Raw genomic sequence first — 56,321 nt, 5'->3', positions numbered from 1 at the left:
GCCCCGCCCGGACCACCGGGCGGGGCCGGCCGCAGGACGCGGTGCTCGATCCGCGCGGCTGCCGGCCGGACAGCCCGGCCGGCAGCCGACGGTCAGCCGGCCAGCAGCTGGCTGCGCAGGTCGCGCAGGTCCCGCTTGTCCAGGCCGAGGCCGGACCTGAGGTAGTTGTCGAAGGAGCCGAACTTCTGCTGGACCTCGTCGAAGCCGGCGTTCAGGTACTCGGGGCGGACGTCCAGCAGCGGCTTGTAGAGGGCCTGGTAGGCCGGCGGCAGCTGGGCCAGGGTGGCGGCGTTCTCGGCGGCCCGGTAGGTGTTGCTGGCCAGGTAGTCGGCCTCGACGGTGGCGCGCGGCACGCCGAGCGCGGTGAGCAGGGCGGCGGAGGCCCAGCCGGTGCGGTCCTTGCCGGCGGTGCAGTGGTAGAGCACGCCCTCGTCGTCGCGCTCGGCCAGGGCGTTGAACACCGAGTGGTAGGCGGCCCGGGCGCTGTCGGCGGAGACCATGGTCCGCTCGGCGTCGATCATGGCCTGGACGGCGGCCTGCGGGCTGGTCACGTTGAACGCGCCGGTGTCGGCGGCGCCCAGGACGTTGGCGTCGACCGCGGTGGCGCCGGCCGGGATGCGGTCGGGCGCGGTCTTCTGCTCGCCGGGGGTGCGGAAGTCGAAGACCTCCTTGACGCCGAGCCGGCGGAGCTTGGCGAGGTCCTGGTCGGTGAGCTTGCTGAGGTCGCCGGAGCGGTAGACGACGCCCATCCGGACCCAACTGCCGTCGGCGGTGCGGTAACCGCCGGCGTCCCGGAAGTTGGGGGCGGAGGCGAGGTGCAGGGAGCGGTCGGCGACGGTGAGCGACTCGCCGGTGTCCGGGACGAGCTCGAAGAACCAGCGGTCGGCGGCGGCCAGCCCGGCGACCGTCACGGTGGCGGTGCCGGCGCCGCGGGCGACGGCCTTGCGGTGGCTGATGTCGTCCGGGCCGGTGCCGGCGTAGACGGTCACGTTGCGGGCGCCGGGGGCGGTCCAGGTCAGCGTGAAGGTCCCGTCGGCCTGCTGGACGGCCTCGGCGGCGGTGAACGGGATGGCGTGCGCGTGCTGCTTCGCCGCTGCCGCGGGGGCGGCCCGGTCGGGGCCGGCGGCGATGGCCAGGGCGGGGGAGCCGAGCGTGAGTGCACCGGTCAGGGTCAGTGCGGCGGCCAGGCGAATGCGGGTGGAGGTCATGATCGGGGACGGTAGGCAGCCCCGGGTGGTGGTTCGTGGCCGCCGGATGTCGCGGTGGCAACAAGATGTTGAAGAGCAGTCGTTGGAGGGACCCGGTCAACCGGGCTGACTATTCGAATACAGTGCGGGTGCGCGCGATCGGCCGTCGGGCGCGACCCGGCCCCCGGACGAAAGGCACCGACTCGTGATGCCACTGTGGTCACGCGCGCAGCAGCAGGACTTCCGCAGCCGAGTGCGGGGCTGTCTGCTCGGCGGTGCGATCGGCGATGCGCTCGGGGCCGGCATCGAGTTCGAGTCGTTGGAGAAGATCCGGGCCGCGCACGGCCCGCAGGGGGTGGCCGGCTACGTGCCCGCCTACGGGCGGAGCGGCGCGATAACCGACGACACCCAGATGTCGCTGTTCACGGTCGACGGTCTGATCCGGGCCCACATCCGCCGCGACAGCGGCGGCTGGCACCCGCCGACCGACGTCCACCTGGCCTACCTGCGCTGGGCCGCCACCCAGCGCGACTGGGGCCCGGACGAGCGGCGGGCCGACCTCGGCTGGCTCGGCCGGGAGGAGTGGCTGTACGCCCAGCGGGCGCCCGGCCAGGCCTGCCTGTCCGGGCTCTCCGGGCCGGAGGCCGACCGGCTCGGCACCGTCGAGGCGCCCAAGAACCCGCACTCCAAGGGCTGCGGCACGGTGATGCGGGCGGCGCCGTTCGGGCTGCTGACGTCCTGGGAGCCGGGGCTGGTCTTCCAGCTGGCGGTGGAGTGCTCGGTGCTGACGCACGGCCATCCGTCCGGCTACCTCTCGGCCGGGGCGCTCGCGGTGATCGTCCACACGGTGGCCCGCGGCGGCACCCTGGAGGAGGGCGTGCACCTCGCGCTGGCACTGCTCTCGGAGCGGCCGTCGCACGAGGAGACCACGGCGGCGCTGCGCGGGGCGCTGGACGCCGTCCGGGCCGGGGAGCCGTCCGCGGAGCGGGTGGAGGCGCTCGGGGAGGGCTGGGTGGCCGAGGAGGCGCTGGCGATCGGGGTGTACTGCGCGCTGGTGGCGTACGACGTGAAGTCGGGGCTGCTGCTGGCCGTCAACCACTCGGGGGACAGCGACTCGACCGGGGCGATCTGCGGCAACCTGCTGGGGGCCCTGCACGGTGACACCGCGCTGCCGCCGGAGCTGCTGGCGGGGCTGGAGGGGCGCGGGACGATCCTGGAGATCGCGGACGACTTCGTGCTGGAGCTGCTGCACGGGCCGGAGCTGCACGGGCCGGAGGCGGCCGGGGGGACGGCCTGGGCGGTGCGCTACCCCGTCGTCCACTGACGGCGACGGCCGGCCGGCTGCGGTCGGCCCTGGCGGTGGAGGGGCGGTGCCCGCCGCGGACGGCCGGCGGACACCGCTGTGTGCGGACCCGGTAAAAGGTGGCGGTCGGTCAGATCTCGCCGAAGGCGCCGGCCCCGGCGGCGGTGGCGAAGGCGGTCCAGGCTTCCGGGGAGAAGTGCAGCTGCGGCCCCTGCGGGTCCTTGGAGTCGCGCACCGCGACGGCGGCGGCACCCGGTACGGCGATCTCCACGCATGCGCCGTTGCCGCCGCTGTGGCTGCTCTTGCGCCAGGTCAGGCCGTTCTCGAACTTGGTGATCATGATTTGTACCCCTCTGCGATATTGGCTATCAGTGACCGGCTCTCCACGACGCCGAGGGCCGCGGCCCTCAGGTGGTCGTAGAGTCCGGTATAGCGGCGGACGTCGGCGTCCTTCTCCAGGTAGAGGTCGCTTGTCACCCCTTCGAAGTAGACAACCGTCGAATCCGCCGATTCGGGGAACTCCATCAGGGAAAATGTCCCGGTCATGCCGGGGTGCGCGCCGTGCGAGAACGGGATCACCTGCAGGTTGATGTTGGACCGCGCGCTCAGATCGAGCAGTTGCACCAGCTGGCCCGCCATCACCGCCCGGCTGCCGACCTCGCGGCGCAGCACGGCTTCGTCTATCACCGCCCAGAGGCTGCCGAGCTGGTTCTCCCCGTAGATCCGGCTCTGCCGCTTGAGCCGCACCTCCACGCGGCGGCGCACCGCCGTGGTGTCGGTGTCCGGCTGGGTGCCCTGCACCACGGCCTCGGCGTAGTCCTCGGTCTGCAGCAGCCCGGGTACGAAGGAGGACTCGTACGCGCGGATCGAGGAGGCCTCCGCCTCCAGGCCGATGTAGACGCTGTACGGGATGTCGTTGAACTCGTGCCACCAGCCGCGCTGCCGGGACTCCTTGGCCATCTCCATCAGCCCGGCGCGGATCCGCTCGTCGTCGACGTTGTAGACGTCGCAGAGGTCCCTGACGTCGCGTTGGCTGATGCTGCGGCGCCCGTTCTCCAGGCGGCTGATCTTGGACTGCGAGACCATCAGGCGGCCGGCCACCTCCTCCGCCGTCATCCCCAGGGTCTCGCGAAGTCGCCTCAGTTCGGCGCCGAGCCTTCTGCGGCGCACGGTGGGATTGATGCTCGCGGACACATCGACCTCCGGCCGGACCTCTGGTGATCGTTGGACCGGCAATCCTCGGAACAGTGTGGAAATGGGTACCAACCCCCCTGACTTGGAGCAGCATGTCACCTTGGATCAGGTCGGCGCCGGGGAATCGCTGGAGCGCAGTAGAACAGATCATCGGAAAAGCGCTTCAGCGAGACGGCGGCCGCCCCTGAGTGGTAGGAGCGACAGTACGGCTGAGTGCGGCCGGGTACGGCGAAGGGGCGGCCACCCGGCGACTTCTGTGCCGGGGGACCGCCCCTCGATTGCTGCTGGCTGCTCACTTCGGCTAGCGGCGTGCGCCGCTCACCGCGCGCCCCATGACGAGCCGTCCGCTCACCGGGCACCGACCCGGGTGGCCACGGCCCGCCCGCCGGCCGGCGCGCCACGGCCCGCGGCATGCGGACCTGGTCGGCCGTTCGGCACCGGCGTCGCACCGGCCTGGGCGTTGTTACGGCCCTGCTGGGACGGAAGGCCGTTCTGCACGTCCATGACGGCGTGCGCGACCATCCCACCGAGCGGGTCGTAACGGATCAGGTCGCGCAGCCGGGACCGCGACGACCTGCCCTCGTTGCCCGGGTACAGGTGCTTGCCGAGGCCCACCGCGTGCGCGAGGGCGGCCAGGGCGGCCGTCCTCGGGTCCGGTGGGACCCCGGTCCGGATCGACGTGTCGAGGCGCTGCTTGATGGCAGCGTTCGAGCAGTCGTCCGACGCCTGGTAACGCGTCGTCGGCAGGACCCCGCACACCTGTCCCGGCACCGCAGTGACCATGCCGCACCGTTCCAGGTGCGCCAGGTACGTCTGCCGGAGCCCCAGGCGGGGCCCGCCGATCCAGTGCGCGGCACGTACCGGACTGCCGCGACGGCGCAGCAGTTCCAGGGCGTGGTCCAAGGTGGGGTCGCCGGTGGGCCGTGGCAGTACCACGGCGATCCGGTCCCCATCAGGGACTATCCGTCCGGCCAGGGACAGCTCGACGAGCTGTGCCCCGGCGAGTCCGAGGTCGAGGGTCTGCGGCTGCGCAGTGGTGCCCGTGGTCGGGTCCAGTGCGAGCAACAAGAGTTCCTCGGGAATTGTTCTACGGCTCTTGCCCATCCAAGCCTCCCCGCGTGGATGAGTGACAGCGTGACGCCTCTCACACGGACTTGTCGAGTACGCCTCCGAATCGTGACCTGGCGAGGCCGGCCCGGGAACCGCCGCCCCCGGGCCCGCGTCTGAACACCGGACAGGCCGGGGAACGGCCGTGCGACCGCAATAACCGCCGGTCGGACGGGGTGTGGGCGGCCGGATCGGCCGCCGCGTGGCGGAGACTGTAGTGGTACATGGGGCGGGGCGGCGGCTTCCCGATTTCGGGCCGGCCGTTGCCCCGCCGGGCGTATGAGGAGGCTGGGTTACGTGGGTGAGTCCCCCGACAGGGTGCTGCGCGACGGGGAGCGGGAGCAGGAGCGGGCCACCGGGCAGGACCGGCCGGACGCCGTGCCGGCCGAGGAGCCGCAGACGCCGCCGGGCGCGGCGGCGAAGCCCGGCCGGACCGTGCAGCTGCGCCTGCGTGACGTCGCGGCGGGTCCCGAGGCGGCCGGTCCGCAGGCGTCCGACGAGTCCGCTGACGCCGGTGACTCCGACGCTCCGGGGGCGCCGGGCGAGGCGAAGGGCGGCTCGACCGTACAGCTGCGTGTCCGGGAAGCGGACACCAGGACCACCACCCTGCGGCTGCCCGCGGACAACGCGACCACGGCCCTGCGGCTGCCCGACGAACTGTCTGATCCGCCCGCCGCGACCGGTACCACTCCTGGTGGGACGGCTGCCGACGACGGGGTGGCGGAGGCCGGTGCGGCGGCGGAGGACGCTGCCCCGGCGCCGGAGCGGCCGTCCGGCGTCGACCCCCGTCTCGCGATGCGGGACGGCGCGGCCGCCCCGGCGTCCGCCGCGGAGACGGTGGAGCCGGGCCAGGCCGAGAAGCTGGAGAAGCCGCAGCCCCGTCGGCCCGCCGAGCCCGGCCCGGCCGCCGCCGGGGTGGTGCCGGTGCCGCCGGCCCCCGCCCCCGTACCGGATCCGGACCCCGTCCCCGCCCCGGAGCCGAAGCCGCTGCCGGAGCCCGAGCCGCAGCCGGAGCCGCTGCCCGCCCCGGAGCCCGTTCCCGGTCCGGGCCCGGTGCCCGCGCCCCTCCCCGGGCCGGAGCCGAAGCCGCTGCCCGTCCCCGAGCCACTGCCGGCCCCGGAACCGCTGCCCGTCCCCGAACCGCTGCCCAAGCCGGAGCCGCTGCCCAAGCCGGAGACGACGTCCGAGGCGATGCAGGTGCTGGCCGCGCTGAGCGCCCGCCCGGTGTCCCCGCTGCGCCGGGCCGTCAAGCGGATCACCGTCTGGACGATCTTCCTGGCCCTGGTGCTCGGCGTCGTCGTGGCGGCCCAGCTGCTGCGTCCGCTGCCGGCCGCCGAGGTGCGCCTGAGCGCGGCCGGTTCCTTCACCTTCACCGGCAGCCCGCTGGACATCCCCTGGCCGGCCAAGGGCCAGTCGGCGGCCGAGGTGGTCGGTGTGGGCAGCATGGGCAGCTCCGGCCCGGAGACGCCCGCCTCGATCGCCAGTGTCGCCAAGGTCATGAACGCGTACCTGATCCTGCGTGACCACCCGCTCAAGAAGGGCGAGACCGGCCCGAAGCTCACCGTCGACAAGCAGGCCGCCCAGGAGTCCAGCGACGCCGACCAGTCGAAGGTCACCCTCGTCGAGGGCCAGCAGCTCTCCCAGTACGAGGCGCTGGAGATGCTGATGCTGCCGTCCGCGAACAACGTGGCCCGGTTGCTGGCCCGCTGGGACGCGACGACGGAGGAGGCGTTCGTGAAGAAGATGAACGACGCCGCCGCCCAGTTCGGCATGGCCAACACCGTCTACGCGGACCCGGCCGGTTTCATCGCCGAGACCAGGAGCACCGCGAAGGACCAGCTGAAGCTGGCCGAGCAGGTCATGAAGAACGACGTCTTCCGGCAGATCGTCGCCGAGCCGGACACCACCTTCAACGGCCAGCGGGTCTTCAACACCAACACCCTGCTCAACGCGAAGACGGGCGTGATCGGCGTCAAGACCGGGTCCAGCACCCCGGCCGGCGGCTGCCTGATGTGGGCGGCGGTCAAGGACATCGGCGGCACCCGGCGGCTGATCCTCGGCGTCACGCTCGGCCAGCCCGCGGTCGGTTCGGAGGGCATCCTCAAGGCCGTCCAGAACGTCAGCGCCCGGCAGATCACCGCGGCGCAGAACGGCCTCGCCGGCCAGACCCTCGCCAAGCAGGGCGACGTCGTCGGGTACGTGGACGACGGCCTCGGCGGCCGGGAGGCCGTGGTGGCGGCCCAGGACGTGACCGTCGCGGGCTGGGACGGCATCACCGCCACCCTGAGCCTGGACCCGGCCAGGACCGGCCACCGGGCGCCAGCCGGCACCCAGGTGGGCGTCCTGCGGGCCGGTGACGGGGACGCGAAGGTGGAGGTCCCGGTCGTGCTGAAGAGCGACCTGGCCCCGCCGTCGATCCTCTCGCGGCTCACCCGCGTGCTCTGAGACCGCCACGACGGAGGGGACGGGCGCCCGGTGCGCCCGTCCCCTCCGTCGTGCCGCGGCCCGCCGGGGAGCGCCGTGCGGGTCAGCCCGTGCGGGTCAGCAGCGTCACCGTGAGGCCCCGGACCTGCCGGACCTCGGTCGGTGCGTAGTGCGCCCGCAGGGCCTGTGCCTTGTCGGCGGAGAGGGCGGGCAGCGGATCGGTGGCCTCGCCGGTGGTCACCAGCCAGATCCGCCCGCCCTGCCCGACGCACTGGGCCGCCACCGCGCACTCGACCGGGTACAGGTCGTCGGCCTCGGCCGCCGAGCTCCGCAGGAAGACCGGGTACGGGCGGACGCCGTCCGGCAGGTAGAAGTCGACGCCGGCGCCGATCATCGTCCAGTTCTGCTCGCCGTAGGGCGCCACCAGGCCGTCCCCCGGGCGGTAGCCGGCCGCTATCAGCCCGGCCGCCGACCGGTAGTCCTGGTGCCAGTCGTGGCCGAACGCACCCCGGATCGCGCGCTGCTGCGGCAGGACCAGCCAGCCCGGAACCGCGACCACCGCCAGTGCCAGCACCGCGCAGACCGGGACGGGCGCCAGCCGCCGGGCCGCCGCGTACAGCGCTCCCACGCCGCCGCCGGCCAGCGAGGCCCAGGCCGGCAGGGTGAAGAGCAGGTAGCGGTCGAGGAAGTACGAGGTCGAACCCTGTGAGACGGCCCAGACCACCACCACCGGAACGACGGCCAGCAGCAGCAACTGCACGCCCGCGAGCCGGCGCCCCGGCCACAGCAGCGTCAGCGCGGCGAGGGCCAGGAAGAGGTGGAACACGGTGGAGGTCGAGAGCAGGACGTCCCAGAACAGCCTGAGGTCCGCCGTCCCGGGCGCGGCGAGCCAGCCGAGCTGGCGGCCGGACTGCCGGCTGCCCAGCACTATCAGCGGCACCACGGGCAGCACCGCCGCCAGGACGGCGAGCGGGTACTGCCAGAGCAGCCGCAGCTTCACCGCCCGCCGGGTGCTCCACAGGTGGAGCAGCACCAGCGGGAGCTGGCCGCTCAGGGTGCTGAGGGAGACCAGGTGGGCGCCCCCGGCGAGCGCCATGCAGGCGCTGTAGCCGGCCCACCGGCCGAAGCCGGGCCGGTCCAGCGCCCGGAGCAGCAGCCACGTCGCCGCGGACACCGCGCAGGCGACCAGGGCGTACGCCCGCGCCTCCTGGGCGTACCGGTCGGCGGCCGGCAGCACGACGAGGAGCAGCCCGCCCGCCACGCCCGCCGCCCGGCTGCGGAACAACCGCTCGGCGGTGAGCGCGGAGAACGCCGCGGCGCCGGCCATCGCCAGCACGGAGGGCAGCCGGAGCATGACGGGCGAGTCACCGAGGACCGTCGTCCAGCCGTGCATGATCACGTAGTACACGCCGTTGCTGGCGTCCACGTGCTGCAGCATCTGCGCGAGCTCGCCGAGGCCGCGCGTGGAGGCCGTCCAGGTGGAGATCTCGTCACGCCACAGCTGCGGGGTGGAGAGCCGCCAGCCGCCGACGAGCAGCGTGACGAGTGCGGGCCAGAACCAGACCCGGCCGGTCAGGCGGGTCACGGCGCGGGCAAGCGCGTTCGAATTCATTGAGCGTGGCCTCGGGGACGGGAGAGAACGTCGTGAGGTTGCCTCGGGCGGACGAAGGCGTACGAAGGCGGCCGAATACGGCCGAATGCGCCTCCCTGATCACTGAAGAGGATAGCTGACGAAGCATTCGGTCCTTCGCCGAACCGGAGCCGGCCGGCGAAGGTTCACGGTGTTCTCATCCGCGGCGCGGCTCCCAGCGGAAGAACCGCCGCCCGAGCACGGCCGCCCCGGCCGTCCAGGCGGCGATCACCAGCAGGGCCGGCGCCGCGTGCTGCCAGCCGTGCAGCAGGTCGGCCGGGGCGAGCGCGGGGCCCGTCCAGGACTCGGTGCCGAAGGCGCGTCCGAACCAGGCCGTCCGCAGGGTCTCCACCACCGGCGCCAGCGGCACCAGGTGGACCGGCCCCTGCAACCAGTGCGGCATCGAACTGACCGGCGCCACCACACCGCCGGCGAACATGCAGAGCAGCAGCACCGGGGTCGCGACCATCGGCGCCGCCTCGGCGCCCGGCGTCAGCCCGGACAGCGCCACCGCCAGCACGGCGAACAGCAGGAACCCGCCGGTCAGCGCGACCAGGAACAGCAGCGGGTCGGCGGGCGCGGGCGCACCGAACCAGATCACCGAAACCCCGCCCAGGACCACGGTCTGGAGCAGCACCACCGCGCCGGCCGCGCCGAACTGCCCGGCGAAGACCGCCGTCGCCGGTACCTCCGTCCCGCGGAGCCGTTTGAGCACCAGGTCGTCCCGGCGTGCCACCACGCCGTTCAGCAGGTTGATGAACGAGGTCACCAGCGCGAACCCGATGAATCCGACCGTGCTGTAGGCCGCCGCGCCGACACCGGCGATCTCCCGGCCGCGCAGCGGCGCCGCGACCACCAGGTTCAGCAGTACGGGCAGCAGGAAGCCGATGAACGTCGAGCGCCGGTTGCGCCAGAACACCCGCCAGGAGAGCAGGAACTGCCCGCGCGCGTACCCGGGCCAGCCCGGCGTGCGGGGGCCGGCCGCCGTGAGTCCCGCCGAGCCGCTCATCGCGCACCCGCCCGCTCGCGCGCCAGCTCCAGGAAGACGTCCTCCAGTGAGGCGTTGCGCACCTCGATGCCGTCCAGTTCGATGCCGAGGCCCGCCGCCCAGGTGTGCAGCACGGCCAGCGCGGGGGCCGTCCGGGCCACCGTGTAGCGGACGGTGGCGCCCTGGACGTCCGGTGGCTCGCCGAGGACGGCCGGCAGCAGCGCCGCCGTCGTGGCGGCCGGCAGCGGGAAGGTGATCCGGGCGCCGTGCCCGGAGAGGACCTGCTCCACCGTCCCGACGGCGGCCAGCCGGCCCCCGTCCATGATGGCCACCCGGTCGGCCAACTGCTGGGCCTCCTCCAGGTAGTGGGTGGTCAGCAGCACCGTCGTGCCGGCCGCCCGGAGTTCCGTGACCAGGCGCCAGGTGGCGTGCCGGGCCTCCGGGTCCATGCCGGTGGTCGGCTCGTCCAGGAAGAGCAGTTCAGGGGTGTTCAGCACGGCCAGCGCGAGGTCCAGGCGCCGCCGTTCGCCGCCCGACAGCTGCGCCACCCTGGTGCCCGCCCGCCCGGTGAGGCCGACCTTGTCCAGCACCTCCGCGGCCGGCCGGGCGCCGGTGACGAAGGACCGCCAGGAGTCGACCGTCTCCCGGACGGTCAGCTCCTTGAAGAAGCCGCCCTCCTGGAGCATCACGCCCGTCCGCCGCCGGACCAGGGCGCCCTGGGTGTGCGGATCCATCCCGAGGACCCGCACGGTGCCCGCGCTCGGCGCCCGGTGCCCCTCCAGCACCTCCAGGGTCGTCGTCTTGCCGGCGCCGTTGGTGCCCAGCAGGGCGAACAGCTCGCCCTGCGCGACGGTGAAGGAAATTCCCCGCACCGCCTCGTGGGCACCGTAACTGCTGTGCAGATCCCTTACCTCGACGACCGGTCTGCCGGTAATTCCCGAGCCAATGGTGAGTGTCATGGAATACAGGGTGAACCGGGTCGGCCGGTGAAGGCAAGAGAAGGCAACTGCGCACGTCAGAGGGCATGAAAAATGTCACGGGTGACGGTATGGCATTTTGTAGAGGTGAGTTCCTGACATCCCCTACTGCCGCCCTCGGGCGAGCCGGGTGCATAGTTTCCACATCGCCGAAAGCGAGCCGGAGGAAAAGCCGGAAAGCGAAAAGGCGTCGATGGTGACCAGCCCCGCCGGGGCCGGCGCCGCACCCCGGAGGGAGACCACCATGGCCGACAACGAGATCACCTCGAACGAGCAGTTCGACATCGAGATCGAGGAGCTGGACACCGTCAACGGCGCCGGCGTCAGCGTCAGCTCGCTGGCCTGCGCGGCCTGCCCCGTCTCCAGCTTCAGCTCGGTCTCCAACGCGGCCACCGAGCTCACCGAGTAACGGGGGCCTGTGCCGCGGTGAGCCCGCCGGCCGGCGGGGTCACCGCGGCACCCCTGCTCCCTCCCCATCCCCTACCGGTCCCGGGACGCCGGGCCGACAGGCCGACGGAGTTCCACCGGCCAGGCACGGCACCGACCAGGCGTTCCACCGACAAGCAGTGAAGGAGAGCCGGGCCATGGAGAACCTCCGGCACGAGCTGACGCGGTTCATCCAGCAGCCCGCCGCACAGCAGGACCCGCCGGCGCTCTACCGCCGGCTGCTCGCCGAGGCGCCGGTCCTGGACCTCGGCCGGGTCCACGTCGTCTCCGGCTACCAGGAGATCATCACCGTTCTGACCCACCCGGGGACGGCCGTCGACCCGGCCACCGTCGGCCTGCCACGGGCCGGCTCGACCGCCCTCGCCCGGATCGTCAACCGGATGCTCCCGATGCGCGACGGCGCCGACCACACCCGGCTCAAGCGGCTCGCCACCACCGCCTTCAGCGCCCGCCGCCTGGAGCAGATGCGCACCCGGATCGAGAACACGACGGCCCGGCTGCTCGAACCGCTGCTCGCCGGCGGCTCGTTCGACGTGGTCGCCGACCTCGCCGTGCCGCTGCCGGTGGCGGTCTCCTGCGCCATCCTCGACATCCCCGACTCCGAACAGGAACGCGTCACCGGCTGGGCCCGACTGGTGGCCGGCTCCCTCCTCGACGACTTCGGCGACCAGGCCGACCCGGCGCGGATCGCCGAGCTGGACGCCGGATTCGACGGATTCCGCCGCTACGTCGAGGAGTTGTGCGCGGCCCGCGCCGCCGCCCCGGGCGACGACCTGATCAGCCGCCTCACCGTCGCGCGTGCCGAGGGCCGGCTCGACGACGAGGACCTGCTCGCCTTCGTGGTCATGCTGCTCGCCAACGGCCTGGAGACGCTGACCTCCGGACTGGCCCTCGCCGTCTGGCAGCTCCTGCGTGCACCGGGCCTCGCCGAGCTGCTCCGGGCCCGCCCGGACCGGGCGGAGGCGGTCTTCGACGAGGCGCAGCGGCTCGGCAGCCCGGTGCGCGCCAGCGCCCGGGCGCTCACCCGCGACGTGACGCTGGGAGCCACCGTCGTCCCGGCCGGCCGGGTCGCGCTGCTGCTGTACGCGGCGGCCAACCGCGACCCGCGCCGCTTCACCGACCCGGACGTCTTCGACCCGGACCGGGCCGAGGCGCGGCACCTCGCCTTCGGCCACGGTCCGCACCACTGCCTGGGCGCGCCGCTCTCGCTGATGGCGGGCGCCGCCGTCCTGCGGGGCCTCGCCGAAGCGGGCCGCACGCGCGAGCTGAGCACACCGCTGACCGACGGGACCGTCCCGTGGAGTACGCAGTTCGTCTTCGGCGGGATGCGCGAGCTGCCGCTGCGCTGCCCGCCGAGGGCAGCCGCGGCCGGGCCGGCCCTCGCGGTGGCGGGGCGGCCGTGAGCGGCACGGCGACCAGGAAGCCGCCCGGGCGCCGGAGGCGCGACGGCGGGCCGGAGGGACAACGCGGAGCGGAGGGCGGGGAGATCGTGACTGTCGCGACCAGGCCGAGCGGCCCGGATGCAGAGAGACCGGACACGGGCACGACGGCGGGCACGGCCGGGAGCACGGCGGACGGTACGGTGGCGGGCGCCAGGAAGGCCGCCGCCACCGCCGTTGCCGCCGCGCGGGCCGCCGCCGTCCTGGAACCCGGGCTGGACCGCCCGGTCGGACTGGTCGGCGCCCGGCTGCGGGCCGCCGCCGCAGCGCTGCTGCTCGTGGTCGGCGCGGGCGGCGGCTGGGCGGTGTTCGGCAGCCTGCCGCACACCCTCACCCTGGCGGCCGTGCTGGCCCACGGCACGGCCCCGGAGACCGTTCGCGCCGACCGGGACGGCACGTTGTCCGCCTACCGGGTGCGCCCCGGCGAGATCGTGACGCAGGGCCAGGTCATCGCCCTGCTCCGGACGCCGGCCGGCGAGGAGGCGGCCGTCCGGGCGCCGCAGGCGGGCATGGTCACGGCGCTGCTCTCGGTGCCCGGCGCCGCGGTCGCCCCAGGGGCCGCCCTCCTCGCACTGGACGCGAGCGGGCAGCCGCAGACCGTGCGGATCTTCGCCACCTCCCTCCAGGACGCCGGACAGCTCGCACCGGGGCGCACCGTGCTGGTGCCGGTGCCCGGTGCGGGTGCGGTCCGGGCCACCATCACCGCCGTGGACGCGCTGCCCGTCCGGGCCGACTCGCTGGACGGCACGTTCACCGTCCCGCTGCCGGGCCTGCCCGGCGGCCCGGCCCCGGTGTGGACGGCGTACGCCCGGATCCCGTCCGCCGCAGGGCCCCTGCCCGGCCCGGTGCCGCTGACGGTCTCCGTCGACCTGGGTGCCCGGCACCCCTACCAGGCCGTGTTCGGATCGGGGGCCGGGCGATGAGCCTCGACGTCCGCGAGACGGCGCCGCCGGCGGCGCCGGGCGGGAAACCGCGCCGCCCCGAGCAGCAGCCGCCGCCGCCCGCCGCGCGCAAGGCGCGCCGCCACCTGCGGACGCCCGTGGTGCCGCAGATGGAGGAGCAGGACTGCGGCGCGGCCTGCCTCGCCGTGGTGCTGGGCGCGTTCGGCCGCCGGGTGACCCTCCAGGAGGCGTCGCGGGCCTGCGGGGTGAGCCGGGACGGCGTCAGCGCGGCCGTGGTGGCCCGGGCGGCCGGGCGCTACGGGCTGACCGCCCGGGGCCGGCGGGCCGTCCGGACGGAGGGGCGGCTGCTCGGCCTGGAGCAGTTGCACGCCCCGTCGATGGTCCTGGTGACCGGCCCGCACTTCGCCGTCTTCGAGGGCGTCAAGCGGGGCCGCGTCCACATCAACGACCCGTCGCTGGGCTCGTACTCGGCGACACCGGCCGAGTTCTGGGACTCGTTCTCCGGGATCGCGGTCGGGTTCGAACCCGGCCCGGACTTCGAGGCCGGCGGCCGGCGGTTCCCGCTGCTGCGTGCCCTGGCCGCGCGGATGCGCCCCTTCGCCGGGCCCCTGCTGCTGGCCGTGCTGCTCGCGGTGACGCTGGCGGTGCCGGGGGTCGCCGCGGCGTTCCTGCTGCGGGCCTACCTCCGCTCCGTGCTGCTCGCCGGGACGGCGGCCTGGGCCGCGCCGCTCACCCTGGCCGCCGCCGCCGTGGCCGGCACCGTCCTGCTCGGCACCTGGCTCCAGCAGACCCTGGTCAACCGGGTGCTGGAGGCGATGGCGGCCCGCGCCTCGGCCGGGTTCCTGTGGCGGCTGCTGCGGCTGCCCGGATCGTTCTTCCACCGCCGCCAACTCGGCGGCCTGGTCACCAGGGTGCAGATGAACGACGGCCTGGCGATGCTGCTGTCGCACCGCCTGGCCGCCTCCGCCGCCTCCGCCGCCGCGGCCGTCGTGCACCTGGCCGCGCTGCTCTGGCTGGAGCCCCGGCTGGCCGCGGTGCCGGTCGTGGTCGCGGTGGCGGACGTCCTGGTGCTGCGCGTCGCCGACCGGCGGCGCGGCGGGCTGGTGCACCGGCTGCACGCCGAGCAGTACAAGCGGGACGGGGTCGCGTTCGCCGGTGTCTCGGCGATCGAGACGCTGAAGGCGGAGGGGGCGGAGGACTCGTTCTTCCGCTCCTGGGCGGGCTGGCAGGCCCGCGCGATGGAGACCGGCCAGCGGGTCACCACGGCGGTCATCGTCCCGCTCTCGCTGCCCGGCGCGCTCAACTCGGCGGCCACCGCCACCGTCGTGGTGGCCGGCACCTCGATGCTGCTCGGCGGATCGCTCTCGGTCGGGACGCTGCTCGCCTTCCTGCTGCTGCTGAACGGATTCCTCTCGCCGATCGGCCAACTGGTCTCGGCCGCGTCGGAGTTCACCATCGCCCGGGCGCAGAACGCGCTGCTGGAGGATGTCGAGAGCACCGAGCCCGACCCCTACCTGAAGCCGGTCCTGGACGCTCCGGACGACGGTGACGCTCCCGGCGACGACCGCGACCGCGACGGCGCAGCCGCCGGACCGGCCGGCCGCCTCAGCGGCGAGCTGGAACTGCGCGACGTCGCCTTCGGCTACGACCCCAACCGGCCGCCCGCCCTGACCGGGATCTCGCTGCACATCCGCCCGGGGGAGTGGGTCGCCGTGATCGGCGGCAGCGGCAGCGGCAAGTCGACGGTGGCCAGGCTCGCGGCCGGGGTGCTGCGCCCGTGGTCCGGCGAGGTGCTGCTGGACGGCCGGCCCCGCGAGGACTGGCACCGCGCCGTCGTCAGCAGCCAGGTCGCCTACGTGGAGCAGCAGTTGAGGCTCTTCGAGGGAACCCTGCGGGAGAACCTGACGCTGTGGGACCCGGCGGCCGACGAGGACGCCCTGCGGCGCGCGCTGCACGACGCCGAGGTCGCCGGACTCGTCGCCCGGCGCGGCGGGTTGGACGGCGGCCGGATCGAGGAGGACGCCCGCAACCTCTCCGGCGGTGAGCGCCAGCGCCTCGAACTGGCCCGCGCGCTCGCCCTCGACCCGGCCCTGCTGGTACTGGACGAGGCCACCTCCGCGCTGGACGCGCACACCGAGGCGGCCGTCAACGAGCACCTGCGGCGCCGGGGCACCAGCTGCCTGGTGCTGGCCCACCGGCTCAGCACCATCCAGGCCGCCGACCGGGTCCTGGTGCTCGCCGGGGGACGGATCGTCCAGCAGGGCACCCCCGCCGAACTCGCCGCCGTCCCGGGCCCGTACCGGACGCTGCTCGCCGAGAAGAGCGCCACACCCGTGCCGGACGGCACGGCGCCCGTCACCGACCGGAGCCAGCAGGAGGAGGAGTCATGACCGCCACGGCCACCGCCGAGGCCAACCGCGCGGCGCTCGCCGCCGCCGTCGGCGCGCTGCACACCGGCCGCGGCGGCCGGCCCGGGCCCCCGGCGGCCCCCGGGCACCCGGCCGAGCGGGCCCACGCCGTGCTGGCCGCCCTGGGCATGCTCCCCGCCGCCGGCCCCGGCGGGGCGGAGCTACCGGCCGCCGTGCGCGATGCCCGCGACCCGCTGACCGTGCTGCTGCGGTCGGCCGGGGTGCGGTACCGGCCGGTGACGCTGCCCACCGGCCCGGACGGGCACGGCGACCCCGCCGGGACGGCCGGGCCGATGGTCGGGTTCGCGGCCGACGACGGCCGGCCGGTCGCCCTGGTGCCGCGCCCGGCGGGCGGCCACCGCCGCCACGATCCGGCGGGCCCGCCCGGCGGCTCCGTCGCGCTGGGGACGAGAGCGCTGCTGCTCTACCTCCCGCTGCCCGCGGGCGACCTCGGACCGGCCGACCTGGCCCGGTTCGTGCTGCGGGTGCCCGGCGCCCGGCGCGACCTCGGCCGGCTGACGGCGGCCGGCCTGGCGGCGGCGCTGCTCGGGCTGATGGTGCCGCTGAGCACCGGCGTGCTGCTGCCGGAGCTGATGGCGGCCGACCGGCACCCGGTGCGCTGGCTGGCGCTGCTGGCCGGTTCGGCGGTGCTGGCGTCCTGGCTGCTGGTGATCGTCCGCAACACCGCCGCCGTCCGGCTGACCGGGCGGGTGCAGAGCGTGCTGGAACCGGCCGTCTGGGACCGTCTGCTCGGTCACGACGCCCGCTTCTTCCGCGACTACACCACGGGTGACCTGGTGCATCGCGCCAACGCGGTCGCCCAGGCCCGGCAGGCGCTGTCCGAGGTGCTGGTCAGCGCGGTGCTGGGGGCGGTGTTCGCCACCTCGGGGCTGACGGTCCTGCTGCTGGTGGACGTCTGGCTCGGCGGGCTGCTGCTGCTCGCCGTGCTGGTGGTGACCGGGCTGCTGCTGTTGCTCGGCCGCCGCCGCCAGCGCCACGAGAGCACGGTGTTCGAGCTGCACGGGCAGCTCAACGGCGTGCTGTACGGGCTGCTGCTCGGCATCGACAAGATCCAGACGGCGGGCCGGGAGATCCAGGCGTTCGCCCGCTGGGCGGTGCCGTTCGCCGCGCAGAAACGCGCCGACGCCGCCGCCCAGCGGGCCGACGCCGCGGCCGGCGCCCTCACCGCGGGGCTGCAACCGCTGCTGCTGGCGGTCCTGCTGGCGGGGGCGACGATCGACGGCGGAACGCCGTCGGGGCACCTGATGGCGGCCGGGGTGGCCGCCGGGCAGGTCGCGGCGGCGCTCGGCCAGGTCACCCACGCCGCCGCCAGTGCGTACGGCATCGCCCCGGTGCTCGACCGGATCCGGCCGATCCTCGCCGAGGTCCGCCCGGCCGAGGGGGCGCAGCAGCTGACCGACCCCGGTGAGCTGCGCGGCGCGGTCGCGCTGGACGCGGTGACGTTCCGCTACCCGGGTACGGCCGCGCCCGCGCTGGACGGGGTGTCGCTGCACGCCGCGCCCGGCGAGCTGGTGGCGGTGGTCGGCCCGTCCGGCGCCGGCAAGTCCACCCTGGTACGCCTGCTGCTCGGGTTCGAACGGCCCGAATCCGGCAGCGTCCGCTACGACGGACAGGACCTGGCGGGGCTGGACGCCCGGCTGGTCCGGCGCCAACTCGGTGTCGTCCTCCAGCACGGCCGGATGCTGCGCGGCTCGCTGCTGGAGAACCTGGCCGGCAGCGACACCGGGGTGACCGAGGACCAGGTCTGGGAGGCCGCCGAACTCGCCGGCATCGCCGACGAACTGCGCCGCCTCCCGCTCGGCCTCGGCACCCGGGTCGGGGAGGACGCCCAGGGCTTCTCCGGCGGCCAGGTGCAGCGCCTGCTGCTGGCGCGCGCCCTCGTCCGCCGGCCCGCCGTCCTGCTGCTGGACGAGGCCACCTCCGCCCTGGACAACGCGACCCAGCTGCGGGTCGCCGAAGCCGTTGCGGGGCTCGACCGCACCCGCCTGGTGATCGCCCACCGGCTCAGCACCATCCGCACCGCCGACCGGATCCACGTGCTCTCCGGCGGCCGTCTGACGGCCTCCGGTCGCTACGACGAACTGCTCGGCCACGACCCGCTGTTCACCCGACTCGCCCGACTCCAGGAGATGTGAGATGCCGCTCGACCTGCAGACCTGGCTCCGCCCCGTCGACGGTGCCTCCACCCCCGCCGCCGACCCGCACGCCGCCGGCCCGGCCACGGGGCTGCTCCCCGGCCCCGCCCGGGGCGACGAGCGGCTGCGCGCCCTGGTGGCGGCCGCCGCCTCGTTCGCGGACCGCGCCGCCGCCCGTCCGGACGGCAGCACGCTCTTCGCCCCCGACCCGGACGAGGACCGCCGCGGGCGCGCCGCCGCGGTGGACACCTGGCTGCGCCGGGCGGCCGGCGAGCACGGCGGCGCGGCCGTCCTGCTGGAGCACCTCGCCGGGACCGGCCGCCCGCTCGGCGACGGCCTGCGCCCCGTCGTCCTCGCCGACCCCGCGAACCTGCCCGACTGGGCCCTCGCGCTGGCCGTGTTCCTGCGGACGCTGCCGGCCGCCCCCGGCCCCGGTACCACCGCTCCCGGCGCGCTCACCGCCGCCTTCGCCGCCGCCGCCGACGAACTGCTGCCGCACGGCGCGGGCGGCATCCTCGGCATCCCGGTGACCGGCCGGGCCCGCGCCGACCTGGCCGGCACCCTGACCGGCCGCCTCGTCGAGGCCTGCAACCTGGCGTTCTGCCACGAACTCCAGGCGGTCACCGGCCGCCCCCGCGCCACCGACTGGGACGCCGCCGGCGGCCTGGACACCTCCCAGGAGGGCTGGCTGGCCCGGCTGGAGCGGCTGCCCGCGCTGGCGTACCTGGTCGGTACGGTCTGCCGGCAGTGGCAGCACGTGCAGACCGAGCTGTTCGCCCGGCTCGCGGCCGACCACGCACTGCTGGTCGAGCAGATGTGGAACGGCGAGGACCCGGGCCCGCTGGACTCGGTGCGCGGCGAGGCCGGCGACCGGCACGCGGGCGGCCGCTCGGTGTCGCTGCTGTACTTCGCGAACGGCCCGGCCGTGGTCTACAAGCCCAAGGACATGCGGCACGCCACCGCCTACCTGGACCTGGCCCGCCGGCTCAACCGGGAGCTGTCGCTGGACCTGCCGGTGCGCACCGTGCTGATCCGCAGCGACCGCGGTGACGACGGCCACGGCGCCTCGCTGGCCGCGCACTGCGAGGACGACTACGGCTGGGAGGAGCTCGTCCCGCACCGGCCCTGCGCCGACGCCGGCGGCTTCGCCCGCTTCTACCGGCGGCTCGGCATGACGATCCGGCTGGTCCAGCTGCTGGAGGGCCGCGACCTGTGGGCCGACAACCTGCTCGCCGACGGTGAGCACCCCGCGCTGATCGACCTGGAGTGCCTGCTCTACCCGCGGGTGCAGACGCCGCCGACGATCAGCGCCGACCAGCACGGCCTGCTGGACGAACTGGAGTCCACCGTGGTGCGGACCGCGATGGCCTTCCAGTCCTGGACCCCGGCCAAGCAGAGCGCCGCCCTGGACATCGGCTGCCTGTCCCGGATCGGCAGCCTGGAGATCACCCCCGGGGTGCCCGCCCTGCCGCTGCCGCCGTACCGGCCCGTCCACCTGGACGAGACCGGCGCCACCGTCACCGCCGACCCCTGGCAGTACGGCGACGAGCTGACCGAGGGCTACCGCGAGATGCACCGCGCACTGCACCGGCTGCGCGCCGAACTCGCCTCCGCCGAAGGCCCGCTGGCACCCTTCCGGGGAATCTGGGTGCGCTACATCTGGCGCCACACCTGGGACGGCTACAAGATCATCCGAGCCTCCACCAGCCCGCTCGCGCTGGACAGCGGCGCCACCCGCGAAACGGTCATCGCCGGTGCCCTCCAGGGCGCCATCACCGCGGTGGCCGGCGATCCCGGCCGCGGCGACCTGCTGGAGGTGGTGCTCGCCGAACTCGACTCCTTCCGCCAGCTCGACATCCCCTTCTTCCGCTCCCTGACCACCTCCTCGTCCGCCTTCACCGCCGACGGCCGGGAGATCCCCGGCCACTTCCGCAGCACCGGCTGGCAACGCCTCCAGCAGCGCGTCGCCGAACTCGACGACTTCGACCTGGACGCCCACCTCGCCGTCCTCACCGGCTGCGTGGACGCCGCCCGGGCCGGCACCGAACAGCCCACCCCCGCCACCGCGAGCACCGCCCGCGCCCGGATCCCCGGCAACGGCGAACTGCTCGACCACGCCGTCCGGATCGGCGACCGGATCCTCGCCGACCGGCGCGGCAACGGCTGGCTCGGCCAGAGCTGGTACCCCGGCACCGGCCTGCGCCAGGTCGAGGTCCTCGGCCTCGACCTGGTCAGCGGCACACCCGGCCTCGCCGTCCTGTTCGCCGAACTCTGGGCCGCCACCGGCGAGCCGCGCTTCCACCGCGCCGCCCACCGCACCCTCACCGCCGCCACCCGGCTGATCGACCCAGCCGCCCCGCGGGCCTTCGCCTTCGCAGCCGACGGCCGGCTCGCCGGCGGCGCGCCCGTCCCCGGCGGCTTCGCCGGGCCCGGCGCGCTGATCCACGCCCTCGCCCGCGCCGGCACCCTGCTCGCCGAACCCGGACTGCTCGCCTCGGCCCAGGCCCTCGTCCCCGGCGCCGTCGCGGTCGCCACCCCGCCCGCCGCCCGCCCCGGCCGCCCGCCCCGCACCCCCGGCCCGGACACCCCGCTCGGCAGCGCCGGCCTGCTGCTCAACCTGCTCAGGCTGCGCCGCGCCACCGGCCCCGGCCACGCCCCCACCGACGACGGCATCCGGGCCCTCGCCGCCGCGGCCCTCGACCACCTCGCGGCCGACCCGGGCACCGACACCGACCCGGGGGCCCGCGACGGCTTCCTCGACCTGGTGCCCTCCGGCACCGACTCGGTCGTGGCCGCCCTCGCCCGCACCGCGGCCGAGGCACCCACCCTGCTCACCGGCCCCGACGCCGTCCGCGAACGGCTGCGCGGACACCGCTTCGCCACCGCCACCCGTGCCGGACGCCTCGCCTGCCTGGACACCGCCGTCGCCCTCGGCGCCGGCACCGTCGACCCGGCCGAACTCGCCGCCCTCACCCCGCCCGTCGGCGCCCGGCAGATCGCCGGCCGGACCACCCGCGACCTGGTCGCGACCGCGGGCGAGGCCCTCACCGCGGCCGAGGCAGGCCTGCTGCACACCGTCCCCGAAGGCCTGGACTCGCTGCTCCCCGGCCCGTTCTACGACGGCCGCGAGGCCGCCGCGCTGCTGGTCGGCGAACTGATCGCGCGCCACGGCGCCACCGGGAGCTGGCACCCCGACCGGGCCGCCGGCGACCGGATCAACCTCGGCGCGCTGGACGGCTCGGCCGCCGTCGGCCTGCTGCTGCTGCGCCTGCTCGACCCCGCCACCGCCCCGCTCGCCACCCTGCGCTGACCGCCGCCCGAGAGACCCCGAGGGACCGCCATGCCCGACACACCCGAGGCCACCGCCGCGATCGGCTTCAAGCACCACTACACCCCGTACGTCGTCGACGGCGAGGCCGTCTACCTGGTCTCCGAGCGCGGCGTCTCGGTGGTCGACGGCAGCCTCGCCCAGGCCCTCGCCCCGCTGCTGGACGGCACCCGCACCGCCGAGCAGATCGGCGAGGCACTGCGCGCCACCGTGCCCGCCGACAAGGTCCGCACCGCCGTCGACCGGCTCCGCGACCGCGGCTACCTGGCCGTCGCCGGCCAGCCGGAGGACCGGGCCGGCGCCGCCTACTTCGAGATGGCCGGCCTCGACGGCGCCGCCGCGAGCACCGCGCTGCGCACCTCCCGGGCCCGGGTCGAGGTGTACGGCGACCTGGACCCGCAGCCCTTCCTCGCCGCCCTGGCCGCGGCCGGAGTGACGGCCGACCCGCAGGCCGAGTTCACCGTCGCCCTCACCGAGGACTACCTGCACCCCGGCCTGGCCGAGCGCGACCGCGCCGCCCGGGAGAGCGGGCGGCCCTGGCTGCTCGCCCGTCCGGTCGGCTCGATCGTCTGGGTCGGCCCGGTGTTCGTCCCCGGCCCGGCCGGGTCCGCCGGGGCGACCGGCTGCTGGGAGTGCCTCTCCCACCGGCTGTCCGCCAACCGCCAGTCGCTCAGCTACCTCCAGCACCGCCTGGGCCAGGACGGCCCGATCTCCACCGCCGGCGCCCACCTCGCACCCTCGCTCGGCACCGGCGCCCAGCTCGCCGCCCTGGAGGCCGCCAAGTGGCTGGCCGGAGTGCGCCCCGCCGAGCCGGTCGTGCTCACCCTGGACACCGTGCTGCTGGAGACCGAACGCCACCGCCTGATCCGCCGCCCGCAGTGCCCGGCCTGCGGCGACGAACAGCTCGTGGCGGAGCGCCAGCTCAGCCCGGTGCGCTTCCGGAGCCGCCCCAAGGCCTACACCGCCGACGGCGGCCACCGCTCCGCCTCCCCGGAGGACATGCTGGAGCAGTACCGCCCCCAACTCTCCCCGGTCACCGGCGTGGTGACCTCGCTGGTGCCGGCCGGCCGCACACCCACCGGCCTGCGGGTGTACGTCTCCGGGCAGAACCTGTCCCGGCGCAGCGGCGACCTGCGCCAGCTCCGCACCGGTCTGCGCTCGGTCAGCTGCGGCAAGGGCCGCACCGACGTCCAGGCCCGGGCCAGCGCGCTCGGCGAGGCGATGGAGCGCTACTCCGGCGTCTTCCAGGGGGACGAGGCCCGCCGCACCGCCGCCTACACCGAACTCGGCGACGCCGCGATCCACCCCGCCACCACCCTGCTCTACAGCGACCGCCAGTTCGACCAGCGGGGCCGTTGGAACGAGCGGCCCTCGATGTTCAACACCGTCCCCGAGCGGTTCCGCGAGGACGACCGGATCGAGTGGTCGCCGGCCTGGTCGCTCACCGAGCAGCGCACCCGCTGGCTGCCCACCATGTCCCTCTACTACGGCTACCGGCACCGCCACGGCTTCTTCGCGGCCGGCGACTCCAACGGCTGCGCCGCCGGCACCTCCTTCGAGGACGCCACCCTCCAGGGCTTCCTGGAACTCGTCGAGCGGGACGCCGTCGCCCTCTGGTGGTACAACCGGGTCCAGCGGCCCGCGATCGACCTGGACGCCTTCGGCGACCCCTACATCGACCAGCTCCGCGACATCTACCGCGGGCTGCACCGCGAGATCTGGGCCCTCGACCTCACCTCGGACTTCGGCATCCCGGTGGTCGGCGCGTTCTCCCGGCGCACCGACAAGCCGGCCGAGGACGTGCTGATCGCCTTCGGCGCCCACCTCGACCCGCACATCGCGCTCACCCGGGCGCTCACCGAGATGAACCAGTTCCTCGGCCCGGTCGCGGGCGACGCCGACGGCCGGGTCACCTACGCGGGCGCCGACCGCGAACAGAAGGAGTGGTGGACCACCGCGACCGTGGCCAACCAGCCCTACCTGCTGCCCGACCCGGCGGCCCGCCCGGCCGGCCCGGACCGCTGGGCGAAGCTGGCCGGCGACGACCTCGCCGACGACCTCGCCCTCGTCCAACGGCTGGTCGAGGAGCGGGGCATGGAGTTCCTGGTGCTCGACCAGACCCGCCCCGACATCGGCCTGCCGGTGGCCAAGGTGATCGTCCCCGGGATGCGGCACTTCTGGGCCCGCTTCGCCCCCGGCCGGCTGTACGACGTGCCGGTCGCCCTCGGCTGGCTGGACGCGCCCACCCCGGAGGAGGAGCTCAACCCGATCCCGATCTTCATCTGACGACGCGCCGGGCCGCCGCCCCACCGGGAGCGGCGGCCCGCCCAGCCCGGAAAGAGGTACCCGATGACCGTGACCGAACAGCTGCCCCCCGGCCTCACCACCGAGGGCGGGGCGCCGCGCACGCTGCTGCGGCTGCGCCCGGAGGTGGAGGTCACCGCGCAGGGCGACGACCTGGAGCTGAGCCACCCCTGGGGCCGCCAGCGCGTGCACGCGCTCGGAGCCGAAACCGTCCAGCGGCTCGCCGCACTCACCCGGACCGCCGTCGACGTTGGCGAACTCGCCGACGGAGGGAGGCTGTTCCACCTGCTGAGCCGGTTCCCCTACCTGGTGACCACGACCCTCGCCGATCCGCTCGGCGAGCCGCTGGCGACCGCCGTGCCGATCGCCCGGGCGGCCGGCCTGCCGGGCCTGGTCCGTCCGCCCGCCGGCGTGGTGCTCTCCCGCTTCGCCTACCTGCGCCGGCTGCCGGAGGAGCACGCCGGGGCGTGCGTGCTGGAGTCCCCGATGGCTCCGTTCCGGCTGACCCTGCACCAGCCCGCGGCGGGCGCCTTCGTCGCCGCGGTGACCGCCAACCGCTCGGTGGCCGAGGCGGCGCTGCTGGCCGGGATCAGCCCGGCTGCCGGGCAGGCACTGGCCGGGCTCCTGTCCGGCGCCGGATTCCTGGACGACGGCGCGCACGGCGAACCGCCGCTCTGGGACTTCCACGACCTGCTGTTCCACGCCCGCAGCCGCCCCGGCCGGCACGACTACCCGAGCGGCGGCGTCTACGCCCACACCGACGTCGCCCAACTGCCCGCGATCCCGGGCACGGGCGCCCGCGAGGACGGCACCGGGATCGACCTGCCCGTCCCCGACTGGGACGAGGTGCTGGCCCGCGACCCCGCCCTCAGCGAGGTGCTGGAGGGCCGCCGCTCCGTCCGCTCGTACGCCGACACCCCGGTCACCCTCGACCAGTTGGGCGAACTGCTCTACCGGGTGGCGAGGGTGCGCCGGATCGTGCCGGGCGACCCGGCCGACCCGCACGGCTACGACATCGTGGACCGCCCCTACCCGGCCGGCGGCGCGACCGGCGAACTGGAGGTCTACCTCTCGGTGGTGCGCTGCGACGGGCTGGTGCCGGGCGTCTACCGCTACGACGCGGCGGCCCACCGGCTGCGCCCGCGCCCGTTCGCCGGGCCGGGCGACGAGGCGGCGTTCCGCGAGCTGATGACGGCGGCCTGGCGGGCGACCGGCTGCGCGGTGGACCCGCAGGTGCTGCTGACGGTCACCTCCCGCTTCGGCCGGCTGTCCTGGAAGTACAGCCAGATCGCGTACGCGCTGACGCTCAAGCACGTCGGCGTGGTCTACCAGACGCTCTACCTGGTGGCGACGGCGATGGGGCTGGCGCCCTGCGGCCTCGGTTCGGGCGACACCGACGCGGCGGCCCGGGCGCTCGGCCTGGACTGGACGGCGGAGTCCTCGGTCGGCGAGTTCCTGATCGGCAGCCGCCCGGCGGACGTGCCGCGCACCGCGCACCGGTTCACCGACATCGTCGCCTCCGCGCGGGAGGCCCGTGGCTGATCCCGGCGGCGCCCGGAACCGGCTGGGCCGCGGAACACCTCAGGGCCCGGACGCGCCGGTGCCCCGCCCTGGTGAGTGGCGGGGCACCCGCGCGTCCGGGCCCGGGGCCGTGGCGCGCCCGAGCGGTCCGGCTCAGAGCCAGCCGCGCTCGCGGGCTATCCGGATGGCGTCGCACCGGTTGCGCCCCCGGGTCTTGGCGATCGCGGCCGAGACGTAGTTGCGCACCGTGCCGGGCGAGAGCGACAGGGCCGCCGCGACCTCGTTGATGGTCGCCCCGTCGGCCACGTGCCCGAGCACGGTCAGCTCGCGCGGGGTGAGCGGCGCCTCGGTCGTCCGCACCACGTCCATCACCAGTCGCGGGTCGTACACCCGTCCGCCCCGGGCGAGTTCGCGGACCGCGGCGATCAGCGCGGCCGGCGGCACGTCCTTCAGCAGCACCCCGGCGACGCCGTCGGCGACCGCCCGCTGGAGGTCGTCGGAGCGCGGTACCGCGATGAGCAGCAGGACGGCGGTGGCCGGTGCGCGGTCGCGGATCAGGGCGGCGGTGGCGGGCCCGCCCGGTCCGGGCAGATCCGGGTCGAGGACGGCGACGGTCGGCCTGGTCCGTGCGGCCTCGGCGGCGGCCTCCTCGGCGGTCGGCGCCTCGGCGACCACGGCGAGGTCCGCCTCCCGGTCGAGCAGCGCGCCGAGCCCCGAACGGAACAGGTGGTGCCCGTCGGCGAGCAGGACACTCACGGTGGCGGTCCCGCCGGTCGGGGCCGGGGCCGAGCGGTACAGCGGTTGGTCCAGGAGGGTGATCATCCGGCTACCTCGGTGGCGTTGAAGTGTCGGGCCGACTCGTGAACGGGCGAAGCGGTGCGGTGGTGCGGCGGTGCGGCGGTTTCGCGGCGAAGCGGGTGGGACGCAGGGGCTCAGCCCCAGCCCCAGGTGTCCTGGTGGGTGGGCTGCGGGGACGGAGAGGCGGCGGCCGGCGCGGGGAGCGGGGTGGGCTGGGCGGCGGTGGCGGGCTCGTCGGCGGCGGCGTCGGCCGTCACGACGACGGCCGTCGGCGCGGAGGCGGCCAGCTGGACGGTGGCGGCGGTACCGGTCAGGACGCTGAAACCCAGGGCGACAATCGTGATGAAACAGACCTTCTGCGTCATGGGGGTGCCCGATCCTCTCGCGTTCGGCTGAACCCCGGGCTGCTTCCGGGGATCGAAGGTGAGCGGCGGCGGGGAGGACGGTCCGTACCGGGCCCCTCAGGGGCTGCTGTCCCGGTTCTCCGGTCCGTCGTTCCTGCCGACACCATGAGAGTGGCCGCCCGCACCGGTCCGTGTCAGTAGCCGGAGCTGGCACCAGAGTGCCGTGACACCCTGAGGCCAGCCCCGGGCACGGCCGGGCGCCTCCCGCCCGGGGCCGCCCGGAGTCGTCCTCAGCCGCTCCGACCTGCCCGGATGCCGGGTCAGGGGCGGCTGGGCAGCTCGTACAGGCCGAGCGCGAGCCGGTAGTCGGCCTCGCAGTGCAGTAGCTGCCAGCCGCTCAGCACGCCCCCCGCGGAGGTCAGTTCGTGCCAGGCGGTGCGCAGCCCGTCCTCCGCGACCAGCAGATTGCCGGCCGACACGAAGACCACCGCGTCCAGCGCCTGCGCCGTCATCCGGATCCGGGCATGGCCGAGCCGGGCCGGCCCCCGGAGCCCGCGCTCCAGGCCGTCCCGGACGGCGGGCGCCACCGGTGCCACCGGGCGCCCGTCCGGCTTGCCGCCGGGCCTCTCCAGGTGGACGCGAATCGCATACACACCTGCCAGCCTGAGGCGCCGACCGCCCGACGGACGGCCCGGAGCGGTGTCATCTCTCTGCCTGGCAGCAAGATGTCGGGGTCCGCCGGAAGCGGTGCGGAGGGTTCCGCAGTCACCCGTCCCGGCAGCCGGCCGGCCCTTCACAGTTCGTCCATCGGACCGCCGTGATTGTCCGTAAGACTGTTCTATGTTCCGTCCCGTGGCGATACGCTGACCGCCTGTCAGGACCGGCCTGCAGCTCGACCGGGTTCGACTCCGGTCACGGGGGAGGGTGTGATGCGTTCCGCACTTCTGGTGACGGGCTGTTGACCGGGTCCCGGCCGTTGGGCCTCGACCCGTTCGGCGAAGCGGTGTACCGGACGATGCTGCTCCACCCCGAGCTGGACACCCAGGGCATCGCCGACCGGCTGGAGGCGCGGGAGCCCGAGGTCCGGGTTGCCCTCGACCACCTCGCCGACCTGGCGCTGACCAGACCCACCGGCGCCGAGGACCGCTGGCGCGCCGTCAACCCCGAACTCGGCCTCGCCACGCTGCTCGCCCGGCAGGAGGCCGAGGCCGCCCGCCGCCAGCAGGAGATCGAACGCAGCCGCGCGGCGATGGCCGGCCTGATCGCCGAGTACGCGAGCGTGCACGCGCCCGCCAACCAGTCGGGCATCGAGCTGATCGCCGACCTGGGCGAGGTCCGCGACCGGCTGGTCCAGCTCGCCTCGGACGCCACCGCCGAAGTCCTCGCCCTCGCCCCCGGCGGCCCGCAGCCCCCGCAGGTCATGGAGGCCAGCCGCTCCCTCGACCAGGAGACCCTGGAACGCGGCGTCCGGATGCGGACCGTCTACCAGGACAGCGTCCGCAACGACCCGGCCACCGTGCAGTACGCCCGCTGGCTGCACGGCCTCGGCGGAGCCGTCCGCACGATGCCCACCCTGCCGCTCCGGATGATCCTGGTCGACAACGCCACCGCCATCGTCCCGATCGACCCGGAGGACCCGCGCAAGGGCGCCGTCCTGCTGCACAGCCCCGGAGTGATCGCCGCCCTGCGCGCCCTCTTCGAACAGCTCTGGGACCAGGCCCGCCCCCTCGGCGAGACCGTCCAGCGCGACCCGCGCGGGCTCACCGCCCAGGAGCGCGAACTCCTGCGCCTGCTCGCCGAGGGCCTCACCGACGAGCGCGCCGGCCAGCGCCTGGGCGTCTCCCTGCGCACCATCCGCCGGATGATGGCCGACCTGATGGTCCGGATGGACGCCCGCAGCCGCTTCCAGGCCGGCATCCAGGTCGCCGCCCTCGGCTGGCTCGGCGAGCCGACCTCCCGCTGACCCGAACCACCCCGTGCCGGGCCGCCCGGGCGGCGCGCTTCTGTACAGAGGGCCCGCAGAACGGGCCTTCGCCGCTATGTGTGCTGAATGCATTCGGGTGGACACCCCGGTATCCGGGCGCCACGGATGGTCTCCTAGGCTCCCGCCATGGCGACGGGAATGACACATCAGAGAGTGCTGCGGGACTGGCTTCTCTCGATACTCGGAGAGCTTGGTGGCAGTGCCTCGACGGCTTCTGCGATCACGCAAATGGGTCGGCGTTACGGAGAGTTCCTCCTCCCCGGGGACCAGGAGGGGACCGAGCGTGACAACGAGCCAAAATGGCACAACAGGACCAGGTACGAGCGGAAGAACATGGAACGAGCGGGACTGCTGGCTCCGGCCAGCGAGTCACGCGGGGTCTGGACGCTCACCGAGATAGGCCGGGAAGAGTACCGGCGTCTCCGTGAGATCGACGCGTCGCTGATGGAACCGGAATCCGCAGGGAGCCAGTCTGCTGCCGGTGCGTCCGTGCAACTGGCCTCCCCCGAGGGTCGGACGTTTCCCGAGCGGGTCGAGACGACGGTCCAGAGGGTCGTCCGGAGTACCACCGTGGCGAACTTCGTCAAGCGCACCCACGACTACAGGTGCCAGGTATGTGGGACACGGCTGGCCACCGCCACCGGGGCCTATGCGGAGGCGGCCCACATACGGGCCATCGGACGCCCGCACAACGGTCCGGACGTTCCGTCGAACGTGCTGTGCCTGTGCCCGAACCACCACGTACTCTTCGATCTCAACATGTTGAGCATCGACGACGACCTGACCATCCGTGATTCGGCCACAGGCACCTCCCTGGGACGGCTTCGCGAGATCGGCGAGCATCCAATCGGCCGAGAGTACCTCGCCTATCACCGGGCCCACCGAGGCTGACGCTTGGGTGGCAACTGTACGCAGACACGACGAAGGCCCTCCGCCTCACAAGGGCGGAGGGCCTTCGGCATGAACCTTCGGTGTGCCCCAGGCAGGATTCGAACCTGCGACACCGGCTTTAGGAGAGCCGTGCTCTATCCCCTGAGCTACTGAGGCGGGGGTCTGATGAAAACCCTGCCAAGCCCGCAGCGGGGTGTCCGTCCGACCGATGACAGACTAGCGGATCGTGCCGCCCGGGATGGCTGGTGTTATCGGCCGGGCAGGTCGGCGAATGGCCCTGGGGCGGCCGGAGCCGGTGGGGAGCACCTTCCTGGCGCACGGCGGCTCGACGCCCCGGCCGGATACGGCGGCCCGGTCGCGGCCCGGCGGGTGCTGCGGCGGCGCTGGTGGCGAGGCCCGGGAGCCGGGCGGGGGGCTCTCCTCCTGGGGGGTCGACCGGCGCGGGCAGGTGCCACGTCCCCGGCGGGGGACCGGCCCCGGACGGCAGGCAGGCACGCCGGGCGGGTGCGGTCCTCGAAGGCCGGCCGTGGGCCGTCGGATCCTCCACCCGGGCCGGGCCATGGCTTTGTGGTCCACGCCACAGGCGTCGGGATGTGAAGTTGTGACGGGCCGTCGGCCAGGAGCGGGCGGCCGCTCAGCGGCGGGGCCAGGGGGCCCGGGAGACCAGGGTCGTCCACTCCCCGTCGGGGCGGCCGGGGACGGTGCGTCCGGCGCCGTCCCAGCGCCGTGCCAGTTCGTCGAAGATCGGTTCGTCCGGCTGGAGAACCGTTTCGTCATCGGTCGGTGCGGGCGGTCGCCACTGCGTCGGTATCACTCTCACGGTCCATCAACGGTCTCCGGGACCGGGAGGTTACCGAAAGGGCGCCCACCGGGGGCGGACGCCGGCGCGCCGCGCGGGTCAGCGGGCGTCGCGGCCGGGGTCGGAGAGGTCGTCGGCCAGCAGGTCCATCAGGAGGTTGTCGTGCCAACTTCCGTCCGGACCGCGCTCGTACTGCCGCATCACACCGACCGGCCGGAAGCCGGCCTTGGTGTAGGAACGGATGGCCGCCGTGTTGTCGACGGCCGGATCGATCACCACGCGGTGGTGCCCCTGCTCGGTGACGAGGTACCGGGCCAGCGTGCGGACGGCGTCGGTGCCGATGCCCCGGCCGTGCACCGCCGGGTCGAGGAAGATGTCGATGTTCGCGTGGCGGTAGTCCGGCTCGGTCTCGGCGGCCCACTGGATCGCCCCGGCCACCCGGCCCCGGTACACGATCGCCAGCGTGCGGGTGTCCGGGTCGGCCAGGTCCTCGGCGACCTCGGCGCTCAGGTCGGGCCCGCCGCGCCACCAGCGCCGGACTTCGGGTGTCTCCCGGACGGCGACGAGCGCGGGGATGTCGGCGGCGGTCGCCGGGCGGAGTGTCACCAGGATGCCGTGCAGTGCGGTCTGCATGCGCGGGAGCGTAGCCCGGTCGCCGCCGGGCCGCCCGCGCCGACACCCGCCGGCGGGGCTCAGCCCAGGCGGTGCAGGCGGCGGGGGGCGGCGGCCGGCCCGGTCCGGAGGTCGTGCAGCAGGGTCTCGGACTGCCGGACGGCGCCGAGCACGGCCGGATCGAGGTCGACGACGACGAGCTCGCGCCCGTCCTCGCCGGCCTCGGCGAGCAGCCGGCCGTCCGGGGCCCAGACGGCGCTGGCGCCGCAGGTGTGCCAGCCGCCGGTCCGCCCGATGTGGTTGGCCAGCAGCGTGTAGACGGTGTTGTCGAGCGCCCGGGCGGGGAACCACGTCCGCGATTCGTGGTGGCCGTGGCCGACGCTGAACAGCGCGCCCACCAGGTAGGCGTGGCAGCCGTCCAGCGCGGCCGCGCGGGCGTGTTCCGGGAAGCCGGAGTCGTAGCAGACGCCCAGTCCGAGCCGCCAGCCGTCCAGCTCGATCGTGCAGCCGGAGGTGCCCGGGAGGTAGACCGCCTGCTCGGTCTTGAAGAGGTACTGCTTGTCGTACCGGGTGCTGAGCCGCCCGTCGGGGCCGAACACGAGCGCGGAGACGCGCAGCGCGCCCGCCTCGTCCTGGACGGCGGCTCCCACCACGGCGGCCGTGGCGCTCTCGCGGCAGGCCTGCGCGATCGGCGCGAGCCGCGGGTCCCCGGGCTGGACGGCGTGGCGCGCGGGGTCGGCCTGGATGAGGGCGGGTTCGTAGCCGGAGAGGAACTTCTCGGCGAAGACGACCAGCCGGGCCCCGGCTGCGGCCGCCTCGCGGATCAGGGCGGCGGCGGTCGCGGCGTTGGCGGGGACGTCCCCGGCGGTCACCTCGGCCTGGGCGGCGGCGATCCGCAGCGGCCGGGCGGGCAGACGGTCACCGGGCGAGGGAGCTGCGGGCAGGCCGTCGGTGGCGAGGCGGTCGGTTGAGGGGTGGTCGGCGGAGGGGTGGTCGGTGGAGAGACGGTCGGTGGGGGCGGCGAGTCGGTCCGCCGAGCCGGTCGGGAGCATGTGCGACACGCTAACGAAGGTCGGCGGAGGGGTCCTCACCCGAGGCCCCCGTTGCCAGGACGCGCTGCACGCGGGGCCGGGTGCGCCAGTTCACCCGGCGGACGTCCCGGGCCAGGGCGCCCGGCCGCCAGAGTTCCACGGCGGCGGTCACGGCGCCGAGGACCACTCCGGCGGCCAGCCAGCCGGCCAGGACGTCGCTCGGCCAGTGCACGCCGAGCGCGATCCGGGTCCAGCCGATGGCCGTCACGGCCAGGGCCGCGACGCCTGCGGCGGCCACCCTCGCGGCCCCGTTGGAATGCGGGCGGAGCAGCCAGACCAGGGCGACGCAGGTGATCGCGGAGGCCATGGCGTGGCCGGAGGGGAAGCCCGGGTTGGAGGCGTGCGCGACCGGGTCGACGAAGTGCGGCCGGGCACGGCCGACGGAGAGCTTGAGCACCCAGAGCAGGCCCCAGCCGATCAGGCACTGCGCCGCGGCCCAGCCGGCGAGCGCCCGGGCGCCGATCAGCCAGAGCCAGCCCGCGGCCAGGCCGAGCAGGGTCCGCATGGTGACGGTGCCGCCGATGTCGCTGAGGGTCTGTACGGCGGCGATCCAGACGGTGTGCCGGGTGGCGTAGCGGTGCTCGGCGTCGGTCCAGCCCCGGTCCAGTCCGGCCAGCGGACCCCAACGTGCCTCGACCAGCGCCAGCAGCGCCCCGAACAGGACGGCGCAGCAGACCACCACCGTCACGCACCGCGGGAGTGTGCGGCTCGGTACGGCGAGCGACGGGGTGGTGGTCAGGTGCATGACTGTCACCTTCCCAGCGGGCCGTGCCGATCTTGCGATGGACACATAGCGATTCGGCATCTTTTGCGCGAAGGGGCGGAGTCGGGGGCGGATCGGCGAGGGTCGGCCCGCGGACGCGCGATCCGCGCCGACCCGCGCAGGTGCGCGGGGAAGGTCCGCGGGGGCTCCGGTGGTTCCTGTTGCGAGAGGCGCGCCGGGCGACTCGAATGGATGTCCCCTTCGGTGGAAGACGGTCTCCCGGAGCCGACCCGGATCTGACACTCGCCGTACGTCTGCGCTCACCCTCCGTCCAAAACCGGGGTGAAAATCGGCAGGATACTGCATCGAACGAAGAATCTGGGCAACTTGGGAATGTTGTCCGGTTTCTGTGCGTTGGATCGTTACGTGTGAGCCCCGGTAGGGCCCGCATTCTTGCCCTTTCGGGCAGGCAGATCCCGGCAACAGCAGCAAGGGAGCAAGCATGGCCACCCGTGCCGTCGTTCGTGACAGGGCCGACCGGACTCGCGCGGCCCGCCCGACCAATTTCGAAGCCGACCGCGACCTGGTCGGGATGTACCTCGACGAGATCGCCAGGACGCCCCTGCTCGATGCCGCCGAGGAGGTCGAGCTGTCGCTGCGGATCGAGGCCGGTGTGTACGCCCGGCAGTTGCTGGAGGAGGGCGCGCTCCCCGAAGGCGTCAAGCGGGAGGAGTTGGAGGCGATAGCCGAGGACGCCGAGCGCGCCAAGGACGTCTTCATCCGCTCCAACCTGCGTCTGGTGGTCGCTGTGGCCCGGCGCTACCCGCGCAGCGGGCTGCCGCTGCTCGACCTCATCCAGGAGGGCAACGCGGGCCTGGTCAGGGCCGTCGAGAAGTTCGACTACGCCAAGGGCTTCAAGTTCTCCACCTACGCCACGTGGTGGATCCGGCAGGCGATCACCCGCTCCATCGCGGACCAGTCCCGGACGATCCGGCTGCCCGTCCACCTGGTCGAGGAACTCGGGCGGATCCGGCGGGTCCAGCGGGAGAAGGCCAAGGAGCTGGGGCGTGAGCCCGAGCCCTCGGAGATCGCCGCCGAGCTCGACACGACCGAGGCCAGGATCAAGGACGTACTCGACTGGGCCAGGGACCCGGTCAGTCTCAACATGTCCGTCGACGACGAGGGCGAGACCCAGTTCGGCGACCTCGTCGAGGACACCGGGGCGACCTCTCCCGAGGACGCCGTGATGGTGATGCTCCGCCGTGAGGAGCTGGACGACCTGATCGGCCGGCTGGACGACCGTACGGCCTCGATCATCCGGTCCCGCTACGGGATGGAGGACGGTCGCGAGCGCACCCTCACCGAGGTGGGCAAGCAGCACGGCCTGACCCGTGAGCGGATCCGGCAGATCGAGAAGCACGCACTTGCCGAGCTGAAGAAGATCGCCGATCACGCCGGGTTCGAAGCCGCCTGAGACACGGCGGCCCCGTGGCCGGAGCGTACGGCCGGACGGGATGGACGGGCCAGGCAGGCAGGCGGGCCGGGAGCCCCGGTGTGGCGGGTGCCGCGCCGGGGCTGCGGCATGTCCGGCCTCCGGGGCTCGTAGGCTGGAAGCGGATCGGTTGGAGCGGCTGGAGGCGGGACGATGGGCGGACAGGAGCAGGGCGAGGCAGCGGCGGCCGGCGACGAGGTCGGGGCCGAAGCCGGAGGCGGGACGAAGGGCGGCGCCGAGGCCGCGGGCCGGGCGAAGCTGGTGTTCGGGGACCCGCTGGACCGGCAGTCCTCCGACGACACCGACGGCGGCTGGGGAGAGCGGCCGTCGGCGGGCGAGAGCGGCGGGCGGGGGCTGGACTGGTACCTGAGCCAGCGGCCGCCGCACCACGGCGGCTGAACCGGGTGCCCGGGGCGGGGCGCAGGACCGCCCGGCCCGGTCGCCGGGCCCGGGCCGGGACGAGGGACTGACGGGGCGAGGGATCGGGAGGGGCTGAGCCGTCGGCCGGGGGAAGGCCGGGGCTCAGCCCCTCGTCCGTGGGGGCCGTTGGTCGGGGTCAGGCCCGGCTGACGAGTGCGTCGCGGATCTCGGTGAGCAGGACGACCTCCTTGGCCTCCGCCTCGGCCTGGATCTCGGCGAGGCTCTTGCGCCTGGCGGCGAGCCGGTTCATGGGGACGATCAGGCAGAAGTAGACGACTGCGGCGGTGATCAGGAACTGCAGGACCGCGCTGAGCACCGACCCCCACAGGATGAAGATGCCCGACGTGACCTCGCCGGTCGCGCTCACGCTGCACGGCCCCTTGAGGCAGGAGCTGTAGGACGCGAGGTCCTTGGCGCCGAAGACGCCGACGATCGGGTTGATGACGCCCTTGACGAAGGCGTTGACGATGTTGGTGAACGCCGCACCGATGACGACGGCGACCGCGAGTTCGACGACATTTCCGCGAAGCAGGAATTCCTTGAAGCCCTTCATGGAGTGAGATTACGGGCGAATTGTCCGGTATCGGGCTGACGCGGTACCCGGGTGTGTCGGTCGGGCGTGCGAACGATGGCCGGGCGCGGGCGCGGGGGCTCAGGGGCTGTGCTCTGCGGCGCCCGGGGTGCAGCGTGGGGCGATGCCGGGCTCGTGGGCGGCGGAGGTCGCTGCGGGGGGCGGCGGGCCCGGGCGCAGCGGGCCGGCGGCGAGCGCCGTCACGGCCGCGAGCAGGCCGGTGGCCAGAACTCCGGGCCGGTGTCGTACCGCCTGCTGGAGCCGGTGCCGCCCGGTCCCTCCGCGCCGGATCGGCGGGAAGGCCGGTACGGTCCGCCGCGGCGGCACGGCGGGGGCGCAGGCCGGGACGGCACGGCGGGCGGACGCCCGGTGCCGGGGAGCTGCGGGGAGCAGGGGCTGGGGGCAGTTCGTCATGGTGGGGCAACGCCTCTGGTCGGGAACTGGAACGCGGACCCCCGGGCCGGGCCGGGGTTGCGTGCTCAGCCTGCGACAGTGCGGACGGTGGCGGAATACCCGCCGGTTCGCCTGTGGACAACTCGGGGATGTGGATAACTTCGGATCCCCGAAGCGTCCCCCACGGGCTGCCCAGGCAGGCCGGCCTGCGGACGCGCGAAGGGCCTGCGGATGCGCGAAGGGTCTGCTGCCACCGCGGTCGGCGGTGGCAGCAGACCCTTCGAAGTCTGCGTGTTCCCTGCTGGGCCCGGCCTCGGGCTCGTGCAGCGGGCTCGTGTTCCGGGCTCAGCCGGACGCGGCGCCGCCGGACGACTTGGCGGCCGCAGGTGCGGGGCTCGCGGAGGTCGTCGAGCTGCTGCCGGAGGTGGAGCCGCCCGACGTCGAGCCGCCGGAGCTGCCCGAGCCGCCGCCGGTGGAGCCGGAGGATCCGTTCGAGGAGGCGCCCACCGAGCTGCTGGAGGACGAACGGCTGTCGGTCCGGTAGAAGCCAGAGCCCTTGAAGACCACGCCCACGGCCGAGAAGACCTTGCGGAGCCGTCCCTGGCAGTCGGGGCACGTGGTCAGCGCGTCGTCCGTGAACTTCTGCACCGCCTCCAGGCCGTTGCCGCACTCGGTGCACTGGTACTGGTACGTGGGCACTTGACTTCCTCCTGCACTTCCCCCTGGCACTCTCGCCTGATGAGTGCTAACGACGGTCAATGATGCGGCATTCCGCCTGATCAGTCCAGCGCCGCAGGTGTGAGATACCCCCACCGGCGCCGCCGGACGACCGGTCTCAGCCCTTGGCAGCCCCGACGAGCTGGGCCGGAGCGGCGCTCTGCGCCACCGTCCGGCTCGGCCTGCCGGGTGTCCCCGGCGTGGCGGGGGCGACCAGCAGCCGGCGCAGGACGACCAGCGCCACCAGTCCGAGCCCGGCACCGGTCACCGGCACCAGGAACCCGGCCGACGGGCCGTGTCCGTCGATCAGCCGGCCGGCCACGGTGGAGCCGGCGGCGAGGCCGAGCCCGATCGCGCCGGTCAGCCAGGTGAAGGCCTCGGTCTTGGCACCGTCCGGGACGAGCGTCTCGACCAGGGTGTAGCCGGTGATCAGGGTCGGTGCGATGGCCAGTCCGCAGACGAGCCCGGCGAGGGCGAGCGCGGTCAGGCCGGGCATCGCCCACAGGGTCGAGCAGCCGAGGACGAGCAGCGCGTAGCTGCCGAGCATCCGCTGCCGGGCCGAGCGGCGCCAGGCGACCATGCCGTAGAGCACGCCGGCCAGCATCGAGCCGCCGGCGAAGACGCCGTAGACGGTGCCGCTGGCACCGGGCTGTCCGGCGGCCTCGGCGAAGGCGGTGACCGAGACCTGCATGGCGCCGAAGACGGTTCCCACACCCAGGAAGGCCGCGGCCAGCAGCCTGACACCGGGCGAGGCGAGCGCGGAGACCCGCCGGACGCCGGGCTCGTGCGGGTGGCGGGCCGGTGCGGTGCCGCGCTGGGCGGCGAAGGCGAGCCCGCCGACGACGGTCAGGGCGGCTTCGGCGACGAGTCCGGTGGCGGGGGAGAGTCCGGTGGCGACGGCGGTGGCGAGCACCGGGCCGATCACGAAGGTCAACTCGTCCGTCACGGACTCGAAGGCGAAGGCGGTGTTGAGCGTCCCGGGGGAGGAGTCCGCCAGTTTGGCGACCCAGCGGGCCCGGACCATCGCGCCGATCTGCGGCACGCTCGCGCCGGCCGGGGCGGCGGCCAGGAAGAGCGTCCAGACCGGAGCGTGGCCGAGGGCGAGCGCGATCAGCGCGCCGACGGAGGCGGCGTGGACGAGGACGCTGGGCACCAGGACGGCGGCCTGGCCGTAGCGGTCGGCGAGCCGGCCGGTCTGCGGGCCGACGAAGGCCTGCGCGACGGCCGAGACGGCCGCGACGGCGCCTGCGGTGCCGTACGAGCCGTAGGTGTCGCGGACGAGCAGCACGATGCCGAGGCTCAGCATGGCGAAGGGCAGGCGGGCGGCGAAGGCGGGCAGCAGGAACCTCCGCGCACCGGGGGTGCGCAGCAGTGTTCCGTAGCCGACCCGTGCCGCTGGGCGGGGCCTGGTCGGGGCGGGGGTGTCGTCGACCGTTCGGCGGGCCGTCACGGTCATGCCTTCCTGCTGCCTGGTAGCGCGGCAGGGGTACGGGTGGCCCCGACGGCGCCGAGAGTCGTCCTCTCGCGCGTCGACCGGGGTTGTTACCGGGCCCGGCGGTGGATGCTGCGGGCCGCGGCCGCCGAGCGGTCGCGCCAACTCTGCTTCAGGCAGATGTTGCGGATGTGTCGTGTGTTCAGTGGTTCGTGAGGCGCTCGAACAGCAAGCGCTCTCCTGCATACTACAGGCTGCGACGCAAATCGTCCTACCAATGCAAGGCGAGCGGTCGGTGCTGCTGCCGAACGCGCCTGTGCCGGGGCGCGACAGGGTGCCCGGCCGGGCGTGGTGGACTACGGGAGACGGGTCGCGGTCCGGATGAGGTCGGCGACGGCTCTGGACCGGCTGTGCGGTGGCCAGGCGATCACGGTGGTGACCTTCGGCGCGTCCAGCACGGGCACGGCGGCGAGGTCACCGTGCAGCTGGGCCCGGCACGACTCCGGCGAGACCGCGCAGGCCCGGGCGAGCGCGACGAGCTGCAGCAGCTGCGCGTGGTCGCGGACCTGCGGGCCGGGGCCGGGCGGGTAGCTGCCGTCGGGACCGGGCCAGCGGGGCAGGGGCAGGCCCGGCAGTCCGGTGATGTCGGCCATGTGCACATGGGTCCGGGCGGTGAGCGGATGCCCGGCCGGCAGGACCACCACCTGGCCCTCCGAGCCGAGCTCCTCGGTGTGGAGCCCGGCCGTCGAGTCGAACGGCCGGTGCAGCAGCGCCACGTCGGCCCGGCCCTCACGCAGGAGTCGCCCCTGCTCGGCCGGGCCGCACAGGATGACGTCGACGGGGACGGCGCCGGGTTCGGCGGCGTACGCGCTCAGCAGTCTCGCCAGCAGCTCGCTGGACGCGCTGGCCTTCGTGACCAGGACCAGGCCGGGACGGCCGGTCGCGGAAGCGGCCGCACGACGGGCCCGGCGCTCGGCAGCGTCGACCGCGTCGAGGGCCGCCCGGCCCTCGGCCAGCAGCACCGAACCGGCCTCGGTCAGCGTGACGCTGCGGCTGGTCCGGTCCAGCAGCGCTGCCCCCATCCGGCGTTCGAGCTGCTGGATCGCCCGTGACAGCGGCGGCTGTGCCATCCCGAGCCGCTGCGCGGCGCGCCCGAAGTGCAACTCCTCGGCGACCGCGACGAAGTAGCGCAGTTCCCTGGTCTCCATCCGGCCACGCTACTCCGGATCCATACCCGGAAGGTATCGCCGCCCACCCAACCGGTCTTGGACCCCGGCCAGGGGCCGAGAGCAGCATGGTCCCCATGAGCGAAAAGACGATTGCGCTGGTCACCGGCGCGAACAAGGGAATCGGCTACGAGATCGCCGCAGGCCTGGGCGCCCTCGGCTGGAGCATCGGCGTCGGCGCCCGCGACGACCGGCGCCGCGAGGCCGCGGTGGAACGACTGCGGGCGGCCGGCGTCGACGCGTTCGGCGTACCGCTGGACGTGACCGACGACGCGAGCGCGACCGCCGCCGCCCGGCTGATCGAGGACCGGGCCGGACGCCTCGACGTACTCGTCAACAACGCCGCTATCGCCGGAGCCATGCCCCAGGAGCCCACCGGCGTCGACCCCGCCACCGTCCGTACGGTCGTGGAGACCAACGTCATCGGCGTCATCCGGGTGACCAACGCGCTGATGCCGTTGCTGCGTCGCTCCGCCTCGCCGCGGATCGTGAACATGTCCAGCAGCGTCGGCTCCCTCGCCCGGCAGTCGGGAACCGCCGGTGAGCTGACCACGGGTCCGGTGGCGGTGGCGTACGCGCCGTCGAAGACGTTCCTGAACGCCGTCACCCTCCAGTACGCCCGGGAGCTGAGCGGCACGAACATCCTGATCAACGCCGGCTGCCCCGGCTACGTCGCGACCGACCTCAACGGCTTCCGGGGCGTGCGCACCCCCGAACAGGGCGCGGCCATCGCCATCAAGCTCGCGACCCTGCCCGACGGCGGCCCGACCGGCCAGTTCTTCGAGGACGCCGGCACCGTGCCCTGGTGACGTGCACGGCGGGCGTCACCCGCGGAGTGCGGCGGTACCCGCTCTAGCGTCCGTTCAGCCAGCCGGCCAGCTTGCCGCCCTTGTCGACCGCCCGCAGCCGCCTCTCGGCGGCCTCGCCGACGGCGTCCGTGGTGACGACCAGCAACTCGTCGCCGCCGCGCAGCACGGTGGTCTTGTCGGGGACGAAGCTGTTGCCGTCGCGGACCACGAGGGTGACGGCGGCGCCCGCGGGCAGCCGCAGTTCGCCGACCTCGACACCGGACATCCGGGAACCCGCCGACAGGGCCACCGACAGCAGTTGCCCGTGCAGCTTCTCCAGCGGGGCGGACTCGATGCCGAGGTCCTGGCCCATCGGGCTCTCGGAGACCTTGAGCCACTTGGCGACCCACGGCAGGGTGGGGCCCTGGAGCAGGGTGAAGACCACCACCAGGATGAAGACGATGTTGAAGATGTCCTGGGCCCGGGGGGCGCCCGACACCAGCGGGATGGTGGCCAGCACGATGGGCACCGCGCCGCGCAGTCCGGCCCAGCTCAGCAGGGCCTGCTCGCGGATCGGCAGCCTGAACGGGGTGAGTGTGAGGAACACCGACATCGGGCGGGCCAGGAAGACCAGCACGGTGCCGATGACCAGGGCGGGCACGATCGCCGAGCCCATGCTGGCGGGCGTGCAGAGCAGGCCGAGCAGGACGAACATGCCGATCTGGCCGATCCAGGCGAGCCCGTCCGCGAAGCCCCGCACCGCAGGGCCGTGCGGCAGCTTGGCGTTGCCGAGGATCACCGCGCTGACGTAGACGGCGAGGAAGCCGGAGCCGTGCAGCAGGGCGCCGCCCGCGTAGGCGAGCACGGTGAGGGCCATCACGGCGATCGGGTAGAGGCCGGAGGACGGCAGGGCGACGTGCTTGACCGCGTAGGCGCCGAGCTTGCCGACGGCGAGGCCGACGGCGGCGCCGATCGCGAGTTCGGCGATGATCGTGCCGACCAGGACGTACCAGGCGTCGGCCTCGCCGGCGGTGGCGAAGGCGACGACCAGGATGACCACGGGGGCGTCGTTGAAGCCGGACTCGGCCTCCAGCAGGCCGGTCAGCCGGTGCGGCAGCGGGACCATCCGCAGGACGGAGAAGACGGCGGCGGCGTCGGTCGAGGAGACGATGGCGCCGAGCAGCAGGGACGCCCGCCAGTCGAGGCCGACCAGCAGGTGGGCACCGGCCGCGGTGACGAAGACGCTGATCGCGACGCCCGCGGTGGCCAGCACGGTGGCCGCCGGCATCACCGGTCTGACCTCGCGCCAACTGGTCTTGAGGCCGCCCTCGGCGAGGATCACGACCAGGGCCGCGTAGCCGAGGACCTGGGTCAGCTCGGCGTTGTTGAAGCTGATGCCGAGGCCGTTCTGGCCGAGGGCCACCCCGATCCCGAGGTAGATCAGCAGGCTGGGGAGCCCGGAGCGGGTGGAGATGCGCACGGCGACCACCGCGACCAGCAGGATCACGGAGAACTCGAGCAGGAACTGGTTCAGGTGGTCAACAGTCACGCAGGGGCACCTCGGGCAGGAGCGGGCGGGGCGGCGGACACGGCGTCGGTCGGGGACGGAGGGGACGGCGGCCGGGGTGGCTGACGGTCCGTCACGACCGGATCGTTACTCAGTCTAACATTTTACCTGCTCTTTAGGTGAATCCTTTCCGGGTCCCAGCCTGCGTCCCGGGCCGTGTTCCGGCCCGTGTTCCAGCCGCTGTTCCGGTCCGTGTCCCGCCCGGAGCCCCTCCCGACGGGCCCGCGATCCGACCGTGGGCGTCCCCCGTGCACGCCCGCCACCTGAGTCGGCCTAATGTGGTGACCTGTCACGGCCACAACCGAGACCCTCCGCCTCCCGTTCAACGACGCCCTTCGGGCGGCACCCGTTTGATGCCAAGGACCCAGATGCCCCGCTCGAAGAAGTTCCGGCGCGCCCGTCTGATCGTGATCGTGCTGGCCGTGCTCCTGGTGGCCGGACTCGGATACGGCGGCTACCGGGGAGTGGCCGCGGTCCGCGCGTCCTTCCCCGACGTCAACGGCAGCGTCAAGGTGCCGGGACTCTCCGCACCGGTCGACGTCGAACGGGACGCCAACGGGATCCCGCAGCTCTACGCCGACACCCCCGAGGACCTGTTCCGGGCCCAGGGCTACGTGCAGGCCCAGGACCGCTTCTGGGAGATGGACGTACGGCGGCACATCACGTCCGGCAGGCTCTCCGAGATGTTCGGCTCGGGCCAGGTCGAGACCGACTCCTTCCTGCGCACCATGGGCTGGCACCAGGTGGCGCAGCAGGAGTACGACACGATCCTGGAGCCGGAGACCAAGGCGTACCTGCAGTCCTACGCGGACGGCGTGAACGCCTGGCTCACCGAGCACCCGGGCGGCGAGAGCGCCTCCCTGGAGTACGCCCTGCTCGGCGTCGCCAACGGCGACTACAAGCCGGAGGCGTGGACGCCGGTCGACTCGGTGGCCTGGCTCAAGGCGATGGCCTGGAACCTCTCCGGCAACCTGCAGGAGGAGATCGACCGCTCCCTGCTCAGCCAGGACTTCAGCGCCGACAAGATCGCCCAGCTCTACCCGGACTACCCGTACGACCGCAACGGCACCATCGTCAAGAAGACCGGCACCGTCGCCGGCGACACCTACAAGCCGGCCGACGGCTCGACCGCCCCGCCGGCCGCGCCGGCCGGTGCCACCGCCCAGGGCGCGGTCGCCGCCGAGGGGCTGCTCAAGGACGTCGCGGACCGGATCGACGCGATGCCGCAGCTGCTGGGCCGCCAGGGCCAGGGCATCGGCTCGAACTCCTGGGTCGTCGCCGGCAGCCACACCACCACCGGCAGGCCGCTGCTCGCCAACGACCCGCACCTCGGCCCGGGGCTGCCCTCGGTCTGGTACCAGATGGGCCTGCACTGCCGCGCCGTCTCGGCGGCCTGCGGCTACGACACCTCCGGCTTCACCTTCGCCGGGATGCCGGGCGTGGTGATCGGCCACAACAACAACATCTCCTGGGGCTTCACCAACCTCGGCGCCGACGTGACCGACCTCTACCTGGAGAAGGTCACCGGCCCCGACACGTACCTGGTCGACGGCAAGGACGTGAAGTTCGGGCTGCGCAAGGAGACCATCAAGGTCGCCGGCGGCGAGGACCGCACGATCACCGTCCGCACCACCCAGAGCGGCGCGCCGCTGATCTCCGACCCGAGCTCCGAGCAGCGCAAGGTCGGCACCTACGCCCCGAACGGCAACGCCGCCCCCGACCGCGGCACCACCGGCTACGGCGTCGCCCTGCAGTGGACGGCGCTCACCCCCGGCAAGACCATGGACGCCGTCTTCAAGCTCGACCGGGCCACCGGCTGGGACGACTTCCGCGCCGCCGCGAAGGACTTCGCCGTCCCCGCCCAGAACCTGATCTACGCCGACACCAGGAACAACATCGGCTACCAGGCGCCCGGCAGCATCCCGGTCCGCGGCAACGGCGACGGCACCTACCCCTCGCTCGGCTGGGACTCCTCCTACGCCTGGAAGGGCTCGATCCCCTTCAGCGCGCTGCCGTACAGCTTCAACCCGGCGGCCGGCTACATCGTCACCGCCAACCAGGCCGTGGTCGACCCGACGTACAAGTACCTGCTGACCAAGGACTGGGAGTACGGCACCCGGGCCAAGGAGATCACCGACCAGATCGAGCTGAAGCTCAGGAACGGCGGCAAGATCTCCCCGGACGACATGCAGTCGATGCAGCTGGACAACACGAGCGTGCTGGCCCAGACGCTCGTCCCGCTGCTGCTCAAGGTGAAGATCAACGACCCGTACGTCCGCGAGGCGCAGGGCCTGCTCAAGGACTGGAACTACCACCAGGACGCCGACTCGGCCGCCGCCGCGTACTACAACGGCGTCTGGCGCCAGCTGCTCAGCCTCGCCTTCGGCCAGAAGTTCCCGGCCGACCTGCGGGCCGAGGACAACTGCCTGCTGGTGCACGCCCCGAGCGACCCCACGAAGCCCGACACCTCGACCACCGAGATCGTCACCGAGTGCGGCACCCGGGATCCGGGCAAGGCCCAGCCCGACGGCGGCGACCGGTGGATGGAGGTCGTGCGCCAGCAGCTCACCCAGCCCGACAGCAGCTGGTGGACGTACATCGACGCCGACCACCACGAGCAGAAGGGCCTGGACAACCTGCTCGCGGAGGCCATGAAGGACGCCCGCCAGGACCTGACGTCCCTGCTCAGCAAGGACATCTCCACCTGGAGCTGGGGCCGGCTGCACACGCTGACCCTGCGCGAGCAGACCCTCGGCACGGACGACTCCTCGATCGCCTCCGGCGTCGTCCACAAGCTGCTCAACCGGGGGCCGTACCAGCTGTCCGGCGGCACCGCCGCCGTCAACGCGGCCGGCTGGAACGCGGCGGCGGGCTACGAGGTCGACTGGATCCCCTCGATGCGGATGGTCGTCGACCTGAGCAACTTCGACGCCTCGCGCTGGATCAACGTCGGCGGCGCCTCCGGCCACGCCTACCACCCGAACTACAACGACCAGACCGCCCTGTGGGCGAAGGGCGAGCTGCTGCCCTGGGCCTACTCGGCGGAGGCGGTCGAGAAGTCGGTCAGGAACAAGCTGGTCCTCACGACCGGCTGACCCCCGGCCGGTTCACCCCCTGCGGTCCGGGCCCACCCGGTGCACGCCGGAGGGGGTGACGGCCGCGTCCACCGGCAGGTCGTGCGGCTCGGCCGGGACGCTCTCCAGCAGTTCGTCCTCGTACAGCAGGGTGGCGAGCAGGGGCCGCGCGCCGGCCCTGGCGAGGCGGGCCAGCACCCGGTCGTAGCTGCCGCCGCCGCGGCCCAGCCGCAGGCCGCGGCCGTCCACCGCGAGGCCGGGCAGCAGCACCACCGAGGCCCCGGTGACCGCCTCCGGACCGAGCCGGGGCCCGGTCGGCTCCAGGAGGCCGCGCGCGGCCGGGGCGAGGTGCGCCGCGCCCTCGTACACGGCCCAGTCCAGGTCGTTGTCGGGGAGCAGGACGGGCAGCAGCACCCGCACGCCGTGGGCGGCCAGCGCGTCCAGCAGCGGCCGGGTGCCCGGCTCCGCGCCCACCGAGACGTACGCGGCCACCGTCCGGCCGGGCCCCGCCAGGGCCAGCGCGTGGCCGGCCAGCGCGGTCGCGGCGGTTTCGCGCCACTGCGGGGTGCGGGCCCGGCGGGCGGCGAGCAGCCGTGTCCTCAGCCCGGCCTTGTCGTTGTGCATGGGATCCTCCACAGCTCTGTACCCGGTGACGGTTCAGAGCCTGACATGCGGAAGGCGCCCCGAATGTCCACCGCGCTACTGGTCCAGGCCATGGCCGTGCTGAGCGTCCCCGCGCTCGCCGGCACCACCCTGCTCGGCGTCCGGCTGCGGCGGGGCGACTCCGGCGCGGCCGTCCGGGAGGCCGGCCTGCGCGGGCGGATCACCGAACTGGAGGACCGCTGCGCCGAACTGGAGCGCACCGCCTCCTGCGACCCGCTCACCGGCGTCTGGAACTACCGGCACCTGCAGCTCACCCTCGGCCGCGAGATCGAGCGCGCCCGCCGGGCCGACCAGCGTGCCGACCGCCTCGACCAGCCGCACCCGCTGGCGCTGCTGATGCTGGAGATCGCCGGCTTCGACGCGATCATCGCCGAGCACGGCCGGGGCCGCGGCAACGCGGTGCTGCGTGATCTCATCCAGCGCCTCGGTATGGAGATCCGCCGGTCGGACACCCTCGGCCGGTACGGCGGGCAGGAGTTCCTGGTGCTGCTGCCGGACACCGGCCTGGAGGGCGCCGTCCAGGTCGCCGAGCGGCTGGTCTGGTCCGTGCGCCGGCACCGCCTGCTGGACTGGTCCTCCGGCCCGCGCGAACCGCGCCCGGCGCACGGAAACGGCCTGACCGCCTCGGTCGGGATCGCCGTGCTGCCCCGGGACGGAGCGCACGCCGCGCTGCTGCTGCGGGCCGCCGACCGGGCGCTGACCGAGGCGAAGCAGGCCGGCGGCGACTGCTGGCGCGGGGCGGGCCCGCGCCCGGCGCAGGACGGGGCGGAGCAGGAGGCGGAGCCGGACGCGGCGCAGGGCACGACGCAGGGCACGGCGCAGGACGCGACGCAGAGGGGTGCAGCGCCCGACGCGGCGCAGCGGGGTCCGGAGGCCGTGCGCGACCGTCCGGTATTCACCGGTAGCCTGTCGGCCTGTGACAGCGCGGGGCCCCTCACCCCCGCTGCCCTTCCGGACACGCCGACCGCCGTTGCCGCAGGCCGCGATCTTCATTCATAGCGGTTTAACCCGGTGATCAGCTCGGCGTTCAGACGCCTTAGTAAGGTAAACGCATGACGACGACACCCACCCGCACGCCGGTGACCAAGGCCGTGGTGCCCGCAGCCGGTCTGGGGACCCGCTTCCTGCCGGCGACCAAGGCCACACCGAAGGAGATGCTGCCGGTCGTCGACAAGCCGGCCATCCAGTACGTCGTCGAAGAGGCCTCCGCAGCAGGCCTGTCGGACATACTGATGGTCACCGGCCGCAACAAGCGCGCTCTTGAGGACCACTTCGACCGCGCCTACGAGCTGGAGGAGCTCCTCGCCCGCAAGGGCGACCAGGACCGGCTGCGCCGGGTCCGCGAATCCGTCGAGCTGGCCAACATGCACTACGTCCGCCAGGGCGACCCCAAGGGCCTCGGCCACGCCGTCCTGGTCGCCGAACAGCACGTGGCCGGCCAGCCGTTCGCCGTCCTGCTCGGTGACGACCTGATCGACCCCCGCGACCCGCTGCTCTCCCGCATGATCGAGGTGCAGCAGGAACTCGGCGGCTCCGTCGTCGCGTTGATGGAGGTCGACCCCTCCCAGATCCACCTGTACGGCTGCGCCGCCGTCAAGCCCAACGGCTTCGGCGAGGACGTCTTCCGGGTGACCGACCTGGTCGAGAAGCCGGAGACCGCCGACGCGCCGTCCAACTACGCGGTGATCGGCCGCTACATCCTCGACCCGGCCGTCTTCGACGTGCTGCGCGAGACCCCGCCCGGCCGCGGCGGCGAGATCCAGCTCACCGACGCCCTGCGCGAACTCGCCACCCGCGACGCCGCCGGCGGCGGTACGGTGCACGGCGTGCTGTTCAAGGGCCGCCGCTACGACACCGGTGACCGCGCGGACTACCTGCGCACCATCGTCCGGCTGGCGTCCGAGCGTGAGGACCTGGGCCCGGAGTTCCGCAGCTGGCTCCGGGAATTCGTCCGCACCGAGCTGCAGGACTGACCAGCCGCGGACCTGCTGTCCACCGGGCCGCCCCCGCCGGGGCGGCCCGACGACCGAGAGCGAGTGAGCGATGACCGGGCCCACGGAGCGCACCACCGACCCCGCAGCCTGCTGCGACGGCGCCGCGGACCCGGCATCGGCTCCCGCCGCGGACCGGATGTGGACGGTCGACGAGCACCTCGCCGACATCCTGTCCGCCGCGGCGGCGCTGCCCGCGATCGAGCTCCAGCTGCTCGACGCCCAGGGCTGCCGGCTCGACGAGGACGTGATCGCCGCCGGCGACCTGCCGCCCTTCGACAACAGCTCGATGGACGGCTACGCGCTGCGCACCGCCGACACGGCCGGCGCCACCGACCGGTACCCCTCGGTGCTGGCCGTGGTCGGTGACATCGCGGCCGGCGCGGGCGAACTCCCCAAGGTCGGGCCCGGCCAGGCCGCCCGGATCATGACCGGCGCCCCGATGCCGCCCGGCGCGGAGGCCGTCGCCCCGGTCGAGTGGACGGACGGCGGCACCGGCAGCGGTCTGGCCGCCGCCGCGATGACCGCGCCCGTCGAGGGCGAGGAGGTCCGGGTCCTGCGCCCGGTCACCGAGGCCGCCCACATCCGCCGCCGGGGCAGCGACATCGCGGCCGGCGTCCGGGTGCTCGACGCCGGCACCCTGCTCGGCCCCACCCAGCTCGGCCTGCTCGCCGCGATCGGCCGCGCGACCGTACGGGTCCGCCCCCGTCCGCGGGTGGTGGTGCTCTCCACCGGCAGCGAGCTCGTCCAGCCCGGCGACCCGGTCGGCCCCGGCCAGATCTCAGACTCCAACAGCTTCACCCTCACCGCCGCCGCCCGGGACGCCGGAGCCATCGCGTACCGGGTCGGCGGCGTGCCCGACGACCCGGCGGTGCTGCGGGCCGTCCTGGAGGACCAGCTCGGCCGGGCCGACCTCGTCGTCACCAGCGGCGGTGTCAGCGTCGGCGCGTACGACGTGGTCAAGGAGGCCCTGCAGGGCGACGGGGGCCTCGGCGGCGTCGACTTCCGCCGGCTGCGGATGCAGCCCGGCAAGCCGCAGGGCTTCGGCCGGATCGGCACCGGGGCGGGCGTCCCGCTGCTCGCGCTGCCGGGCAACCCGGTCAGCTCGTACATCTCCTTCGAGCTGTTCGTCCGCCCGCTGATCCGCACCATGCTCGGCGCCCCCGACGTCCACCGACCGGTGGTCCGGGCGCTCTGCCCGGCCGACCTGCGCTCGCCCGCCGGGCGCCGGCAGTTCCTGCGCGGGCGGTACACCACCGACGGCCGGGTCGAGCCGGTCGGGGGCGAGGGCTCCCACCTGGTCGGCGCCCTGGCCAGGTCGAACTGCCTGATCGTCGTCCCGGAGGACGTCACCGCGGTGCCCGCCGGCAGCGAGGTCGACGTGGTCCTGCTCGACGCCTGACGGCCGGCCGGCGGCCCCGCTCCGGGCGGCCGGGCCGACGACGCCCTGCTCAGGCCCCGGCCGGTCCCACCCGCCGGCGGGCCCGGGGGGTACGGTAGCGCGGTATTCGACCCGTCCTCCTGGAGCACCCGTGACGACCTCACCACCCGGCGACCGCCTCACCCACGTCGACGACAGCGGCGCCGCCCGCATGGTCGACGTCTCCGGGAAGGCCACCACCGTGCGCACGGCGGTCGCCGCCGGACGGGTACGGGTGGCACCCCGGGTCGTCGAACTGCTGCGCGGAGAGGGCGTACCCAAGGGCGACGCCCTCGCGGTCGCCCGGATCGCCGGGATCATGGGGGCCAAGAGGACCCCGGACCTCATCCCGCTCTGCCACCCGATCGCGATCTCCGGCGTCCAGGTCGACCTGACCGTCACCGACGAGGCCGTCGAGATCACCGCCACCGTGCGGACCGCCGACCGCACCGGCGTCGAGATGGAGGCCCTCACGGCGGTCGCCGTCGCCGGGCTCACCGTCATCGACATGGTCAAGGCCGTCGACAAGGGCGCCGCCATCGAGGACGTCCGGGTGCTCACCAAGACCGGCGGCAAGAGCGGCGACTGGTACGCCCCCGGGCAGCCCGCCGAGCCGGGGGAGACCCGCTCGTGAAGGCCCTCGCCGTCACCGTCTCCAACCGGGCCTCGGCCGGCGTCTACGCGGACCGGGGCGGCCCGCTCCTGGTCGCGGGCCTGCGGGCGATGGGCTTCGAGGTGGACGGCCCCCGGGTCGTCCCTGACGGGGACCCGGTCGAGGCCGTCCTGCGCGAGGCCGTCGCCGCCGGCTACGACGTCGTGCTGACCACCGGCGGCACCGGCATCTCGCCGATGGACCTCACCCCCGAGATGACCGCCCGCGTCATCGACCGGCAGATCCCCGGCATCGCCGAGGCCGTCCGGGCGTACGGCCGGGAGAAGGTCCCCACCTCGGCGCTGTCCCGGGGCCTGGCCGGCCTCGCCGGACGCACCCTGATCGTCAACCTGCCCGGCTCGACCGGCGGCGTCAAGGACGGCCTGGCCGTCCTCGGACCGCTGCTGGCGCACGCCGTCGACCAGCTCGGCGGCGGCGACCACCCCGGCTCCGGTTCCGGTGGCCCGGCGGCTGCGGACGCCGGCCCTGTCGGAGCCGGGCAGGCCGTGGAAGCCGTGGACACCGCAGGGGCTGCGGACGCTGCGGACGGGAGCGCGCACTGAACGCCGGCTGGCCGGTCGAACTCCACGAGGGGGACGTCACGCTGCGCCCGATCCGGGTGCGTGACCAGCGGGACTGGCAGGAGGTCAGCCGCCGCAACCGGGACTGGCTGCGGCGCTGGGAGGCGACCGTGCCGCCGTCCCCGGCCGGCCGCGAGCCCGGCTCCCGCCCCACCTACCGGCAGATGGTCCGCTACCTGCGCGGCGAGGCCTCGGCCGGCCGGATGCTGCCCTTCGTCGTGCTGCACAAGGGCCGGCTGGCCGGCCAGCTCACCGTGGGCGGCATCACCTGGGGATCCATGTGCTCGGCGAACGTCGGCTACTGGATCGACGAGGCGGTGGCCGGCCAGGGCATCATGCCGACGGCGGTGGCCCTCTCGGTCGAGCACTGTTTCGGGGTCCTCGGCCTGCACCGGATCGAGGTCTGCATCAGGCCCGAGAACATGCCGAGCCGCCGGGTGGTGGAAAAACTCGGGTTCCGCTCGGAGGGAATGCGTCCGCGCTATCTGCACATCGACGGGGACTGGCGGGACCACCTGGTCTACGTACTGACCGCCGAAGAGGTGCCGGAGGGGATGCTCGACCGCTGGCGGGCGATCAGGTCCGGCCGTGAGTCAGAGAATTGAATATATGTTCGAAAATAATATCGATATGGCATCGTTCCCCAGACGGACGGGCACAAATACCGGCAAAATAGTCGGAGAATCAGCTTGATCACACGACACGCCGTGCCAAATTGCTGCCAGGCCTTACCCAACGCCCGTACGGTGTGAAACGTGAGCAGTAGCGGCCTTATCTACGCGGTCATCGTAGGGGCCTGGGCCGCCTATCTGGTGCCGATGTGGCTCCGCAGGCAGGACGAGCTCAACGAGGCGCGCCCGACGGAACGCTTCAGCACCGCCATCCGCCTGCTGGCCGGGCGATCGGCGATGGAGCGGCGGGCATCCCGGGCCCTTGGCGACGACCAGAGCACCCCCGACCGGACCGACGGCGACCAGACATCCGACGACCGGACCTCCGGCGACCCCGCCGGGCCGGACGAGCACGCCCCCGAACCGTCTCCGGGCGGCTTCGACCCGGCCCCCGAGCCGGCCGGCCGCGCGCCGTCCCGGTCCGGACCCCACCCCGACGCCGACCAGGACGCCGACCGGTCCGACACCGACCGGCCGCACTCCGGCGACCCCGATCGCGCCTTCGACCTCCCGGCCGAACGCCGCGCGCGCCTGCTGGCCCGCCGGCGCCGGATGGTCAGCGTGCTCTTCCTGGCGTTCGCCCTCGGCGCGATCGTCGCGGCGGTCGCCGGCCTGGCCTTCCTCTGGGCACCGGCCGTTCCGGCCGCCCTCCTCACCCTGTACATCGGCCACCTGCGCAAGCTGGAACGCCAGCGGTACGAGGTCAAGCTCGACCGCGTCCGCGCGGCCCAGGCCGCCGAGCGGCTGCGGCAGCGCGAACAGCGCCGCGCCGAGGGAGACCGGGACGAGAACCGCCGCCCGCCCGCCGCCCGTACCGGCGGCCCCCGCCCCGACCGTCAGGAGACCGGCAGCCGCCGGGCCCCGCACGACGCGGCCCACCCGAACGACCGCGGCCGTCCGCACCTGCGGATCGCCGCCGACCCGGCCCCGCACGGCGTCCGCCCCACCAGTACGGCCTCCGCCCTGGTCGAGGCGACCGACCACGAGGAGTGGGTCGACGGCATGCGCGAACGCGGCGCCGCCGGCCCCGACTCGTGGGAGCCCGTCCCCGTCCCGCTGCCGACCTACGTCACCGCCCCCGTGGCCCCCCGGGTCTCCCGCGGCCTCGACCTCGGCGCCCCCGGCACCTGGAACGCCGGCCGCCCGGCCGAGCCCCGCAACACGCCCCTCTTCGACCAGTACGCCGAACCGCCGGCCGCCCCCGCCGCCCCCGCCGCCCCCGAGGACGGCTACGCCGGCCGCCCCCGGGCCGCCAACGAATGACCACCCCGCGGAGCGCCCCCCACCAGGGCGCTCCACCCGGGGGTGGTCACGGACCGCCCCCGGAAGGTGCTAAAGTTTCATCTCGTTGGGGCTGTGGCGCAGTCCGGTAGCGCACCTCGTTCGCATCGAGGGGGTCAGGGGTTCGAATCCCCTCAGCTCCACCCAACGACTGTTCTCGGGTTATGCCCGTGAACGGTCACGAGATCCCGTCCGATCCCTGTGATCGGGCGGGATCTTCGCGTTGCGGGGCCCACAGCACATCGCCCGACCGGCGCGCCGTCGGTCCGGGCGTACCGTCGGGCCGGCTCCGCGCGGTGGACTGACGGGCCGTTCGGAGTCGTACGGCCCTTGCGTCGCCGGGAATAACAAGGTGATCACTGTGATGAGCAGGTGATACTCCTGTGCGGTGAACGCCATATTCGCGCGGCTCTCCCGCCGCGCACTTCCTGCCGCCCTCGCGGCCTGCCTGCTCGCCGGCTGTACCTCCTCCGCCGGTCACTCCGGCGCCGGGGCGTCGGCCACCCCCGGCCCGGTGGCCCCCCCGACCGCGTCGCCCACGCCGACCGTCCCGCCCACGCCGACACCGAAGCCCACCGGCGCCGCCGACCCGGCCCTGCAGGCCTTCTACGGCCAGCAGATCGCCTGGGCACCCTGCGCGGACGATCCGAAGACCGAGAAGAACGACGAGTCGGCGGCCCAGTGCGGCAGCCTTCGCGTCCCGCTGGACTACGCGGACCCGGCGGGCGAGGCCGTCACCGTCGGGCTGGCCAGGAACCCGGCCGGCAAGCCCGACCAGCGGATCGGTTCCCTGCTGGTCAACCCCGGTGGGCCGGGCGGCTCCGGTGTGCAGATGGTCGAGTACGACATCCATGGATATGACGGGTCGTTGCACGACCGCTTCGACATCGTCGGCTTCGACCCGCGCGGCGTGGGCCAGAGCGCCGCGGTCCACTGCCTGGACGACCGCAGCCGCGACGACTGGAACGCGACGGACCAGGCGGACGCCGCCCACGGCAAGGTGCTCGCGGACGCCTGCCAGGCCAACTCCGGCAAGGTGCTCCCGTTCGTCGGCAGCCGCAACACCGCCCGGGACATGGACGTACTGCGCGCGGTTCTCGGCGACCAGAAGCTCAACTACCTGGGCTTCTCCTACGGCACCTACATCGGCAGCCTGTACGCGGAGGAGTTCCCCGACCGCACCGGGCGGCTCGTCCTCGACGGCGCCGTCGACCCGACGATGAACCTGCTGCAGCACAACGTCCAGCAGCAGGCGGGTTTCGAGAATTCGCTGCGCGAGTTCGCCGCCGACTGCGTCAAGCAGAAGGCCTGCCCGCTCGGTACCGATCCGGACCGTGCGGTGCAGAAGCTCGCCGACTACCTGGACGGCCTCAAGGACGACCCGCTCACCGTCCAGGGCGGCCGCAAGCTGACCGCGACCGAGGGGTGGACGGCCGTCCTCAGCTCGCTCTACGGCGGTGACCAGTCCTGGGAGTACCTTCGCAACGCGCTCGGCTGGGCGATGGTCAAGGACAAGGGCGACTACCTGCTGGCCCGTGCCGACGGCTACAACGGGCGGGACGCCGAGGGCCACTACACCAACATGTTCGACGCCTACCTGGCGATCCACTGCGCGGACGGCGGTGTCGACACCCCGGCGCCCGAGCAGCTGCAGGCCGCCCTGGCCGAGCTGAAGGAGAAGGCCCCGCTGGTCAGCGCGCACAACCCCGAGCAGGCCCTGTTCGACCCCGACTGCCGGGCCTGGCCGTACCGGTCGACCGAGCAGCCCCATCAGATCAAGGCCGTGGGCGCCGCCCCGATCCTGGTGGTCGGCTCCACCGGCGACCCGGCCACCCCGTACGCCTGGGCGCAGAAGCTGGCCGCCGGGCTGGCCGGCGGGGTCCTGCTCACCCGTGAGGGGGACGGCCACACCGGATACGGCAAGAGCGCGTGCGTCAGCGCGGCCGTGGACGCCTTCCTGGTGGACGGCACCATGCCGGCCGCGGGGACGAGCTGCGCCAGCGACTAGCGACTAGCGACTGGCAACTGGCGACCGGCGGCCGGCGTCGCGCGTCCGGCGGCGGCAGGGGCGGTTCTCCTTACCGGAGGGCCGCCCCTGCCGCCGTGTCAGCTGCCGCTCCTGCCGCCGCTGTCGTCGCCGAGCGACTGCAGCAGGTCGCGCAGGGTGTCGGCGAGGGTGTCGCGCCGGTCGGGGGTGAGGGCGGCGAGCAGGCGGTGTTCGGTGGCGACATGGTCGGGCAGGGCCCGGTCGATGAGGGCGAGGCCCTCGGCGCTGAGGGCGACGTGCACCACGCGGCCGTCGGTCTCGCTGGGGGTGCGGGTGACCAGGCCGCGGCTTTCGAGGCGGTCGAGGCGCTGGGTGATGGCGCCCGAGGTGACCATGGCGGAGCGCATCAGGGCGGCCGGGGTCAGGCTGTGGGAGGGGCCGCTGCGGCGCAGGGTGGCGAGGACGTCGAAGGACGCGGCGTCGAGTCCGTGTGCGGCGAAGGTGCGGCGCAGTTCCGCCTCGATGAGCTGATGGAGGCGCTTCATCCGGCCGATCACCGCCATCGGTGACACGTCGAGGTCGGGGCGTTCGGCGCTCCACTGTTCGAGTACGCGGTCCACGTGGTCTGTCACGGTTCCAGTCTAGCCAATCTCTTAGCGGTGAGATATTTTTGCTTAGTGCTAAGCAATCGACTGGGAATCATCCTGACGACCGCTCTGGCCCCCGCCGTCTGGGGCACCACCTACATCGTCACGACGGAACTGCTGCCGCCGGGCCGCCCGCTGCTCGCCGCCGTGGTGCGCGCCCTGCCGGCCGGGCTGCTGCTCGTCCTGATCACCCGGCGGCTGCCGCGGGGCAGCTGGTGGTGGCGGGCGACGGTGCTCGGCGCGCTGAACATCGGGGCCTTCCTCGCGCTGCTCTTCGTCGCCGCGTACCGGCTGCCCGGCGGGGTAGCCGCCACCGTCGGCGCCGTCCAGCCGCTGCTGGTGGCCGGCCTCTCGGCAGGCCTGCTGGGGGAGCGCCTGACGCTGCGTACGGTGCTGTCCGGCCTGGCCGGAGTGGCGGGCGTCAGTCTGCTGGTGCTGCGGGCCGGCGCCCGGCTGGACGGGCTGGGGGTGGCCGCCGCGCTCGGCGGGGCGGTGGTGATGGCCGCCGGCGTGGTGCTCAGCAAGCGCTGGGCCCCGCCCGCGCCGCTGCTGGCGACCACCGGCTGGCAGCTCGTCGCGGGCGGCCTGCTGCTGCTTCCGGTCGCCCTGCTCGTCGAGGGGCCGCCGCCGGCCGTGCTGACGCCGGCGAACCTGGCGGGCTACGGCTATCTCTCGCTCGTCGGCGCGGCGCTGGCCTACACGCTCTGGTTCCGGGGGATCCGCGCCCTGTCGCCCACCGGCGTCACCTTCCTCGGGCTGCTGAGCCCGCTCGTCGCCACCACGGTCGGCTGGGTCGTGCTCGGTCAGGAGCTGACCGCCGCCCAGGTGCTGGGTGCGGCCGTCGTCCTCGGCGCGCTCGTGGTCGCCCAGGGCGGCAGGCCGAACGGCGGATCCCGGCCAGAAGAGGGTGTGCGAACCGAAGGGAACGGCCGTCCGGCCGCCGGGAGCGAAGACGATCTTGTCCGCGTACAGTCCTGACCGGGTTTGTCCCAGAACGCCCCAAGGCCCTTGTGCCCCAAGGGATCCCCGGCGCTGAACATGTTTCGGCCTCGTGTACTGTCGCCGCTCTCACAGTGCTCAGCTCCCGGCCGTGCTCCCTGCCTCCGGGGCCTGGCGATCACAGCTTGAAGGAGCATCCGTGTCTCGATCTCTCCGTAGGTCACTGTCGGCGCTTTCCGCCGTCGGCATAGCAGTCGTCGCGCCGCTCGCGGTCGCCGGCACCGCGCACGCCGCGGCCGCCAAGAAGTGCGGCTCGGTCACGGTGGAGTACAAGGTCGACGGTGGCTCGAAGTGGGTCACCGACGGCCGTCTGCAGCAGCCGTCCACCAAGATCTCCGTCCGTCTCAGCGAGGACTCCCACCCGGGCGAGGGCTGCGAGTACGACGTCTCGCTGGCCTCGTACAACACCCAGGGCTCCACCTGGGCGACCTCGGGCACCCAGACCTTCCTCGGCTGGGACACCACCACGCTCGGCAAGTCCAAGCGTGAGGCGAAGCTCGACGTCAGCTCGCACGCGCCGACCTGCTTCGGCCAGATCGACCTGTACGGCAACGACCGCAAGCACGACGGTGTGTCGGCCCCGCTGCCGAAGTACCCGAACGCGACGTTCCCCGACGACCTGATCACCGCCTGGAACGGCGGCAAGGCCTGCACCCCGACGCCGACGGCCAGCCCGTCCGCGACGCCCACGGTGAAGCCCTCCGCGTCCCCGTCGGCCTCGGCCTCGGCCTCGCCGAGCGTCACCGCGAGCCCGTCGGCCACCGTGAGCCCGACCGCCACGGCCACCGCCAGCCCGTCGGCCACGGCCACCGCCTCGGAGTCCCCGTCGGCCTCGGCCTCGCCGAGCGTCACCGCGAGCCCGTCCGCCACGGTGAGCCCGAGCGCCACCGGGTCGGCCACCGCCGCCCCGAGCGCCTCCGCCACCTCCGCGGCCCCGGCGCCCGTCGTCGACGCCGCCGGCCCGGTCGGCACCCCGACCGTCGCGCCGGTCTCGGAGACGCCGTCCGAGAACCTCGCCAGCACCGGTGGCAACAGCACCCAGACGACGGCCATCGCGGCCGGCGGCGCGGCGCTGCTCGCCCTGGGCGGCGGAGCGGTCTTCCTCGGCCGCCGTCGCGCGCGTCGCAGCTGACACCACGGCTGACCGCACCTGAAGTACCCGGGTAGCCCGCAGGGGCCCGGCCGGAGAAGCTCTCAGAGCCTTCTCCGGCC

The 56,321-nt window shown here is 74.1% G+C and carries 48 protein-coding genes and 2 tRNA genes; 27 read left to right on the top strand and 23 right to left on the bottom strand.

The genetic code is table 11. The annotated features are described in order from the left end of the window. Positions 1–92: 92 nt before the first annotated feature. Entirely contained in the window at positions 93–1,208 is a 1,116-nt protein-coding gene (locus ACFUK0_RS17950) for a tyrosine-protein phosphatase (RefSeq protein ID WP_380251167.1), read from the bottom strand. Between the two features lie 187 nt (positions 1,209–1,395). Here ACFUK0_RS17950 and ACFUK0_RS17945 point away from each other — a divergent pair, with 187 nt between their 5' ends. Further along, complete coding sequence (locus ACFUK0_RS17945; protein ID WP_380251165.1) at positions 1,396–2,511, top strand: ADP-ribosylglycohydrolase family protein; 1,116 nt, start codon at positions 1,396–1,398, stop codon at positions 2,509–2,511. Between the two features lie 109 nt (positions 2,512–2,620). On the opposite strand, the gene ACFUK0_RS17940 is transcribed toward ACFUK0_RS17945, so the two are convergent. The 3 genes from ACFUK0_RS17940 to ACFUK0_RS17930 form a co-directional block, all read right to left on the bottom strand. After that, a complete protein-coding gene (locus ACFUK0_RS17940) occupies positions 2,621–2,830 on the bottom strand; it encodes a DUF397 domain-containing protein (protein ID WP_380251163.1) in 210 nt (69 codons plus the stop codon). Beyond that, a complete protein-coding gene (locus tag ACFUK0_RS17935; protein ID WP_380251161.1) occupies positions 2,827–3,684 on the bottom strand; it encodes a helix-turn-helix domain-containing protein in 858 nt (285 codons plus the stop codon). Before ACFUK0_RS17935 ends, ACFUK0_RS17940 begins: the two co-directional genes overlap by 4 nt. A gap of 348 nt (positions 3,685–4,032) precedes the next feature. Beyond that, complete coding sequence (locus ACFUK0_RS17930; protein ID WP_380251159.1) at positions 4,033–4,788, bottom strand: GPP34 family phosphoprotein; 756 nt, start codon at positions 4,786–4,788, stop codon at positions 4,033–4,035. A 300-nt stretch (positions 4,789–5,088) separates the two neighbouring features. Between ACFUK0_RS17930 and ACFUK0_RS17925 the strand changes: the two genes are divergently transcribed. Then, positions 5,089–7,236, top strand: a complete 2,148-nt coding sequence (locus tag ACFUK0_RS17925) for a hypothetical protein (RefSeq protein WP_380251157.1) — start codon at positions 5,089–5,091, stop codon at positions 7,234–7,236. 82 nt (positions 7,237–7,318) lie between these two features. On the opposite strand, the gene ACFUK0_RS17920 is transcribed toward ACFUK0_RS17925, so the two are convergent. The 3 genes from ACFUK0_RS17920 to ACFUK0_RS17910 form a co-directional block, all read right to left on the bottom strand. Then, a complete protein-coding gene (locus ACFUK0_RS17920; protein WP_380251155.1) occupies positions 7,319–8,827 on the bottom strand; it encodes a glycosyltransferase family 39 protein in 1,509 nt (502 codons plus the stop codon). Between the two features lie 175 nt (positions 8,828–9,002). Next, positions 9,003–9,854, bottom strand: a complete 852-nt coding sequence (locus tag ACFUK0_RS17915; protein ID WP_380251153.1) for an ABC transporter permease — start codon at positions 9,852–9,854, stop codon at positions 9,003–9,005. Next, a complete protein-coding gene (locus ACFUK0_RS17910) occupies positions 9,851–10,792 on the bottom strand; it encodes an ABC transporter ATP-binding protein (RefSeq protein WP_380251151.1) in 942 nt (313 codons plus the stop codon). Before ACFUK0_RS17910 ends, ACFUK0_RS17915 begins: the two co-directional genes overlap by 4 nt. A 262-nt stretch (positions 10,793–11,054) precedes the next feature. Between ACFUK0_RS17910 and ACFUK0_RS17905 the strand changes: the two genes are divergently transcribed. The 8 genes from ACFUK0_RS17905 to ACFUK0_RS17870 all read left to right on the top strand — a co-directional run bounded on the left by ACFUK0_RS17905 (position 11,055) and on the right by ACFUK0_RS17870 (position 25,336). Continuing rightward, positions 11,055–11,219 (top strand): thiocillin family RiPP, encoded by a 165-nt coding sequence (locus ACFUK0_RS17905; protein ID WP_380251149.1) that lies wholly within the window; start codon positions 11,055–11,057, stop codon positions 11,217–11,219. A gap of 175 nt (positions 11,220–11,394) precedes the next feature. Continuing rightward, positions 11,395–12,660, top strand: a complete 1,266-nt coding sequence (locus ACFUK0_RS17900; protein WP_380251147.1) for a cytochrome P450 — start codon at positions 11,395–11,397, stop codon at positions 12,658–12,660. Between the two features lie 179 nt (positions 12,661–12,839). Then, the gene (locus tag ACFUK0_RS17895; RefSeq protein ID WP_380251145.1) at positions 12,840–13,619 is read left to right on the top strand and encodes a hypothetical protein; all 780 of its coding nucleotides are present in this window, start codon (positions 12,840–12,842) and stop codon (positions 13,617–13,619) included. Next, on the top strand, positions 13,616–15,988 hold the full coding sequence (locus ACFUK0_RS17890) for an ATP-binding cassette domain-containing protein (RefSeq protein WP_380251143.1): 2,373 nt from the start codon (positions 13,616–13,618) through the stop codon (positions 15,986–15,988). The genes ACFUK0_RS17895 and ACFUK0_RS17890 overlap by 4 nt, the downstream gene beginning before the upstream one ends. Continuing rightward, complete coding sequence (locus ACFUK0_RS17885) at positions 15,985–18,162, top strand: ATP-binding cassette domain-containing protein (RefSeq protein WP_380251141.1); 2,178 nt, start codon at positions 15,985–15,987, stop codon at positions 18,160–18,162. Before ACFUK0_RS17890 ends, ACFUK0_RS17885 begins: the two co-directional genes overlap by 4 nt. Before the next feature lies 1 nt (position 18,163). After that, on the top strand, positions 18,164–21,472 hold the full coding sequence (locus ACFUK0_RS17880) for a DUF4135 domain-containing protein (RefSeq protein ID WP_380251139.1): 3,309 nt from the start codon (positions 18,164–18,166) through the stop codon (positions 21,470–21,472). A 30-nt stretch (positions 21,473–21,502) separates the two neighbouring features. Then, positions 21,503–23,776, top strand: coding sequence for a TOMM precursor leader peptide-binding protein (locus ACFUK0_RS17875; protein WP_380251137.1), 2,274 nt, complete (start codon positions 21,503–21,505; stop codon positions 23,774–23,776). 63 nt (positions 23,777–23,839) lie between these two features. Next, positions 23,840–25,336 (top strand): SagB family peptide dehydrogenase, encoded by a 1,497-nt coding sequence (locus ACFUK0_RS17870; protein WP_380251135.1) that lies wholly within the window; start codon positions 23,840–23,842, stop codon positions 25,334–25,336. A 132-nt stretch (positions 25,337–25,468) separates the two neighbouring features. Here the strand turns inward: ACFUK0_RS17870 and ACFUK0_RS17865 are convergent, their stop codons facing one another. From ACFUK0_RS17865 to ACFUK0_RS17855, 3 genes are all read right to left on the bottom strand, one after another. Continuing rightward, on the bottom strand, positions 25,469–26,137 hold the full coding sequence (locus ACFUK0_RS17865) for a response regulator (RefSeq protein ID WP_380251133.1): 669 nt from the start codon (positions 26,135–26,137) through the stop codon (positions 25,469–25,471). A 110-nt stretch (positions 26,138–26,247) separates the two neighbouring features. After that, entirely contained in the window at positions 26,248–26,478 is a 231-nt protein-coding gene (locus tag ACFUK0_RS17860; protein ID WP_380251131.1) for a hypothetical protein, read from the bottom strand. A 299-nt stretch (positions 26,479–26,777) separates the two neighbouring features. Continuing rightward, positions 26,778–27,110 (bottom strand): hypothetical protein, encoded by a 333-nt coding sequence (locus ACFUK0_RS17855; RefSeq protein ID WP_380251129.1) that lies wholly within the window; start codon positions 27,108–27,110, stop codon positions 26,778–26,780. Positions 27,111–27,415: 305 nt separating this feature from the next. On the opposite strand from ACFUK0_RS17855, the gene ACFUK0_RS17850 reads away from it, so the two are divergent. Both ACFUK0_RS17850 and ACFUK0_RS17845 read left to right on the top strand, forming a co-directional pair. Beyond that, on the top strand, positions 27,416–28,420 hold the full coding sequence (locus ACFUK0_RS17850; protein WP_380251127.1) for a LuxR C-terminal-related transcriptional regulator: 1,005 nt from the start codon (positions 27,416–27,418) through the stop codon (positions 28,418–28,420). Positions 28,421–28,567: 147 nt separating this feature from the next. After that, positions 28,568–29,332 (top strand): HNH endonuclease, encoded by a 765-nt coding sequence (locus tag ACFUK0_RS17845; RefSeq protein WP_380251125.1) that lies wholly within the window; start codon positions 28,568–28,570, stop codon positions 29,330–29,332. Between the two features lie 83 nt (positions 29,333–29,415). Here ACFUK0_RS17845 and ACFUK0_RS17840 read toward each other — a convergent pair. The 5 genes from ACFUK0_RS17840 to ACFUK0_RS17820 form a co-directional block, all read right to left on the bottom strand. Further along, positions 29,416–29,488, bottom strand: a tRNA-Arg gene (locus ACFUK0_RS17840). A 478-nt stretch (positions 29,489–29,966) separates the two neighbouring features. Further along, positions 29,967–30,152 carry a hypothetical protein gene (locus ACFUK0_RS17835; RefSeq protein WP_380251123.1) on the bottom strand — a complete coding sequence of 62 codons (186 nt, stop codon included), beginning with the start codon at positions 30,150–30,152 and terminating at the stop codon, positions 29,967–29,969. Between the two features lie 78 nt (positions 30,153–30,230). Continuing rightward, the gene (locus ACFUK0_RS17830; protein WP_380251121.1) at positions 30,231–30,764 is read right to left on the bottom strand and encodes a GNAT family N-acetyltransferase; all 534 of its coding nucleotides are present in this window, start codon (positions 30,762–30,764) and stop codon (positions 30,231–30,233) included. Between the two features lie 59 nt (positions 30,765–30,823). Next, positions 30,824–31,795, bottom strand: a complete 972-nt coding sequence (locus ACFUK0_RS17825; RefSeq protein ID WP_380251119.1) for a carbon-nitrogen hydrolase family protein — start codon at positions 31,793–31,795, stop codon at positions 30,824–30,826. Positions 31,796–31,805: 10 nt separating this feature from the next. Next, positions 31,806–32,579, bottom strand: a complete 774-nt coding sequence (locus tag ACFUK0_RS17820; RefSeq protein WP_380251117.1) for a phosphatase PAP2 family protein — start codon at positions 32,577–32,579, stop codon at positions 31,806–31,808. 460 nt (positions 32,580–33,039) lie between these two features. On the opposite strand from ACFUK0_RS17820, the gene ACFUK0_RS17815 reads away from it, so the two are divergent. Both ACFUK0_RS17815 and ACFUK0_RS17810 read left to right on the top strand, forming a co-directional pair. After that, positions 33,040–34,011: an RNA polymerase sigma factor RpoD/SigA gene (locus tag ACFUK0_RS17815; protein WP_380251115.1), complete on the top strand. Its 972-nt coding sequence runs from the start codon at positions 33,040–33,042 to the stop codon at positions 34,009–34,011. A 171-nt stretch (positions 34,012–34,182) separates the two neighbouring features. Continuing rightward, entirely contained in the window at positions 34,183–34,428 is a 246-nt protein-coding gene (locus ACFUK0_RS17810; RefSeq protein WP_380251113.1) for a hypothetical protein, read from the top strand. A 157-nt stretch (positions 34,429–34,585) separates the two neighbouring features. Here ACFUK0_RS17810 and mscL read toward each other — a convergent pair whose 3' ends face one another. The 5 genes from mscL to ACFUK0_RS17785 all read right to left on the bottom strand — a co-directional run bounded on the left by mscL (position 34,586) and on the right by ACFUK0_RS17785 (position 38,770). Further along, on the bottom strand, positions 34,586–35,002 hold the full coding sequence (mscL, locus tag ACFUK0_RS17805; protein ID WP_380251111.1) for a large conductance mechanosensitive channel protein MscL: 417 nt from the start codon (positions 35,000–35,002) through the stop codon (positions 34,586–34,588). Between the two features lie 99 nt (positions 35,003–35,101). Further along, positions 35,102–35,434, bottom strand: coding sequence for a hypothetical protein (locus ACFUK0_RS17800; RefSeq protein ID WP_380251109.1), 333 nt, complete (start codon positions 35,432–35,434; stop codon positions 35,102–35,104). 324 nt (positions 35,435–35,758) lie between these two features. Next, a complete protein-coding gene (locus tag ACFUK0_RS17795) occupies positions 35,759–36,112 on the bottom strand; it encodes an FmdB family zinc ribbon protein (RefSeq protein ID WP_380251107.1) in 354 nt (117 codons plus the stop codon). A 136-nt stretch (positions 36,113–36,248) separates the two neighbouring features. After that, positions 36,249–37,586, bottom strand: a complete 1,338-nt coding sequence (locus tag ACFUK0_RS17790) for an MFS transporter (RefSeq protein WP_380251105.1) — start codon at positions 37,584–37,586, stop codon at positions 36,249–36,251. Positions 37,587–37,918: 332 nt separating this feature from the next. After that, positions 37,919–38,770: a LysR family transcriptional regulator gene (locus ACFUK0_RS17785; protein WP_380251103.1), complete on the bottom strand. Its 852-nt coding sequence runs from the start codon at positions 38,768–38,770 to the stop codon at positions 37,919–37,921. Positions 38,771–38,865: 95 nt separating this feature from the next. Between ACFUK0_RS17785 and ACFUK0_RS17780 the strand changes: the two genes are divergently transcribed. Beyond that, positions 38,866–39,597, top strand: coding sequence for an SDR family NAD(P)-dependent oxidoreductase (locus ACFUK0_RS17780; RefSeq protein ID WP_380251101.1), 732 nt, complete (start codon positions 38,866–38,868; stop codon positions 39,595–39,597). Between the two features lie 43 nt (positions 39,598–39,640). Here ACFUK0_RS17780 and ACFUK0_RS17775 read toward each other — a convergent pair whose 3' ends face one another. Then, a complete protein-coding gene (locus ACFUK0_RS17775; protein WP_380251099.1) occupies positions 39,641–41,125 on the bottom strand; it encodes a potassium/proton antiporter in 1,485 nt (494 codons plus the stop codon). Positions 41,126–41,511: 386 nt separating this feature from the next. On the opposite strand from ACFUK0_RS17775, the gene ACFUK0_RS17770 reads away from it, so the two are divergent. Beyond that, positions 41,512–44,238, top strand: a complete 2,727-nt coding sequence (locus tag ACFUK0_RS17770; protein WP_380251097.1) for a penicillin acylase family protein — start codon at positions 41,512–41,514, stop codon at positions 44,236–44,238. Between the two features lie 12 nt (positions 44,239–44,250). Here the strand turns inward: ACFUK0_RS17770 and ACFUK0_RS17765 are convergent, their stop codons facing one another. Then, positions 44,251–44,841, bottom strand: coding sequence for a 5-formyltetrahydrofolate cyclo-ligase (locus ACFUK0_RS17765; protein ID WP_380251095.1), 591 nt, complete (start codon positions 44,839–44,841; stop codon positions 44,251–44,253). Positions 44,842–44,904: 63 nt separating this feature from the next. Here ACFUK0_RS17765 and ACFUK0_RS17760 point away from each other — a divergent pair, with 63 nt between their 5' ends. The 9 genes from ACFUK0_RS17760 (at position 44,905) to ACFUK0_RS17720 (ending at position 53,484) form a co-directional block, all read left to right on the top strand. Next, on the top strand, positions 44,905–45,879 hold the full coding sequence (locus tag ACFUK0_RS17760) for a GGDEF domain-containing protein (protein ID WP_380251093.1): 975 nt from the start codon (positions 44,905–44,907) through the stop codon (positions 45,877–45,879). Positions 45,880–45,932: 53 nt separating this feature from the next. Then, on the top strand, positions 45,933–46,853 hold the full coding sequence (gene galU / locus ACFUK0_RS17755) for a UTP--glucose-1-phosphate uridylyltransferase GalU (RefSeq protein ID WP_380251091.1): 921 nt from the start codon (positions 45,933–45,935) through the stop codon (positions 46,851–46,853). Positions 46,854–46,923: 70 nt separating this feature from the next. Beyond that, entirely contained in the window at positions 46,924–48,273 is a 1,350-nt protein-coding gene (glp, locus tag ACFUK0_RS17750; RefSeq protein WP_380251089.1) for a gephyrin-like molybdotransferase Glp, read from the top strand. A 190-nt stretch (positions 48,274–48,463) separates the two neighbouring features. Then, positions 48,464–48,925, top strand: a complete 462-nt coding sequence (gene moaC, locus ACFUK0_RS17745; RefSeq protein WP_380251171.1) for a cyclic pyranopterin monophosphate synthase MoaC — start codon at positions 48,464–48,466, stop codon at positions 48,923–48,925. Next, positions 48,922–49,506: a molybdenum cofactor biosynthesis protein B gene (locus ACFUK0_RS17740; RefSeq protein ID WP_380251087.1), complete on the top strand. Its 585-nt coding sequence runs from the start codon at positions 48,922–48,924 to the stop codon at positions 49,504–49,506. The genes moaC and ACFUK0_RS17740 overlap by 4 nt, the downstream gene beginning before the upstream one ends. Continuing rightward, on the top strand, positions 49,503–50,129 hold the full coding sequence (locus ACFUK0_RS17735) for a GNAT family N-acetyltransferase (RefSeq protein WP_380251169.1): 627 nt from the start codon (positions 49,503–49,505) through the stop codon (positions 50,127–50,129). The genes ACFUK0_RS17740 and ACFUK0_RS17735 overlap by 4 nt, the downstream gene beginning before the upstream one ends. Positions 50,130–50,279: 150 nt before the next feature. After that, on the top strand, positions 50,280–51,458 hold the full coding sequence (gene glpR, locus ACFUK0_RS17730; RefSeq protein ID WP_380251085.1) for a gephyrin-like molybdotransferase receptor GlpR: 1,179 nt from the start codon (positions 50,280–50,282) through the stop codon (positions 51,456–51,458). A gap of 87 nt (positions 51,459–51,545) precedes the next feature. Next, positions 51,546–51,619 (top strand) — tRNA-Ala (locus ACFUK0_RS17725). 245 nt (positions 51,620–51,864) lie between these two features. Then, the gene (locus tag ACFUK0_RS17720; RefSeq protein WP_380251083.1) at positions 51,865–53,484 is read left to right on the top strand and encodes an alpha/beta hydrolase; all 1,620 of its coding nucleotides are present in this window, start codon (positions 51,865–51,867) and stop codon (positions 53,482–53,484) included. A 98-nt stretch (positions 53,485–53,582) separates the two neighbouring features. On the opposite strand, the gene ACFUK0_RS17715 is transcribed toward ACFUK0_RS17720, so the two are convergent. Further along, positions 53,583–54,095, bottom strand: a complete 513-nt coding sequence (locus tag ACFUK0_RS17715; RefSeq protein ID WP_380251081.1) for a MarR family winged helix-turn-helix transcriptional regulator — start codon at positions 54,093–54,095, stop codon at positions 53,583–53,585. Positions 54,096–54,140: 45 nt separating this feature from the next. On the opposite strand from ACFUK0_RS17715, the gene ACFUK0_RS17710 reads away from it, so the two are divergent. Further along, positions 54,141–55,088, top strand: a complete 948-nt coding sequence (locus ACFUK0_RS17710; protein WP_380251079.1) for an EamA family transporter — start codon at positions 54,141–54,143, stop codon at positions 55,086–55,088. Positions 55,089–55,248: 160 nt separating this feature from the next. After that, positions 55,249–56,241 carry an LAETG motif-containing sortase-dependent surface protein gene (locus ACFUK0_RS17705; protein ID WP_380251077.1) on the top strand — a complete coding sequence of 331 codons (993 nt, stop codon included), beginning with the start codon at positions 55,249–55,251 and terminating at the stop codon, positions 56,239–56,241. Positions 56,242–56,321: the final 80 nt, after the last annotated feature.

This window comes from Kitasatospora sp. NPDC057223 (genome assembly GCF_042669755.1).
Taxonomy (GTDB): Bacteria; Actinomycetota; Actinomycetes; order Streptomycetales; family Streptomycetaceae; genus Kitasatospora.
The sequence above is the reverse complement of the archived record's forward strand: the minus strand, read 5'-3'. Positions and strand labels throughout refer to the sequence as shown.

What these genes read in the sequence shown, in the direction of transcription:
- ACFUK0_RS17950 (WP_380251167.1), bottom strand. Translation starts at nt 1,208, where the DNA reads ATGACCTCCACCCGCATTCGCCTGGCCGCCGCACTGACCCTGACCGGT.
- ACFUK0_RS17945 (WP_380251165.1), top strand. Translation starts at nt 1,396, where the DNA reads ATGCCACTGTGGTCACGCGCGCAGCAGCAGGACTTCCGCAGCCGAGTG.
- ACFUK0_RS17940 (WP_380251163.1), bottom strand. Translation starts at nt 2,830, where the DNA reads ATGATCACCAAGTTCGAGAACGGCCTGACCTGGCGCAAGAGCAGCCAC.
- ACFUK0_RS17930 (WP_380251159.1), bottom strand. Translation starts at nt 4,788, where the DNA reads ATGGGCAAGAGCCGTAGAACAATTCCCGAGGAACTCTTGTTGCTCGCA.
- ACFUK0_RS17920 (WP_380251155.1), bottom strand. Translation starts at nt 8,827, where the DNA reads ATGAATTCGAACGCGCTTGCCCGCGCCGTGACCCGCCTGACCGGCCGG.
- ACFUK0_RS17915 (WP_380251153.1), bottom strand. Translation starts at nt 9,854, where the DNA reads ATGAGCGGCTCGGCGGGACTCACGGCGGCCGGCCCCCGCACGCCGGGC.
- ACFUK0_RS17910 (WP_380251151.1), bottom strand. Translation starts at nt 10,792, where the DNA reads ATGACACTCACCATTGGCTCGGGAATTACCGGCAGACCGGTCGTCGAG.
- ACFUK0_RS17905 (WP_380251149.1), top strand. Translation starts at nt 11,055, where the DNA reads ATGGCCGACAACGAGATCACCTCGAACGAGCAGTTCGACATCGAGATC.
- ACFUK0_RS17900 (WP_380251147.1), top strand. Translation starts at nt 11,395, where the DNA reads ATGGAGAACCTCCGGCACGAGCTGACGCGGTTCATCCAGCAGCCCGCC.
- ACFUK0_RS17890 (WP_380251143.1), top strand. Translation starts at nt 13,616, where the DNA reads ATGAGCCTCGACGTCCGCGAGACGGCGCCGCCGGCGGCGCCGGGCGGG.
- ACFUK0_RS17885 (WP_380251141.1), top strand. Translation starts at nt 15,985, where the DNA reads ATGACCGCCACGGCCACCGCCGAGGCCAACCGCGCGGCGCTCGCCGCC.
- ACFUK0_RS17880 (WP_380251139.1), top strand. Translation starts at nt 18,164, where the DNA reads ATGCCGCTCGACCTGCAGACCTGGCTCCGCCCCGTCGACGGTGCCTCC.
- ACFUK0_RS17875 (WP_380251137.1), top strand. Translation starts at nt 21,503, where the DNA reads ATGCCCGACACACCCGAGGCCACCGCCGCGATCGGCTTCAAGCACCAC.
- ACFUK0_RS17870 (WP_380251135.1), top strand. Translation starts at nt 23,840, where the DNA reads ATGACCGTGACCGAACAGCTGCCCCCCGGCCTCACCACCGAGGGCGGG.
- ACFUK0_RS17865 (WP_380251133.1), bottom strand. Translation starts at nt 26,137, where the DNA reads ATGATCACCCTCCTGGACCAACCGCTGTACCGCTCGGCCCCGGCCCCG.
- ACFUK0_RS17860 (WP_380251131.1), bottom strand. Translation starts at nt 26,478, where the DNA reads ATGACGCAGAAGGTCTGTTTCATCACGATTGTCGCCCTGGGTTTCAGC.
- ACFUK0_RS17845 (WP_380251125.1), top strand. Translation starts at nt 28,568, where the DNA reads ATGGCGACGGGAATGACACATCAGAGAGTGCTGCGGGACTGGCTTCTC.
- ACFUK0_RS17830 (WP_380251121.1), bottom strand. Translation starts at nt 30,764, where the DNA reads ATGCAGACCGCACTGCACGGCATCCTGGTGACACTCCGCCCGGCGACC.
- ACFUK0_RS17825 (WP_380251119.1), bottom strand. Translation starts at nt 31,795, where the DNA reads ATGCTCCCGACCGGCTCGGCGGACCGACTCGCCGCCCCCACCGACCGT.
- ACFUK0_RS17820 (WP_380251117.1), bottom strand. Translation starts at nt 32,579, where the DNA reads ATGCACCTGACCACCACCCCGTCGCTCGCCGTACCGAGCCGCACACTC.
- ACFUK0_RS17815 (WP_380251115.1), top strand. Translation starts at nt 33,040, where the DNA reads ATGGCCACCCGTGCCGTCGTTCGTGACAGGGCCGACCGGACTCGCGCG.
- ACFUK0_RS17810 (WP_380251113.1), top strand. Translation starts at nt 34,183, where the DNA reads ATGGGCGGACAGGAGCAGGGCGAGGCAGCGGCGGCCGGCGACGAGGTC.
- mscL (WP_380251111.1), bottom strand. Translation starts at nt 35,002, where the DNA reads ATGAAGGGCTTCAAGGAATTCCTGCTTCGCGGAAATGTCGTCGAACTC.
- ACFUK0_RS17800 (WP_380251109.1), bottom strand. Translation starts at nt 35,434, where the DNA reads ATGACGAACTGCCCCCAGCCCCTGCTCCCCGCAGCTCCCCGGCACCGG.
- ACFUK0_RS17790 (WP_380251105.1), bottom strand. Translation starts at nt 37,586, where the DNA reads ATGACCGTGACGGCCCGCCGAACGGTCGACGACACCCCCGCCCCGACC.
- ACFUK0_RS17785 (WP_380251103.1), bottom strand. Translation starts at nt 38,770, where the DNA reads ATGGAGACCAGGGAACTGCGCTACTTCGTCGCGGTCGCCGAGGAGTTG.
- ACFUK0_RS17780 (WP_380251101.1), top strand. Translation starts at nt 38,866, where the DNA reads ATGAGCGAAAAGACGATTGCGCTGGTCACCGGCGCGAACAAGGGAATC.
- ACFUK0_RS17770 (WP_380251097.1), top strand. Translation starts at nt 41,512, where the DNA reads ATGCCCCGCTCGAAGAAGTTCCGGCGCGCCCGTCTGATCGTGATCGTG.
- ACFUK0_RS17765 (WP_380251095.1), bottom strand. Translation starts at nt 44,841, where the DNA reads ATGCACAACGACAAGGCCGGGCTGAGGACACGGCTGCTCGCCGCCCGC.
- ACFUK0_RS17760 (WP_380251093.1), top strand. Translation starts at nt 44,905, where the DNA reads ATGTCCACCGCGCTACTGGTCCAGGCCATGGCCGTGCTGAGCGTCCCC.
- galU (WP_380251091.1), top strand. Translation starts at nt 45,933, where the DNA reads ATGACGACGACACCCACCCGCACGCCGGTGACCAAGGCCGTGGTGCCC.
- glp (WP_380251089.1), top strand. Translation starts at nt 46,924, where the DNA reads ATGACCGGGCCCACGGAGCGCACCACCGACCCCGCAGCCTGCTGCGAC.
- moaC (WP_380251171.1), top strand. Translation starts at nt 48,464, where the DNA reads ATGGTCGACGTCTCCGGGAAGGCCACCACCGTGCGCACGGCGGTCGCC.